Origin of the sequence: Flavobacterium rhizosphaerae (assembly GCF_046000445.1) — a bacterium.
GTDB lineage: Bacteria > Bacteroidota > Bacteroidia > Flavobacteriales > Flavobacteriaceae > Flavobacterium > Flavobacterium rhizosphaerae.
This window is the reverse complement of the sequence record NZ_JBELPZ010000018.1, coordinates 1-57,671: the sequence shown is the minus strand read 5'-3', so window position 1 is coordinate 57,671 and position 57,671 is coordinate 1. Positions and strand designations below refer to the sequence as shown.

Sequence of the window (57,671 nt, the reverse complement as noted above, 5' to 3'; positions counted from 1 at the left end):
CATGGGGGCGAAATGCAAATGCGGTTAATTTATGTTAAAATTTACAGCCCCGTTACCGCATTACAGTTACATATTGTAACATTGTACTTTACAATTATTTTAAACAAACCAGTAATGCCTTTTAGTAAAAAACGGTTTATAAAAAGAACGCTTTGGTTCCTGCTTATTTTTTTTATCCTAAACAACATTATAGCTATTTTTCACGCCTATAAGTTTACACATTTTGATGAAACGGCAACCACACACTTTACCCCGGAAGGAAAAACGACTGGTGAAAAATTAAAATTTATACTGTTTGGCGCAGCAATGCCCCGGCCAAAAAATACCATAACCCCACAGCAACCCTATGAAACGGTTTATATTAAAAGCAATGTAAAGCTGGAGTCCTGGTATATAAAAGCCGATAACCCAAAAGGCACAGTATTGCTTTTTCATGGATACCAGGCAGATAAATCGAGCCTGGTGCCGGCTGCGGAAGCATTATTTAAAATGGGATATAATGTATTGCTTACTGATTTTATGGGGTCGGGTGGCAGCGGGGGAAACAGTACTACCATAGGAGTTACCGAAGCACAGGAGGTAAAGGACTGTTTTGAATATATTAAGCAAAAAGGCGAAAAAAAAATTTACCTATACGGCAACAGTATGGGGTCTGTTGCTATAATGAGGGCTATAGATAAATTTGGCATTAAACCCACCGCCATCATGCTGGCCTGCCCTTTCGGCACCTTTTATAAAACAGTATGTGTACGCTTCAGGCTTATCGGCATACCGGAATTTCCTGTGGCGGGTATGCTTACTTTTTGGGGTGGCGTGGTAAACGGTTTTTGGGCTTTTGGCAATAATCCCGAAGTGTATGCAAAAAACATTACCTTCCCTACCCTGCTTATGTGGGGCAAAAAAGACAACAGGGTGAGCCGGGAGGAAACCGATACTATTTTTGCAAACCTTAACGGGCCTAAAACCTTAAAAATCTATCCTGAAGCCGGGCATACAGGGTATCTGGAAACTAATCCTGATGAATGGATAAAGAGTGTATCTTCATTTTTAAGCCATAATTAACCCTATATTACTCCTTAAACCGGGCTACAGCTTTTATAAAATATGGGGAATCGTTCCACCGTATTTTTTTATAGCGCCGGTTTAGTTTCAGGGTTTCCGGCAGACAGTTCCATATTGCCTCATTCATCTTTTCCAGTAATAGCTTACGGCTAAAAGTATCAGCCACCACAAGGCTTATCTCACGCACAGGTGCCGGTTCTTTAAACGGTTTGTATACCGCTTCCGGTGGCTCATTATTAACCGAAAGCTGTGGTACAAGCGCAAACCCAAGCCCGGCACGAACCATATTTTTAAGTGTTTCTATAGAAGTAATATCATACCTAAACTGCCCCGCTTTTTCCGTATCACTTTTAAGCCCGCAAATATCCATTAGCTGGGCATTATAACAATACTCGTTTTCTAATAAAAGTAACAGGGGCTTATCCTGGGGCTGCAATTCATAAAACTGTTGTTGGGCCATAGGGTGCCCGGGGTGCAAATAGGCTACAAACGGCTCCTGGAATACCGGATATTCTTTTAACTGCATATTTCCGGTGGGGGTAGCCATAAGGGCAATGTCTATAGCCCCGGTTTGCAGGCTGTGCAGCAACTGCCCTGTGTTACTTTCTTTTATAACAAACTGCATTTTGGGCACGGCAACCTTCATTGCCTGTATAAACATCGGCATGATATAAGGCGAGAGTGTACTGATAACGCCAAGGGTTACCACACCTTCAAGGTCATTTTTTTTATGTACCACATAATCGCGTATGGCATCGGCTTCCCTAAGCAGTTTTTTAGCCCGCTCAATTACTTCTGCCCCATCTTTAGTGGGTTTTAACGGCACCTTTGTACGGTCAAAAATTTTAATGCCTATCTCTTCTTCCAGATTTTTTAACTGTATAGTAAGCCCGGGCTGTGTTACATTGCAAGTTTCGGCTGCCTTTGCAAAATGTCTGTATTCGTCAAGTGCTACTATATAACGAAGTTGCTGTATCGTCATGATTATAAATTTATTTTATAAAGGTAAAAAATTATTAATTTGATTTATAAACAGAAGGCATGTAAATTTGTATTATAAAATAACAAAGGCTTAACAAGTTTCGGCTGACACAATTTTTAACTTTACAGCTATCACTACTAAGCCAAATACTTAAATAACAAATTATAAATCAGATTTTATCATGAAATTTACAAGGAAAGCTTCAACAAACTGGAAAGGTACAGGTAAAGACGGAAAAGGTACTGTAAGCACAGAAAGTACTACACTAAACAACGCGCAACTATCATTTAAAACCCGTTTTGAAGACGGCGTGGGTACTAACCCTGAAGAACTGGTTGGCGCAGCGCATTCCGGCTGTTATACCATGCAACTGAGTTTTCTTATATCAGAAAAAGGGTTTACACCGGAAGATTTAAATACCGAAGCGCAGGTAACCTTTGAAGACGGTACCATTACCAAAATACACCTGAAACTGGAAGCCAATGTACCCGGCCTGAGCGAGCAGGATTTTCAGGAACTTGCCAATAAAGCTAAAGAAATTTGCCCGGTGTCTAAACTTCTTAATGCCGACATCACGCTTTCTGCCACATTGGTATAAGCCGCAAAATATAAATAGTAAAAGCCCTGCGTTGCAGGGCTTTTACTATTTATACCATATACTTTAATAGCTGATCTCTATTGTTATGGCACTGGTATGTACAGCTACTATTTTGCCCCTAACCCGCATACCGTCAAGTTCATTATATACAACTTCATGGTACATAATACCAATTTCTTGATATTGTTTGGCACTGCCATGTGCCTTTATAACTATTTCAGGCTCCTGAGCCCCTTTGGTTAAAGAGAGCTGCTCGTTTACAGTTAGCCCAAAAGATAAAGGGTCAACAGCGGGCAACGGCAGCTCATACACTAATAATTTAGGTTCTGCCTTTATTGCAGCGCGCGCATTTTGGGGCGTGCGGTATATCAGCAAGACTAGTACAACCACCACTATTATAATACCAAAAACCAGATAGATGTTCATAATTTTACTCTAATTTTATGCAATAGTAAAGATATAATTTTTTTTATATCCCTTTACCTCTTTACATTTATTATAATTTCAATTTACCAGTTAAATAACCTCATTTTTTTGAAATATTAATTTTATAAAGCAGAAAATTTAATTAAATTCGCAATAAAAACATTTATTAAATTATGACACGTAAAGTAGTAATAGTTTCAGCAGCCCGTACACCAATAGGAAGTTTTATGGGCGGGCTTTCTACCATACCCGCACCACAGCTTGGTGCTGCAGCTATAAAAGGCGCACTCGAAAAAATAAACCTGAAGCCAAAACTGGTTGACGAAATTTTAATGGGAAATGTAGTGCAGGCAGGTGTAGGCCAGGCACCGGCACGCCAGGCTTCGCGCTTTGCAGGCTTGCCTGATAGCGTAATATCTACCACAATAAATAAAGTTTGCGCCTCTGGCATGAAAGCCGTAACGCAGGGTGCTCAGGCCATACAATGTGGCGATGCCGAGGTGGTGGTTGCAGGCGGTATGGAAAATATGAGCCTTATCCCACATTATGTACACATGCGCAACGGACAAAAATTTGGCCCCGCAACACTTGTAGACGGCTTACAGAAAGATGGCCTTACCGATGCGTATGATAATAATGCCATGGGTGTTTGTGGTGATGCCTGTGCAGAAAAATATGAAGTAACCCGCGAAGAGCAGGATGCCTTTGCCATAGAATCGTATCGTCGCTCTACTGAGGCATGGGATAACGGCAGGTTTGATAATGAAATAGTACCAGTTTCGGTGCCGCAACGCCGTGGTGAGCCTGTAGTGGTTAGTAAAGATGAAGAATATACTAATGTAAAAATTGACAGGATAACATCGCTTAACGCAGCGTTTTCTAAACAGGGCACCGTAACGGCTGCAAATGCTTCTACTTTAAATGATGGCGCAGCTGCGCTGGTTTTAATGAGCGAGGAAAAAGCGAACGAACTTGGATTAAAACCATTGGCTTACATCCGCTCTTATGCCGATGCCGAACAGGAGCCAAAATGGTTTACAGTATCGCCTTCGCTGGCACTGCCAAAAGCGCTTGATAAGGCAGGTATCAGTAAAGAACAGGTTGACTATTTTGAACTGAACGAGGCGTTTTCGGTAGTAGGTATAGCCAACTCAAAAATCATGGGGTTAGACCCTGCCAAAGTAAACGTAAACGGTGGTGCAGTATCTTTAGGGCACCCGCTGGGCTGCTCGGGCGCACGTATTATTGTAACCCTTCTTAATATTCTGGAGCAGAATAATGCCAAAATTGGTGCTGCCGCTATTTGTAATGGCGGGGGTGGCGCTTCGGCAATAGTACTGGAGAGGCCTTAAACAATTTTATCGTTTCAATTGGCTTTTCAGATAGCGCTGCTTCATAATTAACTATTATATTTGTGTTTTGAAGCAGCGCTTTTTATTTTTTATAAATCATACTGAAATCCAATAAAGTTTTAAATGTTTGGTATTTGCAACCTGGCCATTGTGCCGCTCCGTTTTGAACCCAGCGACAAAAGCGAAATGACATCGCAGGTTTTATTTGGCGAACATTTTAAAATACTGGAGCAAACCCAAAAATGGGCTTTTATAGAACTGGCGTATGACGGCTATACCGGGTGGATAGACAATAAGCAGTTCCGTACCATACCCGAAGGCGGATATGATTATTTACAGCAGGCTCCCGAAGAACTCAATGGCGACCTTATAGAATACATAACCACACCAAACAATCAGCTTATATCCATACCCTTTGGGGCATCGCTTACTTTTTTAAAAAATGCCGAGCTAAATGCGGAGCAATTAATTTTTGAAGGTACAAAAACCTCCGGCGTTATGGCCAGGCAAAACCTGCTGCAAACCGCCTTTATGTTTCTTAATGCCCCCTACTTATGGGGTGGGCGTACCCCTTTTGGTATAGACTGCTCGGGCATGGTACAAATGGTATACCGCCTAAACGGCTATAAACTGCTGCGAGATGCATCTCAACAAGCTACACAGGGAGAGGTACTGAGTTTTATTGAAGAAAGTGAACCCGGCGACCTCGCTTTTTTTGACAATGAAGAAGGCAACATTATCCACGTGGGTATTATTATGGAAGACAACTACATCATCCATGCCCATGGCAAGGTACGGGTAGACAGGCTGGATCACCTGGGCATCTACAATACCGATACCGGCAGGCACACCCATAAACTAAGGGTAATAAAAAAGATAATATAGTCAGCTATTGCACTATTAACTTTTCTGTCTGCACTTTTGAACCCGAAAATATCTTTATAAAATATGTACCCGCCTCTAACCCGGATACAGAAACAGCAGCAGCAGTAATTTCTTTTACCTGTCTGCCCATAACATCAAACAACTGAACAGCATCTATAGTTAACCCATCAGGCACATCAAAATACACCCTATCATTAGCAGGGTTGGGATATATTGTGACAGTTTGCTCTTTAATTTGAGACATTCCCAATGTACAATTTTCTAATAAAGAAACCTCTACATACAAATCATCAATATTCCATTCAGAGTATGGATATGCATTATTCTGGGCAGCTTCCTCATCATCAACCTGAATACAAACAGCATTATAAACATAGTCCGGGCTTACAGGTTCAGGAGATTCAAATGAAACATTTATTATCATGGCATTAGAATTATTCCCGTTTTTAAGATTAATCACGTCGAGTGCATAATCATTATGAGCCTGAATGATTTTAATATTAGGATTATTGCTTAAATCAAGTTCCGTAATTTCATTAAAAGGCCCTACATCATATCCATTCCCTGCATAAAGCTCTTCCAGTAAAATATTGTGGGAAAGGTCTAATTCCGTAAGCCAGGTTGAACTGCAATTAAGTATTTTTAATTGTAAATTCTGGCTCACATCCAAATCAGTTATACTGGTATGATGTAATATAAGGCTTTCAAGGCTGGTAAAATCCTGTATACCCGTAAGGCTCTGCAAACTAAAATTAAAATTTAAATCAAGTTCTGTCACATTTTCAATATCCGAAGTTAATACCTGCCCGTTTATCTCGCCGTCACTGTCTATCCCTAAATCTATAAGTACCTCTTCAAAAGCAGCATCCGGTATAAGGGTAACCTGCGCTACTGTAATATGCCCAATTATACTCATCAAAATTGTTAAATATATTTGTTTCATATCATTTACCCGTTACATTATTAATCACTGAACAATTAACTTTTCTGTCTGCACTTTTGAACCCGAAAATATCTTTATAAATACGTTCCCGCTTCTAAACCGGATACAGAAACAACATCGGCAGCAGCAAATTCTTTTACCTGCCTGCCCATAACATCAAACAACTGAACAGCATCTATAGTTAACCCATCAGGCACATTAAAATACACTCTATCATTAGCAGGGTTGGGGTAAATTGTAACAGTCTGCTCTTTTAATTGAGGCATTCCCAATGTACAATTTTCTGAAAAAGAAACTTCTACATAAAAATCATCAACATTCCATTCAGAGTATGGATATTCATTATTTTGTGCAGCTTCCTCATCATCAACCTTAACACATACAGTATTAAAGACGTAGTCGGGGCTTGGAAGTTCAGGAGATTCAAATGAAACATTTATAATCATGGTATTAGCATTATTCCCGTTTTTAAGATTAATCACATTGAGTGCATAATTATTATAAGCCTGAATAATGTGTATATTAGGATTATTACTTAAATCAATCTCTTCAAGCTCAATAAGCGGGGCAACATCAAATTCATTTCCAAGATAAAGCTCTTCCAGTAAGATATTATGGGAAAGGTCTAATTCTGTAAGCCAGGTTGAACCGCAATTAAGTATTTTTAATTGTAAATTCTGGCTTATATCCAAATCGGTTATTTCGGTATGATGTACTATCAGGCTTTCAAGATTTACAAACCCCTGTATACCAGACAAGCTTTCAATATTATAATAAGAATACAAATCAAGTTCCGTAACACCTTCAATATCGCTGGTAAGTACCTGACCGTTTATCTCGCCATCGCTGTCTATTCCGAAATTTATAAGTGCACCTTCAAAAGCAACATCCGGTATAATGGTAACCTGGGATATTGCCGAATAGCTAATTGCCAAACAGAGTAATAGTAATCTTTTTTTCATAATTAGTTGGTTTATTGGTTAATTGCTAATATATAAAAATATAATAATTTTAAAAAGGCATAGAATTTGCTTATTTTACGGCATGAAAAATATTTTTTATATCCCACTGCTCTTTTTATTGTTTTTAACAGGCTGTAACTCGTCAGACGATTCAGCAAACAAGAATGAAACATTACTTGCTGCTGCTCAATATTACAATGTGCCTTATGGTGATGATGGTTCACAGGTAATGGATGTATACCTGCCCGAAGGCCGCAATGATGAAGATACTAAGGTAATTATGCTGATACATGGCGGCGCATGGATATCAGGCGATAAAGATGATTTTTCTGATATACTCCCCATTATACGTACTAACTTCCCCAATCATGCAGTAGTAAACATTAATTACAGGCTGGCTACTTCATCAAGTCCGGCTTTTCCTAAACAAATTGATGATTTGCAACAGGCGCTGGAGTTTTTAGAAAATAATGATTACCACATCAGCACACAGTATGCTCTTTTAGGGGCAAGTGCGGGGGCACACCTGGCCATGCTATACAGTTATAAGTACGATGCCCAGCACCACGTTAAGGCTGTGATAGATATTGTAGGCCCCGCAGATTTTACTGACCCTGCCTATACCAACCATCAGCTTTATGGCTTTGCAGCATTAAACCTTTTAGGTACTGCTACCCCAACACCACAGCAAATTGAAGAAGTAAACCCCATAGCGCATGTATCGGCACAATCTGCGCCAACCTTAATGTTTTATGGAGGTATAGATCCGCTAATACCTGCTACACAAGGCCCCAACCTTAAGGCCGCACTTGATGCTGCCGGGGTATATAACGAATTTAATTTTTATGCCGAAGGCGGGCATGGCGACTGGGATGAAGCCACTATGGCAGAGGTTGCTGCTAAAACAACAGCCTTTTTGCAGGTCTACCTGCAATAAAGCAACAGGTATCAACTTTTATAATAGCAAACATTTATATCCCCATCCATACATGCTAATGCATTAAGGATGGGGATTTTTACATTATAGTTTTATAAAGCAACTGATTGATTAGATATTGGTTTATAACAATTAACGTACTTCTATAATATTGTTAACAGTAATTTGGTAAACCGGGGATTAATTTTGTAATTATTAATAACTACCTGATAGTTAAGGTATATACCCCATCGGTTAATTAAGCTTTTAATTAATCATTACTTATGAAGAAATTACTATACATATGCTTATTTACCTCCTTATTTGCAGTAAGTTGTAAAACGTATGACTATATGCCATTGAGCATAGTCATAAAACCGGATTTTTCTACCATAGACTTCCACAACGTATCATACGGGCAGGACCCTAAGCAAACTATGGATGTGTATTTCCCAAAAAATGCTGAAACCAGCGAAAAATCAAAAACAATTATCCTCATACATGGCGGCTCCTGGATAAGCGGTGATAAAATAAAAATGAACAGCTGGGTAAATGTATTTAAAGACAGGTTCCCTGATTATGCCATAGTAAATATAAATTACAGGCTGGCTACACCTTCATCACCCGCTTTTCCAAAACAAATAGATGATATAGAGAAAGCCATACAGTATCTTGAAAGAAATTATCCTGTAACTCAGGAGTACGCCCTGTTGGGTGTGAGTGCCGGTGCGCACCTGGCTATGCTATACAGTTATAAAAGCGATGTAACCCATAAGGTAAAAGCAGTTTGCGATATTGTTGGCCCGGCAGATTTTACTGACCCTGCCTATACATCGCACAAATTGTATGATTTTGCTGCCATGAACCTTACCGGGAGTGCCTCGCCTACCGCTAGAGAGATATATAATTTAAGCCCTATAGAATATATTACACCACAATCGCCCCCCACTATAATGTTTTATGGCAGCCGGGACCCTATGGTACCCTCAACACAAGGCTACAGGCTAAAAGACAAATTGGATGAGCAGGGAGTATACAACATTCAAAACCTGTATGTAAATGGCGGCCACGGCAACTGGGGCGAAGCTACACTAAATGAAGTACAGGATCAGGCAGTTGCATTTATTAAAGAGTTTCTGTAATACCTTTTTGTTTTTTTCACAATTCCTATTTTACAATTTTAAACCATAATTATAGGGGTGTTTTGTTATCTTTAAGGCAATATTTTATGAAATCCTTAAACTAACAAAGCAAAATGAAAAACAAACCCAGGCTTTTCTTATTTGCAGCTCTTACAGGGCTGATGTTTTCTTACCACCCAAACACGTATGCACAAAACAAATCTGCCGCAAAAAGCAGTAATGAAATTGCACATACCAGCAAAAAACAAATTATTGAGCCTAATGGCAACCCTATTATTTTAAAAGGCACTAACCTGGGCAACTGGCTGGTACCCGAAGGTTACATGTTTAAAATGGGCCAGGTTAGCGCCCCGCACCAGATTGACGAGTTACTGCACCAGCTTGTAGGGCCGGACAGCCTAAAAGCTTTCTGGACAAAATACCTGGATAACTACATTACGCAGGATGATATTAAGTACCTGAAGCGTATTGGTTGCAACCACATTCGGCTGCCATTTAACTATAAATTGTTTACCGATGATGTATACATGGGCCAGCGTAATGCCGGCTTTAAATATTTTGACCGTGTATTAGACTGGTGCCGTCAGGAAAACCTGTATGTATTACTGGATATGCACTGCGCACCGGGTGGGCAAACCGGAGATAATATTGACGACAGTTACGGTTACCCCTGGTTGTTTTTCAGCCAGACTGAGCAGGACAAAATGAGTGCAATATGGACAGAAATTGCAAAGCGCTATAAAGATGACCCAATTGTTATTGGATATGATGTGATAAATGAACCCCTGGCACACTATTTTAAAGAAGAAATTCCCGATTATAACCACAGGCTGTACATGTTATACAAACGCATGGCGGCAGACATCAGGAAAGTGGATAAAAAACATACACTGTATCTTGAAGGCTCGATTTGGGCAGGAGATTTTGGTGTGTTTGAAACCATATTAGACGATAATATTGTTTATGAATTCCACAAGTATTGGTTTGACGTATCGCAAAAAGCCATACAGGATTATATTGATTTTAGCAATAAACATAATGTGCCTATTTATATTGGCGAAACAGGAGAGAATACTGACGAATGGATATCTGATTTTACCAAATTACTAAATGCCAATAACATTAGTTGGGCATACTGGCCGTATAAAAAAATGGATAATACCCGTGGCATTATGAACTTCAATATGCCCGAAAACTATGACCTCATCATAAAATATGCTGAGAGCGACCGTAGTTCTTATAAAAACCTGCGCGAAAACATGCCCAACCGTGTAAAGGTACAACAGGCACTAAACCAATACCTTGAAAACTGCAAATACCAAAACTGTTTCCAGAACAAAGGTTACATACAGGGTTTAGGACTTAAAGTCCAGAGAAAATAATTGTTAGATGATTGGATTGCCGGATTTTAGACGGTACGATAAGTTAAAACTCTTAAACCAACACGCCTCGCAATGCGGGGCGTGTTGGTTTATCTGCTTTTATATATTTGTTCAAAAATGTCACAAAGGAGATAATCTCCTTTAGGCTCAATATGGTAAATTTCATTAATCTTACTCAACGTGTCGGTATTTGCCAAATCAAAGTCATACAGACTACTAAGGTCTGAAATGAAACACGAAAAATAGTTCAAACCTAAAATTTTTTCAAAAAAATCAATAGCAATATCCTCATACTCTTCCACTTTAAAGGATGTTGCATATTTAATCGGTACTACACTGCCCGGCCGCGGAAGTTCATTCTCATTTTTATATTCATCAAACATAATTTTTAAATTTCTAATTGCTTCATCCCTGGATTTTCCAAAATCAATCATATGATACCAGTTGATAAGCCGGGCATGGTATTTTTCTTCACCTGCATTAGGATTATACATGATTTCAAGAGGGTAATCATCAAAACTCCAGTCTGATTTTAAATAAGATAATATTAATTTGTATTTTGCTTTTAAGTATTTCATAATAATTGGTTTCACCAAATATAAAACAAAAACGCCCCGCAATGCGGGGCGTTTCCTATCTTAATACTTAATACTAATTGTTGCTTAATACTATTTCACTTCTTCAAAATCCACATCCTGAACGTTGTCGCCTTCAGCTTGCTCAGCGCCACCTTGTGGCTGGCCCTGTTCGGCACCACCCTGTGCACCTGCACCTTCACCTTCGGCCTGTGCTTTGTAAAGCTCTTCGCTGGCGTTTTTCCACGCTTCATTTACTTTATCAAGTGCCGGCTGAATAGTAGCTACATCTTTGCTTTCATACGCTTTTTTAAGTTCTTCAAGTGCCGATTCAATAGCCGACTTGTTGTTGCCGGAAAGCTTATCGCCAAATTCTTTCAACTGCTTTTCAGTCTGGAAAATCATGGCATCAGCCTCATTCAGTTTCTCAACTTTTTCTTTCGCTGCTTTATCAGATTCTGCATTAGCTTCAGCTTCGCGGCGCATCCTTTCAATTTCTTCCTGGGTAAGCCCTGAAGAAGCCTCAATACGGATGTCGTGCGATTTACCTGTACCTTTATCAGTTGCAGAAACTTTGATGATACCGTTGGCATCTATATCAAAAGTAACCTCTACCTGTGGCACACCCCTTGGCGCTGGTGGAATACCGTCTAAATGGAAACGGCCTATAGTTTTATTATCAGTAGCCATTGGCCTTTCACCCTGTAGTACGTGTATTTCTACACTTGGCTGGTTATCTGCCGCTGTAGAGAACACCTGAGATTTTTTGGTAGGTATAGTAGTGTTAGATTCAATTAATTTAGTCATTACACCACCCATAGTTTCAATACCAAGAGAAAGCGGCGTTACGTCAAGAAGTAATACATCTTTTACATCTCCGGTAAGTACCCCTCCTTGAATTGCAGCACCAATGGCCACAACCTCATCCGGATTTACACCTTTAGATGGTTTTTTACCAAAAAATTTCTCAACTTCTTCCTGTATACGTGGTATACGGGTAGAACCACCTACAAGTATAACCTCATCAATATCTGATTTGCTAAGCCCCGCATCTTTAAGCGCTTTTTCGCAAGGCATCATAGAGCGTTTTACAAGCTCATCTGCCAATTGCTCAAATTTAGAACGGGTTAGTGTTTTTACAAGGTGTTTAGGGCCAGAAGCTGTAGCGGTAACATAAGGCAGGTTAACCTCTGTTTGAGAAGATGAAGAAAGCTCAATTTTAGCTTTCTCTGCTGCCTCTTTTAAACGCTGAAGCGCCATTGGGTCTTTACGCAGGTCTACACCTTCTTCGCTGTTAAATTCATTGGCCAGCCAGTCAATTATTACCTGGTCAAAGTCATCGCCCCCAAGGTGGGTATCACCATTGGTAGAAAGTACTTCAAACACACCGTCGCCAAGCTCAAGTATAGAGATATCAAATGTACCTCCACCTAAGTCATATACAGCAATTTTCTGGTCTTTACCTGCTTTATCAAGCCCGTAAGCCAAAGCCGCAGCAGTAGGCTCATTAATAATCCTTCTTACTTTAAGTCCCGCAATTTCACCTGCTTCTTTAGTAGCCTGGCGTTGGGCATCATTAAAATAAGCGGGTACGGTAATAACTGCTTCAGTAACCGTTTGCCCAAGGTAATCTTCTGCCGTTTTCTTCATTTTCTGAAGTGTCATGGCACTTAATTCCTGTGGGGTATAAAGGCGTCCGTCAATATCCACACGTGGGGTATCATTATCGCCTTTTACAACTTTATAAGCTACATTTTGTACTTCTTTAGTGCTTTCAGAGAATTTATTTCCCATAAAACGCTTTATAGAAGCTATAGTTTTTGTAGGGTTGGTAACGGCCTGCCTTTTTGCAGGGTCACCTACTTTTATTTCGCCACCCTCTACAAAAGCAATAACCGATGGCGTGGTTCTTTTTCCTTCAGCATTAGCAATAACCACTGGCTCACCACCTTCCATTACGGCTACACACGAGTTGGTTGTTCCTAAGTCAATTCCGATTATTTTACTCATCTTGTCTGGTTTTTATTTTTTCTTGTTTTTGATTTTCCTTTTTATTGCCGGTTTAAAACCGATATAGCTATTTCAATCACTGTGCCAAGCAGAAAATAAATTAAAAAAGTGCCAAAAAGTGACAAGATGACATATAATAGTATTTTTTTAAGTAAAATATTAAAATGAAGATAATACATCCAAATTTTTTACTTAAATTTATTTTATTAATTTTTTCTAAATAAATTATCTGTTTTTTTAATAATTTATTACCAACCTCAGCTATTAATTAAATTATATAAATTTTGTCTTTAAAATACAAATACGCCTTATCGGCTACAGGTATTTTTGTAGCTTTTTTAGGATTTTTTGTTATACTTGGCTGGTTTTTAGACAGTAATTTTATCAAACACATATTACCAGGCCAGGTATCAATGAAATTCAATACCGCTTTATGTTTTATATTGGCAGGTATGGCATTTTGTACGCGGCATATTTATTATTTAAGAAAATGGCGCTCTATTACCTGTATATCGGCCTGCATAGTTTTATTATATGGTGGTATATCACTATTGCAGGAAATGTTTACCGAAGGATTTGGCATAGATGAATTTTTCATCAAAGATATTGAGGCACCCTTACGGTTTGAAAGTAACCCAGGTAGAATGTCTCCACTAACTGCGGGTTGCTTTTTTTTAACCGGCCTTGGCCTGTTACTTCAGGATTCTCATAAAAGAAAATTACTTGTAATCTCTCAATACCTATTTCATATAATTACGCTTGTGGCTTTTATATGTATAATAGGCTATATTTTTAATGTGCCCCGCTTTTATAAGTGGCACTTTGTTAACTCTATGGCAGTGCATACCGCCATAACATTTTTTATAATGTCTATTGTAGCAACATTAGCCCATGCACATTTAGGTATTCCTCGAATTTTTACAGCCTCATCAATTGGTAATAAAATTGCACGTAAACTTTTTTTCCGTTTTACGCTCTATATAATAATTTCTTCTTTTTGCTGCTTACTGCTTTATAATGCCATGCCGCAGGAAATAGAATTTACCATTGCCTTTTTTACGGTCATAAGTATAGTGGCAGGCCTCTACTTTATAAGTAAAACAGCTATAGACATTAATGTACTGGCAAAAAAAGAGAAATTAGCCGAAGAAAATTTACGCCTGACAATAGAATCAGCCCCTTATGCCATAATATTATCAGATATTAAAGGTACTATAGAGCTTGTTAACCGCCAGACAGAACGTATGTATGGTTACAGCAGAAAAGAACTGATTAATGAGAATGTAGGTATGCTGATACCTATAGAAAAATACACTAAGGCAATAAGTATTTATAAACCGTTTAGCCAATTGCAAGACAATATTTTATTTGATGGCAATGAAAACATATCTGCCATTAAAAAAAATGGCGAAATATTTCCTGTAGAATTAATCTTAACTCCTATTAAAACCGAAAGGGGCATTATGGTTATAACAGCAGTGAACGATATTACGGTAAGGAAGAGAAATGAAGAAACCATTAATAAGCAATTAGAAGAACTACAGTACAAAAACCAGGAACTGGAACAATTTAATTATATAGCTTCGCACGATTTGCAGGAGCCTCTGCGCACAGTTTCTAATTATATTAATTTATTGCTTGAAGATTATAACCAGCTGTTTAATGATGAAGTTAAACAACACCTCTCTGCAATGCAGGCGGCAACAACCCGTATGACAAGGCTGGTACGCACCTTGCTAGATTTTGGTAAACTGGGGCATAACCGCAAACTTTCACTTACCGATTGCCAAATGGTTATTAATGATGTAACTACCGATTTAAACACACTTATAAACCATAATGATGCCTGTATTATTATAACTACTCCAATGCCGGTAGTATATGCTTATAGTGGTGAGTTGCACCAATTGTTTCAAAACCTTATAAATAATGCTATTAAATTCAGGAAAAAAAATATTCCGCCAAGAATAAAAATAGGACACGTAAAAAAAAATGGCTACTTTCAATTTAGTATTTCAGATAACGGTATTGGGATTGCGCCGGAATATTCAGAGCAGATTTTTCATTTATTTCAAAGGGTAAAAAACGGTACTGAATACGAGGGCCATGGCATAGGCCTTGCCAATTGTAAAAAAATTACCGAAATGCACGGTGGCAAAATATGGGTAGAATCAAAACCCGGTAAAGGAAGTACTTTTTATTTCACCATTTCAAATTTTAAGGCATGATGAAAAATACATTTAACTGCATTATGATTGTTGATGACAACAAAATTGACAATTTTTTTCATGAAAGGGTTATCCTTAAAAATAACATTACAAATACTGTTATAATAAAACAGTCGGGCATTGAGGCTTTGGAATATCTACAGGACAATAATAATGTTTTGCCCGAAATAATTTTTCTGGATATACACATGCCCGAAATGACCGGATGGGAATTTTTAGACCAATATATACAGCTTGACAAACTCAAACAAAAAAGCAAAATAATTGTGATGCTGGGCACACAAAATTTTATTGATGATAATACCGAAAAATTTAAAGAGCTGTTACACATAAACTTTACTACAAAGCCTTTAACTACCGAATTTTTAAATTCACTTACCCAATTTTAATTTACCGTTAATCTTTATAAAACTGCATTTCGTCTGTTAAACCATTTGTATTATCTAATAAACAAAAACACATAGAACTTTAACAATTACTTTTACGTATACGTTTTTAAAACATGTATGTATGATTGTAAAGTTATTAAAAATAAAACCCTATCCTTCATTATTTGCGGGCTATAGTGTATTGCTATTGTCTTGTGCTGTAATAGTGGCTTGGTTTTTAGATATTGAGGACATAAAAAATATTTCAAGCCATTATATCTCAATGAAGTTTAATACAGCGCTGTGTTTTGTATTAATTAGTATTAGCTTATTGTTAAGGGTAAAAGATTATAAGCCCTGTATTATAGCTTCTGTTTTAGCTTTATTTGTGGCTGTAATAGGGCTTATATCATTTTCTCAGGAAATTTTTAATTACAATTCGGGTATAGATGAACTGTTTATAAAAGACGTACAGGCAAGGTTTAAAAACGAGGCTTATCCCGGGCGAATGTCTCCGCTTACTGCCATATCTTTTTTTTTAATGGGTACAGGCGTTCATACTTTAAGGTTTAAACAGAAAAAAATTATAAATGCTACACAATATGTTTTTCATTTTGTGACACTACTTTCTTTTATTGCCATAGTAGGCTATATTTTTGGTGTGCCTAAGTTTTACAAGTTTAGCTTTGTTACGTCAATGGCATTACATACTGCTGTTGCTTTTTTTGTATTGTCTAATGGGGCGTCGCTCCTGAACCCAGACGCTGGTTTTACTGCCATTTTTACAGGTAAAGGTGTTGGCAACAGGGTAGGCACGCAGTTATTTATGCAGATGTTCCTTTTTGTTGTGATATTTACGTACCTGCGCCTTCAAACCCACAGGTATAGTTATGTAAATGTTGAGTTTGGTATTGTGCTTATGGCCATTTCATTTATCATTATCAGCCTTTTCCTGATATGGAAAGCATCTTATACAATTAACAAATCCGAAGTAAAACAAAAAATTGCCGAAGAACATTTTAAACTGGTTGTTGAGTCGGTTCCTAATGCGCTGATAGTTTCTGACAGTACTGGAGAAATTACACTGGTAAACGTACAGGCAGAAAAACTTTTTGGCTATAAGCGGGAAGATATGGTAGGTAAAAAAATAGAAATGCTTATCCCACAAAAATTCAGGAGTTATCATCCAAACAACCGCAATTCATATCACAAGGCTCCGGTTTCTCGGTTTTTTGGTGCCGGAAGGGAATTGTATGCCGTACGAAGCGATGGGTCAGAATTTCCAGTAGAAATAGGCCTGAACCCAATAAGTACAACTGATGGAGGGAATATTGTGCTGGCCTCAATAATTGATATAACCGAAAGAAAAAAGCAGGAGGCGCTTATTGAACGGCAAATTATTGAACTGCAGGTAAAAAACCAGGAAATGGAACAGTTTAATTATATTGCCTCGCATGATTTACAGGAACCCTTAAGAACGGTTTCTAACTACATACAGCTACTGGAAGAAGATTACGAAGATGAACTTAATGATGATATAAAATTTCATTTAAAAACAATGGATTCGGCAGTTAGCCGTATGAGCATGCTGGTACGTTCATTATTAGATTTTGGCAGGCTGGGCCGTAATAAAAAGCTCAAAGTAACCGATTGCAATATACTTTTAGAGGACGTAACTAATGATCTTAATAATCTTATACAAACAACAGGTACAGAAATTATTACAGATACCGCATTGCCAAAAACGTATGTATATCAAACAGAGTTCAGGCAGCTTTTACAAAACCTCATTAACAATGCAATTAAGTTCAGGAAAAAAGATGTACCCTCAAAAATAATTATAGGCTGCAATACTAAAACCAGACATTTTGAATTTTATGTAAAAGATAACGGAATAGGAATAGAGGAAAAATATTCTCACAGAATATTTCAGATTTTTCAAAGGCTAAACAAACAGGAAGAATATGAAGGCCACGGTATAGGCCTTGCCAATTGCCGTAAAATAAGCGAAATGCACGGCGGCAGAATATGGGTAGAATCAATACCCGGAGTTGGAAGTACATTTAAATTTACAATTTTAAAATTAGAAAATGAAAACACCTTTAAACTGCATAATGCTGGTTGATGACAATAAAACCGATAACTTTTTTCATGAGCGTGTAATACGTAAGTATAATGCTGCAACAAATGTGATTGCTAAAGAATCGGCACAGGAGGCTCTTGACCATCTGAAAAACAAAAAAAATAATGAGAGTTGTACACACCCGGATTTAATATTTTTAGATATAAATATGCCGGGAATGAACGGGTGGGAGTTTATGGAGCATTACCGTGAACTGGATTCAGAACTGCAAAGTGAAATGGTAGTAGTAATGCTAACTACCTCTCAAAACCCCGATGATAAGGCCACTGCTTTGTCTCAGGGAGGTATTATCGATTTTAAAACAAAACCCTTAAGCAAAGAAATACTTGATGAAGTATTGCAAAGTTTTTACTCCAGTAAATAATGGTAAATATCATTAACGTAACAGACCTGTAATTTTATTAGTTTACTAAAAAAAGTGCATTGCTAAACAGTAAATTTCCGTTTTCCCAAAAACCACGAAACAAGGGATTGTCTACCATATAAATAATCTGCCCCCTGCCCTTTTGCGCTACAGCAAAAGTAACGGTACCGGGCAGTTTCTTTTTAAGCAGGTTACCAATAAAGCCATAGCTATTATAGTTTTTGGGCACATATATTACATTCTGCGCCCCTTCCAGCAACTGGTAGTGGCTGTTGTTGGTTTTAAGGCTGTAGTAGCTACCACCTAAACCGTAACCCAATGGGTGGGTACTGTCAGCTACGTTTTGTACTATCGCGCCCGATACTGAGTTTTGTAACTCATTACGCATAATACTCTCATAATTACCAGTAAGCGGCTGCAGGTGTGCCGAGAGATCTATTTTGCTTTCAGCTTCTTTCCCCCCTGCCGAAGAAAATTTTGTAAGGCTGTAGCCCTCACGATCTTCAAAAATATTTAGCGCCCCATCAATGGCAATAACTTTACCGCCCCTGCTTATAAAACCATCTATAGTAATTTTTTCGGTATCAGAAAAATCATACCAGCCGTTAGCCAGTACAAGGGTATTAAATTCATGCAGGTCAATCCTGGAAAATTCTGTAAGGTCTACTATGCTCACAGGGTAATCTATAATCTCATCCATATAAAACCATACCTGCCCAAAATCGGTTACATCAACTCCCCTGCCTGATAGTAACAATACCTTCGGGGCGGTTAGCAGTGTAAACGATTCGCCCCCCAAATCGCCCCCTTTAACCGAATAGCCACTTTCAATCACTTCAAAATCATTTTTACCATCAAGTAAAACAGTCATGGTTTCTTCAAATGCGCTTACCTTAGCGTTGTCAGATTTTAACACCACAAGGTCGCCGGGGTTTATATTTATTCCCCGGTAGTGCGAAGCCTTATTAGCGCTGCGCACCTTTATATCATTTTTAAACAGTTGTGCCAATACTTTTGCAGCGCTCCTGCCGTTCCAGGGAATGTAATAAGCATAAACCCTTTCATACTCCATTTTACCTTTTTGCACGGTTGCATTTTTAGTTTTAATGGCCATATCTTTTTTCAGCGCATAGCTTTTAGTGCTATAAGCCAGCGGCAATGCCCACGCGGTAATATCATAAGAAAGGCTATCGCTAAGATGCTGTACAGGCTCAAACAATACCTGTGTAAGCACAGCTTTTGGCTGGTTTACAGAAATAACCATATCATTTGGCTCTATTATAAAATCTTTTTCAGCGCCAGCCTGGTAATCAAAACCGGTAAGCTTACGTGTTTCGTCGGCATAGGCAAACTGTATTTTGTTACGCTCTAAAAGTTTGGCAAGCTGCGCCGTTTCACCGTTGTACTTTACAATATAACTGCGGTAGGCACCTTTAGGGTTTTGTCGGGACTCAGCAAAATAAGCACTGAAGTTTTTTATAAGCTTATCTTTTTGCCACGCCGAAGTTTCAACAGCGGTAAGTAATGCTGCCGTGTGGTGGTCTATACGGTCTTTTAAGGTAAGTACGGTACCGTTATTTAGTGTTATGGCCCGCCCTGCCCCTATGCCACCCTGCTCATAAGTCATGCCTACTGCCCCGTTAAAGGTAGGGTAGGTATCGCCATAACTGGGATAAAAAAGGTCAAACACTTCACGGGTATAATAGCTCCAGCCATTGGCATCAAATTTTTTGGCGGTCATTTCTCCAATAGCTGTATGAAAATCTTTTTGTGCCCTGGTTATATAATCGTGCATCGGTTCGGCCGGTGGTGGAAAAAAATAGGGCTCATTATATCCCATTTCATGCACATCTACATGCACCATAGGCATCCACTGGTTATACAGCGCCATACGTTGTTGGGTTTCGGCCTGTACCTGCCAGGCCCAGTCGCGGTTAAGGTCATACCCATAATGGTTCTGTCGGCCTCCGGGCCAGGGTTCCATGTGTTCTCTGTCGGTACTACCGGTGTGTAATGATTTGCCGGTAACAGTATGCAGCCAGTTACCATAGCGCGCATAGCCGTCAGGATTAAGGCAGGGGTCTAATATCACAATAACATCTTTTAGCCAGTCTTTGGTTTCCTTATTATCAGGGTTTACTAGCTCATACGCTACGTTCATGGCGCTTTCGGCAGCGGCAGGCTCATTGCCGTGCACATTAAAGCTCAGCCATACTATAACTTTATCGGCAGTGTCTGCTGCTTTTTTATCTGCCATGCCAATAGCATACAAATGGTTTTGTTGTATGGCAGTAAGGTTTTTTAAATTTTCGGGTGTAGATATATAGTAGGCATTAAGCCCCCGCCCCTCATTTGTTATACCATAAGGCTGGTGCTGTATATAATCTGAATTTTGCACCAGATGCGCAAAATAACTTTCAAATTGGTGATAGTAGGTTACCTGGTTGCCGTAATCGGGCAGAAAATCAGCCGGGCTTTTAAGCTGGGCATGTAAAAAACAAACAGTAAACAGTAATAGGGCAGATAAATAATGCTTCATAAACAAAACAGTATAAAGCCCAAATGTAAGGATTTTCAATGGCTAATTTGCCATGCATAAGTAATAACATAAGTTGCTTTTATTTTAATCTATTTTAATCTGCAATGCTTATCTTTGCCACTCTTAAATCAATCTTAGAATATAGATGCGTATTTCATACAACTGGCTGAAACAATTTATAAAATTAGACTGGAGTTCTGAAGAAACTGCTGCCCTGCTTACTGATCTTGGGCTGGAGGTTGAAGGTGTAGATAAGTATGAGTCGCTTAAAGGCGGACTGGATGGCGTAGTAGTGGGCCATGTGCTTACCTGCGTGCAGCACCCCAATGCCGACAAACTTAAAATTACCACGGTAGACCTTGGTAATGGTGAGGCACCTGTACAGATAGTGTGCGGTGCACCAAATGTTGCTGCCGGGCAAAAAGTACCTGTAGCCACCATAGGCACCACACTTTATGACGAATCTGGCAACGGTTTTAAAATTAAAAAAGGAAAGATTCGCGGCGAGGAAAGCCACGGCATGATATGTGCCGAAGACGAACTTGGTCTGGGCCAGAGCCACGATGGTATTTTAATACTGGCAGATGACCTGCAGCCGGGCACACCGGTTTCTAAATTATATGATATTGAAAGCGATGAGGTTTTTGAAATAGGCCTTACCCCTAACCGCGCCGATGCCATGAGCCATTTGGGTGTAGCAAGGGACTTAAGGGCCGGCCTGGCACAACAAAATATACAAACCGAGCTTATTACGCCATCGGTAAGCAACTTCAGGATAGAAAAGCGTACCCTTAAAATGGATATAAAGGTGGATGACAGCAAACTGGCACCACGCTATTGCGGGGTTACACTTTCTGACATTACCGTAAAACAATCGCCTGCATGGTTACAAAACAGGCTTAAGGCTATTGGTATTACACCAAAAAACAATGTGGTAGATGTAACCAATTATGTAATGCACGAACTTGGCCAGCCACTACATGCTTTTGATGCCGGAAAAATTAAAGGCAACAAGGTTATTGTAAAAACCCTGCCAGCCGGAACAAAATTTACTACGCTTGATGATGTGGAGCGTACACTGCATGAAGAAGATTTAATGATTTGTGATGAAGCCGGCCCTATGTGTATTGCCGGTGTACTGGGTGGAAAGAAAAGTGGCGTTACCGAAAGTACCAGTAATATATTTTTAGAGAGTGCTTACTTTAACCCGGTTTCTATACGCAAAACAGCTAAAAGGCACGGTATAAACACCGATGCATCTTTCCGTTTTGAAAGGGGTATAGACCCAACCATAACGCGCTATGCACTCCGCAGGGCGGCATTATTAATTATGGAAACTGCCGGGGGTGAAGTTACCTCAGAAGTAGAAGACTTCTACCCTAAAAAGATTGAAGACCATACTGTTTTTCTTCATTTTGATAATGTAACTAAAGTAATAGGCCAGGAAATTTCTAAAGAAACTATTAAAAAAATTCTGGTTTCTCTGGAAATTAAAATCAGTAATGTATCAGAAATAGGTATCGGCCTTGTAATACCGGCCTACCGTGTGGATGTAGAACGCGAAATAGATGTAATTGAAGAAATACTCCGTGTTTATGGCTATAACAATATTGAGTTTACCCAAAAGCTAAATGCAACGGTTTCTAACTCTTCGCGTACCGAAGATTTTAAAATACAAAATATTGCAGCTTCACAGCTTACAGCGCTTGGTTTTAATGAAATGATGGCCAACTCGTTAACTACACCGGAGTATGTTAAGCTTTCTGAAAACCTGAAAGAAGAATATAATGTTACCATGCTGAACCCGCTAAGTAATGATTTGTCCGTAATGAGGCAATCGGTATTATTCAGCGCACTTGAAGCAGTATCATTTAATATAAACCGCAGGCGTGGCGACCTTAAGTTTTTTGAGTTTGGTAAAACCTACCACAAATTGCCATCGGGCTATGAGGAGAAAAAGCACCTTACCCTAACAGTTAGCGGCAATAAAACAGCAGAAAGCTGGATACAACAAACACAGCAGGCAGGCTTTTTTATGCTGAAAGGCTATATAGATGCCTTACTAGGCCGTTTAGGTATAACCTCTGTACAAAGCCAGCCTACAGAGAGTGATACCTTTGCAGAAGGCCTGGCATACAGGCTGGGCAATGAGGTGCTGGTTGAATTTGGTGTGGTAAAAAAACAAATACTTAAAGAGTTTGATATTAAGCAGGAAGTACTGTTTGCCGACTTTAACTGGAGCGCTGTGCTAAAAATAGTATCAGCTAAAATAAAATATACTGAAATATCTAAATTCCCTGAAGTTAGGCGTGATTTGGCTTTATTGGTAGACAGCAGTATTTCTTTTGAGGAAATATATAATACCGCCCGTAAAACTGAAAAAGCACTCCTTAAAGACATCAGCCTGTTTGATGTGTACGAAGGAAAAAACCTGCCGGAAGGCAAAAAATCATATGCTGTGAGCTTTACATTGCAGGATAGTGATAAAACCCTTACGGATAGTCAGATTGATAAAATTATGGATAAAATAAGACAGAGCCTTGAAAAACAAACCGGGGCTACATTACGATAAAAAAAATCTGAAGATTATAATAAAAAATATCCCGCCAAAAGCGGGATATTTTTTATTATATAAACTCTTAGTAAGTATCTATTAATGTAGCTTATGATATTCAATTAAACCATCTATAGGCCTCCTTAAAACATTGCCAAGCTTTAAGCCGTTTTTACTCAAAACTTCTGCCAGCTCTGCTTTTAAATAAAATGCAATAGAACCTACAAAGTGTACAGGTATCTCATGTGCATTTTCATATTGTGTAATATAATTATCTACAAACACCTGCATAGCGTTTACAATAATCTGCTTAATAAATGCATCTTCCTTATTTTGTATCAAAAATTTGGCAAAAGTAGCAAGATACGCATTAGGGTTAGGCTCTTTATATAAGTTATGCTTAATTACATCAGCATCAAGGTTATATTCTGCAGCAAATTTTTTAGCCAGGTCATCGGGCATTTTATTAAAATAATAAGCACGCAAAAGGTCGCGGCCAAAACGGTTGCCAGAACAATCGTCCATAGCAATATATCCTAAAGATTGTACTTTTTGCTCCAGTACTTCTCCATCAAAATAACTGCAATTAGAGCCGGTGCCCAAAATACAGATAATTGCTTTTTCATTTTTCGGGTTAGTTGCATAGGCTGCCGCATAAGTATCTTCTTTTACGGTTACCTCTGCATTAGGAAAAAATTCCTGAAAAACACCTGTCATATAATCCTTCATCCTATCGGTACCGCACCCGGCGCCGTAAAAATAAAGGCTGCTCACATCTTTTCTGTTGTTATATATATCAAAACGGGCCTCAAGCCTTTCGATAGCCTCTTCCTTGTCAATAACTTCGGGGCTTAGGCCAAGTGTTTGTGTGGTAAAAAGCCTGTTGCCATCGTCATCAAGGGCAATCCAGTCAGCTTTTGTTGCACCACTATCTACTAATAATTTCATGTTTGGGGTTATTAGAATTAAATTTGGGTTAAGTTAATTTTGCTAAGGATAGTGTAATTTTATATAAAGGTATCTTTAATGTTAAGCGTGGTTGGGTTTAAAAACAAAAAATCCCGCTTTACAGTAGCAAAGCGGGAATATATATAATTACAGAGATGCAATATGCACCGAAAGGTCTATAAGTTTGCTTGAATATCCATATTCATTATCATACCATGAAACAAGCTTAAAAAAGGTAGAGTTAAGCCCTATACCTGCTTTAGCATCAACAATGCTGGTTCTTGAATCAGAAACAAAATCCTGAGATACCACATCGTCTTCTGTATAACCAAGGATACCTTTTAAAGCACCTTCAGATTCTCTTTTAAGAACGCTCATGATTTCATCATAAGTAGTTTCTTTTTTAACCTTCACAGTAAGGTCTACAACAGAAACATCAACTGTTGGAACACGGAAAGACATTCCTGTTAGTTTTCCATTAAGTTCCGGGATTACTTTTCCTACTGCTTTAGCGGCACCTGTTGATGATGGGATGATATTTACGCTTGCAGCACGTCCGCCTCTCCAGTCTTTTTTAGACGGCCCGTCAGTTGTCATTTGGGTAGAAGTTGTAGCGTGAACGGTTGTCATAAGACCTTCTTCTATACCAAAGTTATCGTTAATAACCTTAGCAAGTGGCGCTAAACAGTTTGTAGTACAAGATGCGTTAGATACAATTTTATCATCAGCAGTAGCTTTTTCATGGTTAACCCCCATTACAAACATAGGAGCATCAGCCGAAGGGGCAGAAATAACTACTTTTTTAGCACCGCCTTTAAGGTGCGCTTCAGCTTTATCAAGCGTAGTAAATATACCTGTACACTCCGCAACTACATCTACACCAACCTCATCCCATTTTAGGGTAGCAGGGTCTTTCTCAGCAGTTACCCTTATTTCGTTACCGTTTACAAAAAGTTTTCCTTCTTTAACTTCCACGGTTCCTTTAAAGTTACCATGAACTGAATCATATTTTAATAAGTAAGCTAAATGATCTACATCAAGCAGGTCATTAATTGCCACTACTTCTACATTATCCCGGTTAACAGTTTCGCGGAAAACGATACGGCCAATTCTGCCGAAACCATTAATTCCTAATTTAACTTTTGCCATTTTTATTGTTTTTTGTTATTCACTAATTAATTTATATTGATACTATATCAGATACTCTTATAAGTTCTTTATCTATCTGCGATTTGCCTTTAATAGCATTCTCAAGTGGGGTAAGCACAATTTCGTCTTTAAGTACGCCTACCATATAATTTGATGTTCCCTTTAAAAGCTCTTCTACCGCACGCACGCCCAGCCTGCTGGCAAGCACCCTGTCAAAACACGTAGGTGAACCGCCACGCTGCATGTGCCCCAGTATAGATACCCGCACATCATATTCCGGCATGTTCTCGTCTACATATTCTTTCAGCTCAAATACATTTTTACCTATACGGTCTCCTTCGGCAATTACCACAATGCTTGATAGTTTGCCAGATGCTTTACTTCTCTTAAGTGATTCCAGAAGCCTTTCAAGCCCCATATCTTCTTCAGGGATGAGAATTTCTTCGGCACCTGCGCCAATACCCGCATTAAGGGCAATATGGCCAGCATCGCGGCCCATAACCTCAACAAAGAAAAGCCTGTTGTGGGAGCTTGCAGTATCGCGTATTTTATCTATAACCTCTACAACAGTATTTAGTGCAGTATCATAGCCCAGGGTAAAGCTGGTACCGTAAATATCATTATCTATAGTTCCGGGGATGCCGATAACTGGGAAGTTAAATTCTGCATTAAAAACAAGGCCTCCTGTAAAACTGCCGTTACCGCCTATAATTACAAGTGCATCTATACCGGCTTCAGAAAGATGTTTATGCGCTTTTTTACGGCCTTCGGGGGTCATAAACTCTTTAGATCGCGCAGATTTAAGTATGGTGCCGCCCTTGTTTATTATATTGTTTACCGAACGTGGGCCAAGTTCCATAAAATCACCCTCTATCATGCCCTGATAACCTCTGTAAATACCCATACATTCAATATTGTGATATGCGCATGTACGTACTACAGCTCTTATGGCGGCATTCATTCCGGGCGAATCGCCCCCTGAAGTCAGCACGCCAATACGTTTAATATTAACTGACATTTTTTTTGTATTTGATGGTAAAAGTAATAATTTAATACCATTTATATATTTCAAAATACTCTTTATTATCAATTACGCAAATTTTCAATCGTTTTCGTTAATAAGTTTTACCTTACGAAATGTTAAATTTACGTTTACAAGCAGGTATATCAATAAAAATTTGTGGAGTTAATTTTGAATATGGAAAATTTAAAATATAAATTTTATTGATTAATCAGTTGGAGGGGGCGCCTGGCTGTCGTCAATCTGTGGTGCGGTAGTCTTTTTCCTGTTACGGCTTTCAGCAAATTTTATAAATTCAGGTGAAAGTTCAGAATCCGGAATTTCATTACTCCCCGCATTATCATCTGTTTGTGCTGCCTTAGCATTTTTAAATACTTTCCATATAAGCTCGTTAAACGTATTAAAGTCTACTTCATAGGTTAAACCCACACCTTGTGTATAGCCTATACCCTCTCCCAGAAAGTTAATGTCGTTTTCGCGGTTAAATACCCGTGCTTTTAGGGTACCGTCATCATTAATACGCAATTGCACCTCTACATTACCTACAATTGCCGACTGGTTTACCCCCCCTACGGGAACCCCCAACTGGCCATTAATGGTGATACGCTCACTAATTTGAGATTGCAATGTAAGCCCCAGTTGTGAGTTAGTTTCTACATACGGATTCCTGTCTGCCTGCACATAGTTAAAACCTAATTTTACTTTACTGTCTTCATCAGAAAATAGGTCATTAAATAGATTGCCCGCACTTTCTAAAAAAGGGGCATAAACCACATTGCCCGCGTTGGTAGGGCTTATAAAAGTACCGGTAGACAGTAGTGACAAAGCCTGGGTTTGGCGTGTACTCAAATCATTCAGCTTATATTCAAGGTCAGACTTCATTACAGAGCTTACTGTGGGGAAGTTAATAGTAAATTCCGGCTCGGGTGCGGTAAGTATACCGTTAAGCTGAATAACAACCTGTACCGGTATGCTGCGGCTAAATGTTGGGGTTTCTAAAAGTATCGAAGGGTTAGCCTGTGTAGTATATACTGCCTCCAGGTTAAGTCGTGCCCGCGTAGGGTCTCCCTCCCAGTTAATGTAGCCTCCCGGTTTTACACTAAACTTTTTATCAATTAAAGACCCGTATTTAAATATATATTCGCCCTGTTGCACCTGGTAGTCACCCCACATATTAAACTTGCCTTGTGTATTTATATCAAGCAATAAAATACCGTTTCCGGTTGCACGCAGGCTGTGCCCTGTGTTTTTATCTATAATAACCTCAAGGTTGGCATCCGGGGTTACGTTAAGGTCAAACTTCATTTCAATACCCTTATAGGTTTTGCCAGACTGCACTGCTACCGTACCCCGCTTTTCCTTTTCATCGGGGCTGATAAAATGTATATATGATGTGCTGCTGCTGCTTACCGCATCGGTATTATTAATGGGGATTTTTATAAAGGTACCTTTTTCAGATTCTGCCTCAACGTCAATATACAATGAGCTAACCTGTCCGCTTATGCTGGCCTCGCCGTTTATAAAAGCCGTGCCGTAATACAGGGCTTCGTCGCTATCCTGTGTATCCAGCACCAATATACGGTCAGATGTTATTTTAAGGTCCAGCGCCCAATCTTTAAAGAGGTTGTGCTTTACCACACCGTTAAGCCTGCCCGATGTTTTATATTTAGAATCAATTAAATGCGTGTTGCTAAAGTATATCTCCTGCTCAGTAAGGCTAACAGTGGTGTTTTCTTCAAAGTTATAATCGGTATTAAGGTAACCTACTTTAACACCCCCGCCCTTTAAATATAAAATACCGTCAATCTCCGGCATAGCGGCATTGCCAACTATAGCAGCACGCCCCGTGGCACGCCCCCGTATTTCTGGGAATACTGATTTTAGGAATACCGTGAGCGGACTAAGGTCAAATTCCGTAAAAATTGCATCGAGCGATAACAGGGTTTGCCCGTTAACTACCTCAATAATTCCCGTGGTAGAAAATGCCTGCTCATTATTTTTACTTATAGAGGTATTTACATTAAACTTTCTTAATGATTTATCTCCCGAAACCTCCATGTTAAGGTCGCCCAATACAAACTCGTTCATCCTGAGCGAATCTATTTTAAGCGATGAAGCCGGTTCAAAAATTTTATGGTCCTGCTTCAGGCTTATTTCGCCATCAATATTTCCGTAAAAATTAAGGCTGTCTAACGTAGGAGTCACCTTATTAAGCTCTACATCGTCAAAGGTAAGTTTCAGGTCTTTATATGTGCTGTCTCTCATAATGCCTGCCAACTCTACTTTTTGCGCATTGTGAGACATGGTTATTTTATCTATGGTAAAATCCGTCAGCTTTTTATTAAAAACAATTTTGTTGTCTCTCTCCTGGTCTTCATTAATAAACCATAAATAATCTTTAAAACTGATTTCTGACTTTTTAAATCCTACAACCGAGTTATTGTTTTTATCAATAGTATGGTACAGGTTCAGGTTAAAATAATCTTTCGCATTACTGCCACCTTTAAATTCCGAACGCAAATACAGCGTATCATTTTGGGTAACATTAATAAGGTTAAACTCTGACACCTTATAGGCTTTTGTATTTACACTGTCAATGCTTACATACGCATTATAAAGCGGGTTTTTGTTGTTTATATCTATAGCTATGTTGCTAAATCTGTTATTGTAAGCTACTATTTGTGGCGAATTAAATTCAAACACAAATTCTCCCTTATCAGCATTTATCCGGCCGTTTAACCGTGTATTTTGCCCTACTTCAATATCCGGCAGTACTATCTCTATAATTTTGTTGTAAATACTAAAGTTAAAATCAAGAAACTGCCCCTCTTTTACTTTATAAGGCGAGTAGTTGGTATAAAGGCTGCCAACAGCGTTTTGTACAAGCTTAGGTAATTGATTAATATCAAAAACGCCGGTAACGCGCCCTTCTACAATATCGGTAGAGTTAACGCTAATGGTGCGCACATTTTTTTCATCAAAAGATGATTCTACAAAAAAGTCTTCAAAATAATAACTGTCAAGGCTGTTTTGATACGATAACTGAGACATTTGCAGCGTGCCGGCAATATCGTTTATGCCATTACCTGTGGCCTCAAACAAAAGCTCTCCCTTAAATATAGAAAGGGTATCACTTCTTACCAGCTTCAGCATGGCAAGGTCTGCATAGTCTACCCGGGCATGAAAGTCATAATTATTAAACTTGCGGCTTACATCTACAAGCCCGTCAAAGCCCATAAGAAGGTTAGGGTCGTTAATTTCCAGGTTACCTTCATAATAAGGCCATTTAAGCTTGCCATTAAGGGCTATATTACGGTAGTTATACCTGTTAAACATAAAACTGGATACATTACCCTTAATCTGTGTATTAAGCGATTTTTCATTGAAACCTTTACCGTTAACCGTAACATCAAGTGTGGTTTTGCCAATATTCTTTTGGCTTAATAGTGCACCTATATCAAAAGCGGTAAGTTTCACATTACCATTATACGTAGCATTGTCAGGCTTATTATAATCATCAATATGTAAATCGGCCACGCCGCTACCCAGTTGCGATACTACGTTAAGCTGTGTTTCCAGGTTTTGGCGTGTAAGGTGCACGTGTCCGTTTAGGTCTACCCTGCCCAGGCGGTCTAAAATTTCAGGAAGGCTTTTTTCAAAAATTCGCGGCATTATCTGCCTCAGGTTTGCGTAGGCAGAGCTTATACGGCTAAAATTTCCATCCATATAAAACCCGGGGCCGGTTTTATCAAACAGGTTCCTGAAATTAACCGTACCCATAATTTCACTCTGGCTATCATCTATCAGCTTAAGGTCTTTCAGCACAAAATTATTTAATGGCCCGGTAAGGGTTGTAGAAAGGTAATACTTTTGGTTAGGGCCAAACTCATTAAAAAAAATGTTTAGTTCATTACTGGCTACCGATGCCCTTTCTACCTCAAAGGTAAACTTAACCTTATTAAGGAAGTCTTTCATATCTTCCATAGTGTAGGTAAGGGTAATGTTACCTTTTAGTGCCGATTGCGCCGTAGCGAGCTCCGCATCCTGAAGGTACATTTTGGTTTTAGTATACATAAAACCGGCGGTAAGGTTTTTAACCCGCAGGCCCCTGTGGTCCAGCAGGGCAAGCTCTTTAATATCGGCACTTACATCCGCGGCTTTAATCAGGAAGTTTTTAAGGTGCCCGTTAAGTTCCTGAAAATCCAGTATACGCGGGGTCACTGCATTTTCATTAGTAAGGCGGTACCTGCCATTTTTTACATACAGGTCATCTGCCATCATACGGAATTTACCGCTGCCCGGCTTGCCATTGTCCAGTTTTTTCACGAAAACATTAAGGTTAGAATCGGTTTCGCCTTTATAGGTTTTCATATGAAAATACAGTAACTCGGCATCCAGCGTACCAAATTCCAGGTGGCTTTCTGTAATAGCATTAAAGCTCAGTATATTGGTTTGTAACTTTTTGGCAGAAGCCAGCGTATCATTATGGTGGTCAAGTATTAATACGTCTTTCAGCTTTACACTGCCAAATACAGTAATGGCTACTTTGTCTATATAAATCTGGGTGCCAAACTGCTCATTCAGCCTGCCGGTAGCATAACGTGCAATGGCCGTTTGTACAAAAGGAAGTTGCAATGCAATAGCCAAAAGCAATATAAAAACTACTATACCCGCAAGTATGCGCAGCAGTATCTTTTTAAATTTTTTCGTTTTGCTATTTGTTGTAACTTTGTCGTTCAAAATTTTTAGGTGCCTTTAGGGGCAAAAGTAGGAATTTTTACAGCGTGTTAATTTTTCTTTAACCGTTTTTTACAAATCAAAATCCGTGCCTCTTATGGCAGAAAATTCTGTATATATTTTAGCTATTGAAAGTTCGTGCGACGATACGGCTGCCGCTATATTGCATAACGGTAAAGTACTAAGCAATGTTGTGGCCCGCCAACAGGTTCATGAAGAGTATGGCGGGGTAGTGCCTGAGCTTGCCAGCCGCGCCCACCAGCAAAATATTGTACCCGTAGCAGATGTGGCCCTAAAAAAAGCCGGTATACAAAAAAAACAGCTTAGCGCCATAGCTTTTACACAGGGTCCCGGCCTTATGGGCAGCCTGCTGGTAGGCAGTTCTTTTGCCAAATCTGTAGCACAGGCGCTACAGATACCTTTAATAGCCGTAAACCACATGCAAGCACACATTTTAGCTCATTTTATTGAGGAAGAAGGTTTTGAAAAACCTGAATTTCCTTTTTTAGCCATGACCATAAGCGGTGGCCACACGCAAATAGTAAAGGTAAGCAGCTATTTTGATATGGAAGTTATAGGCGAAACTACTGATGATGCCGTTGGTGAAGCTTTTGATAAGAGCGCTAAAATTTTAGGGCTGCCCTACCCCGGCGGCCCGCTGATTGATAAATATGCGCATGAGGGTAACCCAAAAGCCTACACATTTACCAAACCACAGGTGCCCGGACTTAATTTTAGCTTTAGCGGACTCAAAACACAAATATTATACTTTGTGCAGAAAAGTGTGGAAAGTGATGCGAGTTTTGTAGAAAATCATTTGCATGACATTTGTGCGTCTATACAATATACCATTATCAATATTTTAATGGATAAACTTAAAATGGCAGTAAACCAAACGGGAATAAACCGTGTTGCTATTGGCGGGGGCGTTTCTGCTAACAGCGGCATACGTAAGGCACTTAAAGAGGCTGAAAAGAAATACGGGTGGAAAACCTTTGTACCCAAGTTTGAATATACTACCGATAATGCCGCCATGATTGGTATTGTGGGCCACCACAAATACCTCTTGCAACAATTTGATGATGCTACAATAACCAGTAAAGCCCGATTTGCCCTGTAATGCAGTTATTTTATAATCCTGATATTACCTTCACTGATACATCTTTTACTTTTGATAAAGATGAAAGCCGCCATATTGTAAAAGTATTGCGAAAAAAAGAGGGTGATATTATACACATTACCAACGGCAAGGGCTATTTGTTTACAAGTGAGATAACGTCGGCACAGGAAAAAAAATGCGAGGTAAAAATTACTGCACAGCAGTTTTTTGAGCCCATGCCCTACCAATTACATCTTGCCGTTGCTCCCACAAAAATGAACGACCGTTATGAGTGGTTTCTGGAGAAAGCAGTTGAAATTGGCATAAGCGAGATTACCCCCATACTATGCGACCACAGCGAGCGCACCGTCTTCAAGGCTGATCGTTTTGAAAAGATATTGCAAAGTGCCATGAAACAATCGTTGCAATATTATATGCCGGTGCTGCATGAACCTGAAGCTTACAAAGATTTTATAAGCAAAGAACGTAAAGGCCAGCTTTTTATAGCCCATTGCGAAGAAACCGATAAAAAGCTGCTTAAAACCGAACTACGCCCCAAACAACCCATAACGCTGCTGATAGGGCCTGAAGGTGATTTTTCTACTCAGGAAATTGAAGCTGCACTGGCAAAAAACTACATCCCCGTATCGTTAGGTAATACCCGCCTGCGTACCGAAACTGCCGCCATCGTGGCAGCGCACAGCATTGCCTTTATAAACCAATAGTTTATAACAAGCTGATTACAAGTAATATTACCTGTTTTAAAAAAACCGGTAGTATTACTCTTAACTGTTTACTACACTACGGTTAGCTTTGTATAAGCAATATCTTTATAACAATGTTTGTAAGGGTATGCTAAACGTGCTTTGGCCAAGGCAATGCTCAATTAAACGTGGAACCCGGAAACCACAATAACCGGGTACGTAATAACATCCAACTAAAAATTTACGTATAACAGATCAAACCAAAAAAATTATGGAAAATTCAACTTTAGGAGTTGCAAATTCTGCAAACGAGGTAAAATTAGGTAAAGGGGCACAGTTTTGGGCCTACATTTCTCCAGTAAATGATACCTTAAAAATGATTACCAACTGGGAAGTTACCCTATCCCAAGGTGACTGGTCTGGTACTATTACCAGCAAAGAACCCACAAAACAACTGCAAACCCCAGGCTTATCGGGTATTTTTAAAGTAAGCGTAAAGGTGCTTAACGGCTCTACCGGAACCTGGAGAGAAGTGCCTCCACAGTCAGGAAGCGCTAACGAGATAGGCTGCAATTCTAACTGTGCTTCTATGGTGGGTATTGTTGCAGATAGTACGTCACCCATGCCAGGCAGCATTAATGCGCATTTCTGGACAACATGGGATGCACTTTGCAGCATGTAAAATGCAACATTTTTTTATAGCTTTTTATTGTGTACCCCTCCTTAAAGAGGGGTTTTTGCTATGAGTTTTAGTATATTTACAAAAAAAATAATTTTGAAAAAACTGCTCTGTATATTGTTATTGTTTCCGTTAGCTATAGGCGCACAGGAAATTGCTGTATTAAAATATAATGGCGGGGGCGATTGGTATGGCAACCCTACTTCATTACCCAACCTTGCTAAATTTTGCAACCAGAACATCAATACTAAAATAAACACTAAAACAGCTGTGGTAGAGCCCTCCAGTCCCGATTTGTTTTCTTACCCCTTTGTACACATGACGGGGCATGGCAATGTTATTTTTAGTGACAGTGATGTTGCAAACCTGAGAAATTACCTCACCTCCGGTGGATTTTTGCATATTGATGACAATTATGGCATGGATGAATACATCCGCAGGGAAATAAAAAAAATATTCCCTGATAAAGAACTGCAGCGCGTGCCTTTAAACCATGCTATCTATCAGGGGCCGTTTGCTTTTCCGCAGGGCATGCCTAAAATACATGAGCATGACGGCAAAGCGCCTGATGTATGGGGAATTTTTATTGAAGGACGTTTAGTATTACTATACACCCATGAAACCGACCTGGGCGATGGCTGGGAAGATGCGGAGGTGCATAACGACCCGCTTGAAGTGCGTACCAAAGCCCTGAGGATAGGTGCCAATATTTTAAACTATGCCTTTAATAATTAGCAATTATTACTACAAGCTATAGGACTTCATTAATATGTTTATAGTTTGCTTTTACATTTTCCAAAACCTCATCCATACGGCCGGATAACAGCAGTTTTGTCATACTCAGGGCATAACCCTTCATTTGTTCCCATTCCACTTTTGGTGGCATGGCTAAAGAGGCAGGATTTGTCATAACATTTACCAGTACAGGGCCTTGTATAGCTAAGGCTTCTTTTATAGCTCCCTCTACATTATCAGGCTCATTAACAGTTATCCCTCTAAAACCCATAGCTTGTGCTACAAGGGCAAAATCAGGGTTAACCATATCGGTTTGGTTATCCGGCAGCCCGGCAACTTCCATCTCCAGCTTTACCATACCAAGGGAGCGGTTATTAAACACAATTATTTTAATAGGCAGCTTATATTGATGTATGGTAGCCAGGTCGCCTAACAGCATACTAATACCGCCATCGCCGCAAAAAGCTATCACCTGCCTGCCGGGATTAGAAAGCGCTGCACCAATAGCCTGGGGCATGGCATTAGCCATAGAACCATGATTAAAAGATCCTAATAATTTTCTTTTTCCGGTTGCATGCAGGTACCGTGCACCCCAAACGCAGCTCATACCCGTATCAAGGGTAAAAATAGCATCATCGGCAGCAAGCTTATCTATAGTATGGGCCAAATATTCCGGCGAAATTTTATCCTTTTCCCCACTGTCATTCACATAGGTGCTAAGGTTCTTTTTAACTTCCTCATATATGGCTAACTGCGCCATCAGGAAACGTTCATCTTTCTTTTCTGTAAGCAGCGGCAATAAAGCAGCAATAGTTGGTTTTATATCGCCACAAAGCCCCATATCTAATTTTGCCCTTCGCCCCAGCCTTTCGGGGCGTGTATCTATCTGTATTATTTTTTTGTCGGTAGGTATAAAGTTCGCATAAGGAAAATCGGTACCCAAAAGCAAAATAGTATCTGCCTCATGCATAGCATGAAATGCCGAAGGCAAGCCTAGCAGGCCTGTCATCCCCACTTCATAAGGGTTGTCATATTGCATGCCCATCTTTGCGCGGAAAGAGTATCCTATCGGCGATTTTAATTTTCCGGCAAGTTGTATAACCTCATCATGCGCTTTATCACAGCCCACGCCGCAATAAACCGTTATTTTTTCGCTTTGGTTTAAAACACCGGCAAGCTGCTGTAATTCGGTTTCATTTGGCATTACTACCGGATTGTTGCGGTAGTTGTGCATTGCCGTTGGGCTTTCTGCCGCAGGCATGGCAGAAAGGTCGCCGGGCAGCCCGAAAACCGCCACCCCTTTTAAATGCAGGGCATGTTGTATGGCAGCCTGCAACATTCTTGGCGCCTGCACCGGTGTACATGCTAATTGGTTATAACAGCTGCAATCATCAAATAATTTTATTGTATTAGTACCCTGAAAGTAATCTACCCCAAATTCAGTAGTATGTATAGTAGAAGCAATTACAAGCATGGGCACCCCGGTACGATGGGCATCATACATACCATTTATAAGGTGCACATGGCCCGGGCCGCAACTGCCTGCGCAACAGGCAAGGCTGTCTTCATCAAGCTCTGCCTCTGCAGCTGCCGCATAGGCGCCAACTTCTTCATGGCGTACATGTATCCATTTTATTTTACCATTTCTTCTGACAGCATCATTTAAATCATTAAGGCTATCGCCGGTTACAGCATAAATACGCCTAACATTATTTTCTACAAGCATTTCTACTATCTGGTCTGCAACTTTTTTTGACATATGTATATATTTTATATAATCAACAATACTTTTCTTACAAATACTATCAAATTTACAACAAAAATATCTTCTACATGTATATTAACTATATTATAACATAGTGAATTTCACAATATACAGGTTAAAATATGCGAGACTAATTCAGCGTCATTATATAGAATACTTAATATTATGATAAAGGATAGAGCATTAGTAAAATTTTTTATACTTTCGGGCTATAAATACCTCACTATTTAATGGTAACATCTAAAACTATAGCTAACGGAATAGTACGTGCCGTAGCCATACTGGCCGGATTGTATGTATTACTCCTATTTATTTTTAGCGTTAAAACGGTACTGCTTTACCTTTTTATAGCCTTACTGGTTAGCATGATTGCCAGCCCCGTAGTACAGTTTTTAAAGCGTAAATTACATTTTCCGCATATTTTGGCTGTAGTAACTACTTTGGTATTTTTTATATTGCTCATGGCGGGTTTTATTATGCTGTTTGTGCCATTAATAATTTCACAAAGTGAGAACCTTAGCCTGCTGGATACCGATAAACTGGAGCAGGATGTAATGAGCGTGGTAGGTGAAATAAATAATTATTTTGGAATCGACACCAAAAAAATTATTTCTGATGCCGACCTTACCTCAAAAATCAATTTTAACTTTATACCCAACCTGCTTAACTCCATACTCTCCATCTTAAGCAATTTTGGTATTGGGTTTGCATCAGTACTTTTTATAACGTTCTTCTTTCTTAAAGACCGGAAAATAGTATCTGTCAATGTTAAAAAAATACTTCCTGATGCTCATCAGGGCAAAATACTTATATCATTAAATAAAATAAATTACCTCCTTAGCCGCTATTTTATAGGGCTTATTATACAAATAACGGTACTCTTTGCCATGTACCTTACCGTATTACTTATTTTTGGTGTAGAAAATGCTTTTATAATAGCATTTATAACTGCATTACTAAACATTATACCTTATATTGGACCATTGGTGGCTACGGCACTTGTTATTATATTAACACTATTGGGACATCTGGGACCGGAAGCACAAAACGATATGTTTAGCACCACATTATATGTATTTATAGGGTATTGTATTGCGCAGATTATTGATAACAATGTGAGTACTCCATTAATATATTCAAGCAGTGTAAACTCCCATCCGCTCGAAATTTTTATTGTTATACTGGCCAGCGGTTTTGTTTTTGGCATTATGGGTATGATAGTGGCCGTACCGCTTTATACATCAATAAAAGTAGTAGCTAAAGAATTTTGGCCTAAAAACCCTATAGTAAAAGTACTCACAAAAGATATTTAGGTATTGCAGTCGGCATTATTAAAACACAACGTACAGGAGTTTATAAAAAGTAATACCTACACTGATATTACTGCACTTGCGTTACAAAAAAATCCGTTTAGCGGCATTGCATGGCCCGAAGTACTTAACCAGGTTGCAGCCCGTAAAAAAGCTGAAGTTAAATTACCCACCTGGTTTGCGGCCAATAATATTATATATCCTTCAAAAGTATCGGTAGAGCAAACTTCATCAGAAATTGCGGCAAAATATAAATCGTCCCTCATATCAGGCAATAGCCTAATAGACCTGACGGGGGGCTTTGGGGTAGATGACTTTTATTTTGCAAAAAGGGTTAAAAATGTATTGTATTGCGAAATAAATGCAGAATTATCTGCTATTGTAGCTCATAATTTTGAAATGCTTGGCGTTGATAATATTACGTGCATGCCAGGGGATAGCCTTGAGATTTTAAAGCTTAAAAACCAAAAATGGGATTATATCTATATTGATCCTTCCCGAAGGCATGATGGCAAGGGAAAGGTATTTATGCTGAAAGACTGCCTGCCAAATGTACCCGCCTTACTGAATACCTATTTTGAATTTACCAATACCGTTTTAATAAAAACGGCACCCCTACTTGATATTACTGCAGGGCTTACTGAACTTAAATGGGTTAAAGAAATACATATTGTAGCCGTAAATAATGAGGTTAAAGAACTTTTATGGCGCTTAGAAAAAAACTTTTCGGGTACTCCCCTGCTGTTTGCTGTTAATCTTACAGAAGATGCCTCTGAGATATTTGAAACCTCTTTGGCAGACGCTCCGGAAGCACATTACAGCATGCCCATGCAATACCTGTATGAGCCCAACAGCGCCATAATGAAATCCGGGGCATTTAATGCAGTGGGTATTCATTATAAACTTTCCAAGCTTCATAAACATTCTCATTTATATACTTCAGATACGCTTATTGATTTTCCCGGAAGGCGTTTTAAGATTGATGAGCAACTCCCGTTTCAAAAGCAAGCCTTAAAGCGCTACGAAGGCAATAAGCTCAACATTACAACCCGTAATTTTCTGTTGTCTGTAGCTGAGATAAAAAAGAAATGGAAAATAAAAGACGGAGGCAATACTTATGCCTTTTTTACCACTGACCTAAATGGAGATAAAAAGGTACTTTTTTGCACTAAGGTTTAAAGTATTAAAAAATATCTATATTTGGCTGCACTTTATTAAAAACTAAAGGATGAAAAATATAGTATACATTACTCTGTTACTTTTTGCATTTACAGTACAGGCACAACAACAAAATGATGATTGCCAGCTTACAATTGAAACTACGGAGGAGGGTGATGAAATCAAATCAACAAAAGACTACCTGATGTATGAAAAAGTATTTGGTGATACATCACAGTTTTTATTCTTTTCACTTACTAACAGTGCAGGAACGCCGTTACTTAACTTTCAATTACTTTCAAAAAGTAAAGGGTTTACCCCACAGGTATGCCTCAATCAAAACTCAAGAATCTTTATACAGCTTACCAATAACAAAATTGTTACGCTTATAAGCGCTGTAGAAGAGCAGTGCTCTGCCCTGGTGTATGACACCAATGAAAAAAACAACCTGCGCATTTTAACCGGAACTTTTTTATTTACCAAAGGTAATTTTGAAGATCTTGAAAAATCAGCTGTCAGTTTTATAAGAGTGCAGTATGCAACCGAGTCTGTAGACTATCCCATTAAAAAAGAACTTACCAGCGAAACATCCGGAACAGTCTATCAACCCGAAACATATTTTATAAACCACTTAAAATGCCTTGAATAGAAAAATTGTATTTATCTGTATATGAAACAGTTTGAATTACATACCAAAATAAAGTAAAAAAACACGAAAAATAGTTGCAGAAAATTAAATAAAAAAGTTACATTTGCAACCGCAAAAAAGGTATATCCTTTTAGCTTTTTAAAGTAGGAGAGGTGCCGGAGTGGTAACGGAGCAGATTGCTAATCTGTCGGCGTGCAAACGTCGCCAGGGTTCGAATCCCTGTCTCTCCGCTTCTTTTCGGGGTGTAGCGTAGCCCGGTTATCGCGCCTGGTTTGGGACCAGGAGGTCGCAGGTTCGAATCCTGCCACCCCGACTTTGAAGTCTTTCATTGGCTTCTGTTGGCCCGCAAATACTCAGTATTTTCGGGCTTTTTCGTTTTATACCCTAAAATGAAAAAAGCATTTATATCAGTATTTTTGTGAGTAATTAGGTGAGTAAATTTCAATTCAAAAAAATTTACTCACAAAAACAGGGTTAAAAAATTGAATAACAATTTGTTACGTAGATTTTTTAACATTTATTACTGCCAAATGTAGCCTCTTGAAGCCGCTCACGATTCGCAAGCATTTTGAATCGGTACTTAATGTCATGTTTAATTTAAACCACATTTGGTATGAAGAGCACAAACACCTTTGGTATCCAGTTCATCATAAGGATTCCAAAAAATGAAAAGGCAACAGAAGCAACTGTCTATGCACGAATTACTGTAAACGGCCGAAGGTCTGAAATTTCACTTAAGAAAAAGATTGATCCAAAATTCTGGGACGAAGCCAAAGGACGGGCTAAGGGAAAAAGGGACGAAAGTGCCGGCCTTAATAACTACATTGAGCGAATCAGGAGTATAATAGCCGACGGCTACCATAACCTTATACAGCAAAGAAAACCAATTAATGTTGACAGTGTCAAAGCGCTGTTTACAGGTCAGGATGAAGATGCTGTAACAATTAAGAAACTTTTTGAATACCATAACCAAGAGGCAGCTTATAAACTTGCACCGGGTACTATGAAGAATTACGGGACGACACAGCGCTATATCGGCAAATTCCTGCGAGACAAATACCACCGCCACGATATACTGCTTTCAGAGCTTACTTATCGTTTTTTACTCGATTTTGAAAGCTATCTCAGGTCGTACATACCAAAAGACCACCAGCAGCGGTTACACAACAATGGCATAATGAAGCATATTGAGAGGCTCCGTAAGATGGTGAATCTGGCCATTAAGCTCGATTGGCTCGAAAAAGACCCCTTTGCGAATTTTAAAAAACATTTCGACAAAGTAGAGCGCCAGTGCCTGACCGCTGAAGAACTCTCGTTATTGGAAAAAAAGGTATTTAAGATTGAAAGGCTAAAAAATGTTCGGGACATGTTCCTCTTCTGCTGCTATACAGGTCTGGCATTTATAGACCTTGCCGGCCTGACGCCTGATAATATCGTTACCGGTATTGACGGGGGCTTCTGGCTTTACACGAGCCGTGCAAAAACCGATACCAGCGTCCGTGTACCAATTTTACCGCAGGCAAAACGAATTATGGACCAGTACAAGCATAATCCAAAAGCGCAATCAAGCGGGACGGTCTTTCCCGTGCTTTCCAACCAAAGGATGAACGGCTACCTTAAAGAGATTGCCGACATCTGTAATATTTCAAAAAAGCTAACCTTCCATATCGCCAGGCATACTTTTGCAACTACTGTAACGCTCAGCAACGGCGTACCAATCGAAAGCGTATCAAGGATGCTTGGGCATACCAGCATAAGGACAACACAGATATACGCAAAGGTCCTTGAGAAGAAAGTAAGCGAGGATATGGGCAGGCTGAAAGAGCGCCTATGTGGAAATGAAGCCGATGATTTAGCTATTGCCAAATCTTAATTCAGAGCCATGGAAACTACAGCAACAACTCAGCTGGCGCAGCGGATCTCTGAACTACTTACTGAAACAAGGAGCAGGATTGTGCAGTCGGTAAACCATACGATGGTTTTGACGTATTACGAGATAGGGCGAATGATAGTTCATGAAGAGCAAAATGGCAATGAGCGGGCTGATTACGGAAAGCAACTTATAAAAACGCTGTCAATAAAGTTAACGGCAGATTTTGGAAAAGGTTTTTCACAGCGGAATCTGGAGCAGATGCGGCAGTTTTACCTTGTATACTCAAAAGCGCAGACACTGTCTGCGGAATTTGAGGAAGATAATAAACCTTTCAGAAAATTCCAGTTAAGCTGGTCCCACTATCTAAAATTAATGCGTATTGAAGATGTAAATGAAAGAAACTTTTACGAAATCGAATCTTATAAGAACAACTGGAGCCTGAGAGAATTGGAAAGGCAATATAATACGGCACTTTATACACGTCTGTCGTTGAGCAGAAATGGATCGCAGGTTCGAAGGCTAGCCAAAGAAGGCCAACTATTACAAAAGCCCCAGGATGCAATAAAGGATCCTTACATTTTAGAATTTATCGGCCTGCCAGAACAATCAACTTACTCTGAAAGCGAATTAGAACAGAAACTTATTGAGAAACTGGAACATTTTATGTTGGAACTTGGCACCGGATTTACCTTCGTTGCAAGACAACAACGTATTAGTTTTGACGAAAAGCATTTCAGAATAGACTTGGTGTTCTACAATCGGATCCTTAGGTGCTTTGTACTAATTGACCTAAAAATCGGCGAACTTAAGCATCAGGATATCGGGCAAATGCAGATGTACGTTAATTTCTATGACAGGAGAATGCGGCTTCCTGAGGAAAATAAAACCATTGGTATTATTCTATGTCAGGATAAAAGTGAAGCGGTTGTGGAATTTACATTGCCTGAAAACAATCAGCAGATATTTGCAAGCAAGTATACGACGGTGCTGCCCAGTAAAGAAAGTCTGGTCAAACTTATCAGAGATTGAATACGGGGACAGTATTAGTATTGCTACAACTATGTCTTATGTCTATAGCGTTAAAAAACATGCTTACAGTCGAACCTTAGTCTAATATAGTATTAACTCCTATTATACAGGCTGCAACTCTTTCATCTACAGCTTGCGCAATAATGGAGCTTTCAATGAACTGATTTAAAATATCACAACTTAAAGGAATCTTTGCAGATTCCTTTTTATCTCATGCAGATTAATAGAGTACGCGTTTCTTTCTTTGTTGTTTTCTTTTTTGATCCAAGTAGGGCTGAAAGACTGTAATCCAGTCATCGGCTAAACGTTCTAAGTCGACAATCTCCTCCGTCTTTCCTGTTTGCATGTCCAGCATCATTTGTAAGCTGTCATTCATTTATATTGTATATTTTGAATCCAAGCGTTTCCGAATTATATATTCAGCTACTTCAAGAGATCGCTTCTTCTTAGGAGGTAATAAGGTCCGTTCTTTGCGCTTAAATAAGATTACATATTTTTGTAACGCAGCATCGTTCCATTCAAGATTTTGAATGTTACCTCCGTAAATAAGGAATTATTCAGGATTTGTGATCCGGGTACAGTTTGGCATTCGCAGTCAGGTTTTGGCCGGGTGTCCAATACTACTACTAATAATAATAATAATAATAATAAAAAGGTTGCTTTACTTTTGTCAGGAAGGGATTCGAACCTATCTCTGTACAGCTAGTAAATACTGGGATTTCCAAATTTTAAAACTTACTGCACCACGAATGCACCACAAATTTTGAAAAAAACCTAGTATTATATCTTAAATGCCATCTGCAAGATGACGACCATTCATTAAGTACATTATTCTCATTTAATTCAAAGATAATCATAAATACATTTTAAGTGAAGTCAATATGACATTTACAAAAACGATTCAAACTTATTGATTGTAGGCTTACCCAATCTCAGACATTACTAAATTCGACAAATTTTTATTCATATCCTGAGATTTGGGGAAGAATTCTTCCCCAAATCTGCTTTTATATTCTCTAGGAGTTTTGTTTCCTAACGATTGATGAGGATAATTGTTATTGTAGTCTTCTTTCCATTGATTACTTAAAATTGTTAATTGGTGTAGATCGTTAAACCAATAAGCATCTAATACATCTTCTCTGTAAAAGCGATTAAATCGTGCTATAAATCCGTTTTGCATCGGTTTTCCTGGTTGCGTATACCGAATCTCTATAAGCTTACGCTCACACCAGTTACTAAATGTCTTAGAGATAAACTCAGGTCCATTATCACATCTTATAGCTTGTGGTAAACCTATTTCTTATTCTAGTTGTTCCAGTACTTCTACTACTTTCTTTGCAGGATAATGTATGCTAGGAGTAACTGATAATGCTTCTCGGTTACAATCGTCTATAATATTTAAAACACGCACTTTTCTGCCATCGCATAACGCGTCCGACATAAAATCGATACTCCATACCTCAGTTAATTCTTTAGGAGCTTCTAAAGGATGTTTAACCCTACTTATAACTCGTTTTTTGTGTTTACGTCTGAGTTGTAACTTCATACTATGATAGACTCGTAATACACGTTTACGGTTCCATCTAAGATCTTCTCGACGGATACGTTGGTAATACTCATCAAAACCACGGGTAGTTAGCTCATTGGCTAAAACAGTTAACTTAGCTATTACAGCACTATCATCTCGTTTACTCTGGTAATACCATATGGAACGTGCTAATCCAATCAGTATGCATAAACGCTGTATAGATGCCTGATAGCGAGCCTATAAATAAGCTACTCTTTGTTTTTTATCGGAAGGTCTTAGAACTTTTTTGACAGTACATCTTTTAGCATACGAATATCTAAACTAGCATAGGCATACATCTGCTTTAATTTACGATTTTCTTCTTCAAGTTCCTTAAGGCGTTTGAGTTCACTTGTTTCCATTCCTCCATATTTTTTACGCCAATAATAAATCGTACTCTTATCGATACCTAATTCTCTAGCTAACTCGGGAATGCTTCTTCCTTGTTCATTTTCTTTGAGAACCTTGATGATCTGACTCTCACTAAACTTACTTTTTTTCATAAGACAGTATTTACTTTAAAGTTAATAAATTGATTTTATACTGTCCGATTTGTTGGGAAGCCTACATCTGCATATTATACGTAAACAGTAAAAACATATTTAAAATTTATTGAATAAGATACCAGTTTCCTCTATAGTGCTTGTAGATTCTTGAATTTTCTTTTATCGTCTCGTTATTAATAGATTTCTTTAAATGCAATAAATATGGCTTCATATTAATTTCAAAGGGATTTATACTAAAGTTTCCATTATTACTAACACTAAGGTAAGGAAAATTAAAATCATTATAATCTGCTATAATATCTATTGCTTTTTTATTGCTTATATCCTTGTTATGTTTGTTTTTCCATTGTAATATTTCGATTCCATTAGTAATATTATTTTTAGATATTACATAATAAAAATTATTTGTGTCAAATTTATAGTCAGATAAAACATATACTGTTTCAAATAGAGTTTTATCACGGATAAAAATTGTATATCCTGTAAATTCACTGAAACAATATGAATCATAATGATCAATAAATGTATTAATATTATTATATTTTTGCTTATTACAAGCAACTATAAATAATAATATAACCAAAATATAATTTATTTTTTTCATATTATTTGTGCAAAAATTTTTTTAAGTCATGTTTAGCTGCATAGTAAGCCCCTTCTACAATTGAAAGTTGATCATCATCTGTATCATATCCTCCCCTAGTGAAATAATTATGGATATTTGCTCCCATTTTAAGTTCTGCATAACCAAAGCCATTAATATAACCTGTTGCAGCCCATAGATAATTTCCGAAATTTTGGAAGTTATGAGCATAATAATCTCCATCTGCCAAAAACAAAGAATTTCCAGCTTTTTCAAATTTATTAATTAAAGTGCTATATGCATAGTCAAAAGGATGACCTGCTCTACTTTTACTAGCAAAGTAAAACATATTTCCATTTTCTTTATCAAAAGCATCTACACTATATAGCATACTGAAAATTTGAGAATATGAAATAAACTCAATTTTATTTATGAGTCCACTAGAAATATCTTTAGGATCATTTATTGGATCAGCAAAAGAATAGAATCTATTCTCACCAGTCTTTTTATTCTCAATTTGTATTCTATCAAACTTGTCTGCTGTTTTGTCGGTTCTAACATAATTTCCTTTTTCATCAAAAACATAATTATCATCTGTGTTGTCCCCTTCATAACTAGTTAACGCTTCTTCAAAAGAGACCTCTTTATCACCGTCTTTATAAACCCCTTTTCTACCAGCATCGTGAGCTTCCCAATCATATACTGCCTGCATTCCATCAGGGTCAACAAATCTGATAGGGTTGTCATAACAATAATTATAAGGCGACCATCGTCTGCTCACCTCCGCCAGCGGATCAATATTCATCCACCTTCCGATAGCGGGGTCATAATTACGTGCGCCATAGTCGTACATGTTAAGCCCCAGCTCGTCTTGCAGTTCCTTGCCGTTGTACTTATACTTATATGTTGCATCTAACGTATTTACAACTGGAACAATAACAATAGGTATAGTTATACCGCGGGTAATGATTTGCTGGTTAGCGCTATAGCCTTCATGCTTAAGCCCAAAAGGATAATAATGGTTTTCTTCAATTATCTTAAGAACATTATCTGCAGGGTCTATAGTGTAACTTATCCGGTTATTGCCCAAGTGATCTTTATAGTGAAATACATAATTATAATTGCAACTACCGCTAACTATTGTAGTTTTAACATACCCCTCACTTACTGGAAAAAACTCCAGGATACCATTTTCGTATTGATAAGCACTGAGATAATCTGTAACCATAGCAGTATCAACATTTGGTGTAACCGTTTTTCTAAGCTTTACCCCGGCAGCATTGTAAAGGTATGAAATTGTGCCGTTATTTGTAGCAGGAGTGCTGCCACTAATAGTTACTACAACTGGTAAGTTAAGGTGATTGTAAGTAATTGATGTAATGCTTTTATTCTTATCGGTCTTCATATTGGCATAATCATCATATGTATAATCTGGAGCACCACTTTGGTCAATATCGCTAAAACCTGCTGTATTGCCACTACTGTCGCTCACCTTTGTGAGCATATTTCCATCATAAGTGTAGGCAAGGTTATCAATTTCATTTACGAGTGTAGCGCTATCGGTGCCACCATTGCGTACGAGACTTGTTATATTACCATTGCCATCATACTTTAAATGCTCGTTATACGAATTCCTGACAGGTACAGTAGATGCCGGTATTTGATAATAGGCATCTAAAAGGCGGTTTACCTGGTCATATTTATAACCGTAGCGCCGGGAAATATTGTCGCTGGCAGTACGCCAGGTAGTCTCTGCGATACTGCCGTTATAAAGCGGGGTAATAGCTCCATTCATGTTTTGCTGTATAGTTCCATTATAATTAATGCTGAATGCAAATAGATCCTGCGGCTGGAGATTGCCAACATTGGCTGCTGCTAAATTATTTATATTATTTATACCTGTAAGCCACCCCCTTATGTTGTAAGCGTAGTCTACTATTTGTAATGGCGAATTAATATTATTACCCACTTTTTTACTGATGAGCTGGCCTATGGAATTATATGCGTTGTACGCCAAAAGCTGCGGATTTTGTCCTTCAATAGTATGGGTGTGGCTGAGCAGCCTTTCTTGGGAGGTATACGTAAAATCTTCTTGTGTTGTAACCGTAGTATCAGCCGTATTAGTATCTGCCGTACGCTTGTGTTTTGTTTTTGTATATTGCACCCTACCATTAAACTCAAGTTTGTTGTCAACCTGAGTGTATCCGCCAAGATAATTAGTGGTCCGGGTTCGCACCATCCTGGCCTTTTTACTATCGTAAAACGTATATGTACTCTCCCCGTTGGCGATACTGTATCCTTCAAGTGCTCTGGTCCAGTTTCCCGTAGCGAGCCCTTTTGGTGTAAGCCATACATTTACATCTTCAACAAGGGTTGTGCTTGTAGGTTTTGTCTGTGCATTTAAAAAGCGGTAATCATCATAATAATTTACGGTTAAAAGCTTAAGTGATGCTTTAATATTTGCTGGGGTAGTGCCCGGGTTGGTATAATAAACTGTAACGCCATCTATTGTAGTGGCATTTGTCGAAGGCACTGCTGTCGGATAATTATAACTTTGCAGGGTGTTCCTCCTGCCTGAAGTAAAAGCAAGTGGTTCAGGCACCCACCCTGAGTAGGCTACACGGCCTAACGCATCATATTGTGTAAACAGCCAGCCGCTTGCTGCGCCCGTGGTAACACCCCACGGATTTAGTGCAGGCCCTGTGGCAACTACACGGTCAAGTTGGTCGTATACAATAAATTCCCATGCTTTTCCCGGAAGTTTTTTTTCAACAAGCCTGTTCTTGTAGTCATATTTATATTGGTAGCTAAGTTTATCTGCGTTAGTTATACTACCTAATGCTTTAGGGGGTAAAACATAGCTAAGGTTGCCGTATTGGTCATATATATAATATGTGTCCATGCTTCCCACACCCGACATGCCAAAGGTATCAACAGCACTAAAGAAAGTTCTTTTTAAAATTAATCGTCCTTCGTCATCGGTATATTCTTCTACAGTATTGAGCTTATTTTGCATTCCCCCGTTACCAATATAAATAGCAGAATTTTTATTTTCGTCCTGTATAATATTTTTATAAAGTTCGCCTCCCGGATAATACCCTTCATTTATAAAAGTAGTTCCGTAAACACCATCGGCTGGTTCACCTGCATTTGCTTTTAGTTTTTTAACCGCATCTTCGTCAGTGTTGGAAAGGTAGGCATGTTTTACAGTATGGTCATTGTCATTATCTGCATTTCCAAGCCAGGGAGTCCCTGGTGCACTCTGCTTCATTACACGGTTTATAGGTGAAGCGTCAAAGAATTTTTCGCTGTAGGGATTGGTAGTGTTTTGGAAAGCAGAAGTGCTATAAAATGATACAGCATTAGCCTGGGCCGAACTATTAAAAGTCATATCTTCTGTAGAGGCAACAAAAGGGAGGTAATCTCTTGACTGCCGGCCAAAGGCATCATACTCGATATGGGTAATAATATCTTTACCTGTACCCGACTGCTTGTTAGCTACTTGTTGTATAGGACGGCCAAGCCCATCGTAATATGTCACACTAGCGTTAGCCTTACTAGGGTTACTACTTGCACTCTCACTATGATAAACCAATGTCTTTACATAATTTTGTGTAGGAGTTTGCCCTAACAACAATACAGGATATAACAGAAAAGTATACAGTAGTTTTTTCATGGTTTGATGAGGTTATGGCTTGTAATTATAGGAATTTTCAATAAGCAGGTTGCCATTTTTATCTTTAACTGAATTTAACCTGCCGAACGAATCATATTCATAATAGGCAACATCACCTTTTGGGTCAGTAACAGAAGTTACTCCTATTAATGGTGTATAAGTGTATGTTGTTACCATTGCATTATTTAATGATGATGATGTGCGAAGTACATTCAGAAAATTATTCACGGCTGCATCCGTCGGACTTGAATTACAAAATGCAGTCAGCACTGAAGAACCACCTAACACGCTAACAATTGTACTGTAAGTTGCATTTTCGATCTTAGCAACAGGTACCGTATTGTTGTACGACCATATGACGGTGGTTGATATCCCGCCCTGAGGTTTGTATTGAACCAGATTGCCTTTGGCATCATATATCTCATAGGTTAACTTTTTCTCAAGCTTGCCTATATTGGCCAGATCAGGAAGGTCATTTGGAAATTTAGCCGAATATATATTTTTGGGAAGCAATAGGTTTGCTGTAGTGTTATCTTTTGCATAAACAAACTTTTCCTCGTTAATTTTTGTGCCATTTCGAAGTGATTCTATTTTAATGGGATTTCCCACTCGATTTGCCGTGATCATATCAGACATCCAAGGATCTCCTAGTAAATCCTGTGGATAATATAATTTCGTTGTTGTATGTTCACCTGTAGAGAATGTAGTTTCCTTCCTGGTCACTGCCAAATTATTATTTACGATCCCATCATAAAAATAATTTTCAACCCTAGTAATAGTTCCTGTAGTAAAATAATTTACGGTGGTTTTGCTTTTTAACTTATCAAAACCGGTATATAACCTGAAGTAGGGAATCTTCAAAGGAGGGTTGATATAGGCTACAACGAAATTAGATACTGAACCTATCATGCCACCGTCTGCACGATTATCAAAATAATATAGATTCGGATAAAAACCATAGTTTTGATATAGAAAAGGAAGGTTCGGTCTTTTTAATGTCGATATTTCACCAATATTATTTATACCGGCATACTGGTAGGGAAAGGAGCTGATTAAGCCGGTATTAATCTCCTCCACAAAGCCTTTGTCGGTTTCATTAGCCATACCAAAATATTCGTAGCTATCTTCTGTTATGATTGTACCGTTATCATATTGCCTGTGTGATAATAACTTGCCACTTTGCCATGCCTTGGGCTCTGTTTCCTGGAAATATTGCCTCATGTTTCCAGATTGCAAACTTGGCGTAAAAGCATAGGTGAATTCTTCCTTAATTACCTTTCCGCTTGCAGTGTTTTTTTTAATGATGTTTATATAGCCAACATTACTGCCTTGGGTTTTTAATAATGGGAATACCGCTTCTGAATTTAGTCTATATCCCGGAACATTGTTTGTCGAGCCATCATTTAGTTTGACGTGAAAAAGTATATTTTCTTTATATTCAGGCACATTATTAATTCGACCTGAACAAAATCCGTCTGATGTAGTATATTCATAAGAAGTTTTGTATTCAGTTGCACCGTCCCTTTCGATAATTTCCTTAATGCGTAAACCGCCTACTTTTATATCTGCAAAATTCTTCTTCCGGTAGGTTAAACCAGCAACTGTGAGATGGGGATAATTGATCACTTGGTTATTAGAATTAAGCCACTGGTCCATAATATACTGGGGTGGTGTGATCATTTTTACATATATCCTATATTGACCATTTGGTAAGTACGGTAACTTCGCGAGGATTGTTGGATTATTCGTAAGATTTTGGTCTGTTCTGCTAATGTTGGCAAGTAATGAATAATTACTAAAAACACCATTATTCTTCCTCTGTAAACCAATCTCTATCCTGTATTCCCACATATTTAACTGAGAAAGCGTTATTTCTGGCCTTACATAATTTGTCCTAACAAATATGTTTGGCTCCCCCTCGACCGTCTCATTAAAATCATCAACATTAAATTCATTTCCAAATACGGTCCGCTCTGTAGTGCTCTGGTTATTAGGAGAAGGGTAGGAGGTTGCCAAAGTAGAACCCTGTACCATTATACGCTGGTTTACAAAATCATATCCGTCATTAGAGATGTCTTTCATTTTGTCAAAAATCTCGTACCATCTCACGTAATTGTCCTCAAACACATATTCCTGTTCGCCTCCGGTTGGATACTTGATTTTTTTAATAGTGAAGGTCTTGTTATATGATGAGTTGACAAAACGGTTAGCGGTTAGTGTTTGCATATAGTAATCATGCCAGTTATCGTAGCCGCTCCAACTAGTACCGTAGAAAGAACTTGGAAATGTGATGGGTGCGTGGCATGAAGGGATTGCCTGCGAGTTACTATTCGCTCCATTATAATATCCCCAATGATCTCTTGCATGGGACCTTTTGGTTGGAAGTGCACTGTTTGTGTGGTATTCAAATACATAACGTTCCACTGTATTATCAGCATTATCCTGCACAGCTAATGAATCTAACCTGAGGCGGTTCTTATCTACTGTAGGTAGTGACGAAGTGGCTGAGAAATAACTGTGATAAAATTGAAAAGTTTTTACCGGTTGGTTATTTTTATTATAGAGTACTATTTTGCTTAGCCGTGGCGCGGGTTGGCCTGCGTTGGGTAAACCCGAATTTGGGTCCGTATTATTCAGATCGGTTCGGTCATTGACATAGATAAAATCAAGCTTTCCGGATTCAAACGTAATAGTTTTGATTAGGCTTTCATAATGCAAATAAGATTCTTGTCCCCCGCCTTGTTGCCCGTTCCCTAAAGCTGCAGGGAATCGCAGTTCGCTGTCATTAGGAACGGTTTTATAATATTGATTTGGCACATATGAAAATTCAATAGTTGAGTTTTTAATAGTGGTGACATTTTTTACGAACCAGCTTTGAGTGTAACCGCCTGATATGCTACTTTTTCTAACAAATTCTTTTGCTCCATCACCAAATGCCACCTTTACTCCTTGGTCATCTGTGAGTTCGAACTTGTCTATCGAGAAAAGCGATGTTGTTTTTTGTATGAGGATGTCATCAAGCGGATACGTGACGAATTTTCCATCGAACTGATTGTATTTGAAAAGCCCGCTTTTACCTAAAAAGGAATAATGAAAATCATCTGGCCTAAAATCCTTATCCCCGGTAGTCGGTGGGGACGAAAAAGGATCACTGTAAATATTTGCCTGATTGTACATATAGATTCGCTGAGCCAAGGTTGACAGACTTGTACTATTACTACAATATGGAAAGCAAGTGAGGCTACTGGTATTATTGTAATTCTTTGGCAACTCCTGTTTTAGGTCGCCGATTTTATAAGTATTGGTGAAGAAGCCCCATTCATCCGGGCTGCCATTCGCACTCCTTGATATCGAACCACCCCAACTGAGTTGTACCCCTAAACCCAATGGAGTGGCTTCTTCATTGACCATAATTCCGCTTGTGTTGAAGGAGAAACTGACTGGGATTTCTACACCATCCTGTGAAATTGTATACAATGGAATAGAAATGTCAGGTTGGCCTGTATAGAGGGATACTGGCGCTGCAATGGTTTTAAATAAAGCAGCTGTTTGTGGTGTGCTTGGGTAATTGACCATATCAGTCAGCCGTTGCGCGTATAGTTGCGGAATATATAACGCAAATAATGTAACGTATAGGTATTTCATTATGGATTTAGTGGTTTGCTTTTAAGACTTTTACTGAACTTGTACCCGCATCCGTCTTGACCTCTACTATATACACACCAGTGGGATAGTCAGTAAAGTCGAGCGGAATGGTGCGGCTGTCTACATCAAGAGTCTGCAGTAATTTACCAGAGAGGTCAAACACGGAAGCTGTCCCGCTGGTAAATTCAAATCCCACAATTATATTGGTAAAGGGCCTAGCCGGATTGGGTATAGCTTCAATTATAACCTTTTCTTCATTTTTCTTTTTTTCTTTATCTTCCAGTTTTACTACCCAAAAATCCTGTTGCCCCTTTGCGGAATTACGGTCGCGCGATATCTCACCTTTTGATGTACCGGACAAAAGATATCCACCATCACGCGTTTCAGTAAGCCTCTTAAGGATGTCTTCACCTTTACTACCCACAACTCCTTTCCAAATCTCTTCGCCATCAGCAGAAATTTTTAGGGCAATATAATCATTGATGTCCTTTTTATCTGTTTTTCTTTTAGTGTCGCCAAAAATCTCACTTTGCGCATAACCTCCTAAAAGTAATGTACCGTCATCATTTTCCACAAGAGATGTAAGGATGTCGGTATGGCTGGTATTGTAGGTTTCCTGCCATAGTACACCTCCTTTTTCGTCCAATTTTATTACCCAGAAATCGGTTCCTTGTTTATTATACTTAGTTTTGTTACCCGACGTTTGGGATATTGAATTACCTCCTGCTATATAACCGCCTTCTTTTAGTTGAATGATGGCAGCAATATGATCGTCCTGTTCACCACCAAGTACTTTTTGCCATTGGGTGTCACCCCTTTTATTAAGCTTTATGATCCAGTAGTCGCCATCACCGTAGCCTTCGAATTCTTTATCATAACTGCCGGGAGAGTTAGAATAGCCTCCCACAATATAACCTCCGTCTTTAGTCTGCTGGATGCTTTCAAGACGGTCTACATAATTTCCTCCCAAAGTTTTTTGCCATTCGACCTCGCCTACTTCATCAAGCTTGATGATCCAGTAATCCAAGTTACCTCGGTTCTTTTCGTTTTTGCCGTATTTGTCAATGCCGCCTTTCAGTATCTCGGGACTGATGTCTGAAGATGAGGAGCCACCAACAATATATCCGCCATCAATTGTCTGGGCGATATTCTTTACTAAATCCTGTCCGGGGCCTCCTATCGTGCGTTGCCACTCTTCACTACCTTTAGCATTCAATTTTAATATCCAGATGTCTTCGCGACCACGGCACAGGTCTTTTTTACACCCACTTACCGATGAATCAGATGTCCCCGCAAGAATAAAGCCCCCATCATGCGTATTCTTAATAGAATAAAGGATATCTGCACCGCTACCACCAAAATTCTTTTGCCAGTCTTCATTGCCTTCTTCATCCATTTTCCATATCCAATAATCGAGGTTCCCCTGATTGTCTTCAGTTTTATTGCCTGTCTTTTTGGATAGGGATGCCCCGGCAAGTATAAAGCCATAATCCGCAGTTGGCTGTGCATCTAATAAGTAATCGGCATGTTTACCTCCATAGGATTTCTCCCATAGAATATCTTGGGCATTTAGGCTGCTGCAAATGAGTGTACCTTTGATGAATAGTAAGATGTTCTTCATTTAATAAGCGTGTTAAAGAGTAGTTAATTTTTGGTAAAAGTAAACTTTAATTTGAGTTCTTGATTAAAAGCGAAATCTTATTTTATATTCGTAAGAATGTATTGTGAAATTTTCTATGAATTTGGTTTAAATGAAGACACTTTTAAACATAAAGGAGATTTTATAATTATAATAAAATGATATGTCTGATATCTCAGAGGTAATGGATTCTGGTATAATCATAGCATGTCTAATACTGGAGTAGCTACCTTTATTGGGACACAAAATTTAAGACCTTTTGTTATAAAACAAATATCTTAGAACTATGAAAAAACGCTATTACAGTCCAGAATTAAAAGAGCAAGCAGTTCGATTAAGTTACCAGCGGGAAAACATCAAAGAATTAGCAGACGAATTAGGGATAGAAGTCCAAAGGATTTATAAATGGCGCAAGGCAGCCCAAACAGCTAGTTTACCTAAGCCGGAAAAGCCCATGCCTGATGATACGCTTGAGATTAAGAGGTTACGTAAAGCTCTTAAAGAAAAAAAACTTGAACTCGAAATATTAAAAAAGGCCGTACACATCTTCTCCAAGAGCGATGGGAAATCTATGGATTTATAGCTAGTTATAGACATTTATATTCCATCGAGAAAATGTGTAAGGTTTTTAAAGTAAGCAGGAGCGGATTTTATAGGTGGTACACCTGCGGTCCATCAAAAAGGGTATTGGAACATAGCTTGCTTTCAGATTTGATTGAAAAGGAATTTGACTTTGAGTAAACGGCGGTATGGTTCTACTAGAATAGCAGCACAACTAAAACGTAAAGGGTACTGTATATCCAGACGCCGAGTAGCTAAAATTATGAAAGCAAACCATTGGTTTAGTAAACATAAAAAGAAATTTAAAGTAACCACAGATTCCAATCATAGTTATGTTGTTTGCAAAAATTTGCTTAACAGAGAATTTAATCCTAGTAGGTTAAATGCAGTTTGGGTAAGCGATATTACTTATATTCCAACCCACCAAGGCTGGTTGTACCTGACCACTATCATCGATTTGTTTGACAGGCAGGTAATAGGTTGGTCATTGAGTAAAAGTCTGTATGCAAATCAAACCATTATTCCTGCATGGAAAATGGCTACAGGTAAGCGAAAGATAAAAATCGATTTAATTTTTCATTCAGACAGGGGAATACAATATGCTTCAAAAGCTTTTAGATCATTTATTAAATCTAACCCTTTGGTAACCCAATCCATGAGTAGAAAAGGGAATTGTTGGGATAATTCTGTGGCTGAATCTTTCTTTAAAACCTTAAAAGTAGAACTTATTTACGACAATAATTTTAAAACTATAGAACAGACTAAAACCAGTATTTTTGAATACATTGAAATATGGTATAACAGAAAACGATTACACTCGTCTTTGGGGTATAAAACTCCTTACGAAGTAGAACAAGAATTTTATCAATTTAAAAATGCGGCATAAGTCTTAAAAAAATTGTCCCACTTTTTGTTGCAAGTCCATTCCTTTGTAGGGAACTGTATGAAACAGAAAATCAAGGCAAACCTATTTCAGGTAAAAGCAGATTATTCAACTTGGAACAATCCTTTACTTATATAGCCCTGATAAGTGTGATATCTATTGCCTTCGCCAATTTTTCATTGACAGAAAACTGTGATGCATATTTAGGCCATTGGCTCACGATTTCAATCACTTCGGTGATAATACCTTCCGGGTTCCGGATAGAATTTTGTTTGGCAATATGTAGCAGGTCCTCTTTTATAAAGTCTTTCCTTTTCCCATTTATGCTGAGATTGTGCTGGCTGACCCATTCGCTATCGGGCCTGTAGGCGTGGCAAACATCGTAAGCGGGAGCCAACTCCCAGTTGCCGTCCGGTTCCATTAAAAAGGCAAAGTTTTTGGTATGGTCGTCACAGTTTCTGGCAAACACGTTGAATACCATACGGCGGTACATCTGTTCGGCTTCGGCATAAGAAAGCCTGAGCTGCCTCATGGTCTGAAATAGCTGCTCATAGCTGTAGCTTGAAATCTGGTTGAAATCGAAATGCTGCATTGCGCAGAAGGTCTGTACATGCAGTTTTTGATTACCGTTTCGGCGGTCAAATCGTTTGGTCATAAAATGAGCGCGCCCCTCTTCTTCTATCAATCGGCTCTCCATCATGTCGATGCCTGAATCTGTTGCCATTTTGTAGTAGGCCATTTCTACACGGCCATATCCATAGCTTACCCCAAATTGAGAGTCGTTTACACCGTCAAATTTTATCAGCCAGTGCTCATAGCCTTCATCCTGCAATGTCTGTCCGGAACGTATCATGCCCGTAGCTTCATTATAAGCAATGATTGCCTTAGGGCGGGCACCGCCGGCAGATGTACCCATCTTCAGTACATCCAGCAGCACATCCTGCATCTCATGCTCAGTATGGGCCTCAAAATTCTCCCTGCTTTCCAGCAATTTCATAGTGGTTTCAATAAGGCTGGAAAGCTCAATGGAATGGGAACTGCCTGATGCCGGTAAAGTAGTCGGTTCAAACTCCAGCGCACCCATACCTCTGCTGCCAATAAAGCACAGCAATTCAACAGGATTTAATGAGTTCTCAGGCCGTCCGTTTCGTGCAAGCCAGATATTAATTAACTCATTACCATATTTGTCCGGCAGAGAGTCCGCAAGAAGTCCGGGAAGTCCTTTAAAGGTCGCATTACGCAATTCCGGAAAGGAATATACTCGGGTAGACAATGGCATCTTCACCGGGGCTACTTCAAGTTTTCCGTCGACAAAAGGCTTGTCGTATTCAAAAAATCCGAGTCCCTGCTTTTCATCCCATGCTACGGCTCCAATTCTTTTACCCCACAGTTTTACAAAGGCTGTTTTTACCATCCGGGTTCATCTTTATTTGTTTGAGAATTATTCTTTGAAGCCCTCTTACGGCGTTTTGCCTCATCCTTAGCTAACTGCAGTGGGCTTATCTGTGTCTGGACCTTAAACTGATCGAACACATACAGAGCATTTAATACACGTAGTATTTTCAGCAGATTTATTAAGGCGATATTTTCGCCGCGTTCTGCAAGGCTCAGGGTAGACCGGCTTATTGCTGCCCTGTCCGAAACCTCATCCTGCGTCAGATTTTGGTCTACTCTCTTAACTTTAATGAATTCGCCTATGTCACGAAGAATTGCGGCATCACTATACGAATTGTATGATATATCATTCATAAGTTAGCTAATTTTAATTAATGCGTAAAATATCATTCAAATATACAAAATTGTTTGAAATAAAGTAAAATATCAATATGAATGATATATCATTCATAAATAATCAAAAAGTAATGTAACGAATTAAATTTCATTCATAAACTTATCCTATGCGTTTAGAATCTATAACTTCGCCCTCCACTGAAACCCGTTAGGCGTTCAACGCATTCATAATGAAACGTCCGATAAGCTCATCGCCGTCCATATAATGATGAAATAACTACAAATATAAAATTACTAAATCTGCACTCAGTAGCCATATCTTAAATTATTCTGTACTAATTCTATTAAATCGTGTTGTACTATTTCTATTAAAACATGTTTAAGAGCCCCATTATATTAATACAAAATGCACGACACTATACACACTTAACCCATACCTATTGTTAGTAGAGAAGAAACTTTTCCCAAGATAAACCGGTAAAAGGCAGCTAATGTATTGCGGGCAAAGCCAGTGGCAAAAGCAAAAGACTACGGCATAATGGCTTTGCTCGCCCACTCACAAACCCACCCCTGGGACTTATTCCGTTTCCTTT

Annotated in this window: 42 protein-coding genes, 2 tRNA genes and 1 pseudogene; 24 read left to right on the top strand and 21 right to left on the bottom strand. The window is 38.8% G+C overall.

The window, feature by feature from the left end:
- The first annotated feature begins 114 nt into the window (after positions 1-114).
- A complete protein-coding gene (locus ABS766_RS14185; protein WP_408085853.1) occupies positions 115-1,062 on the top strand; it encodes an alpha/beta hydrolase in 948 nt (315 codons plus the stop codon).
- A 7-nt stretch (positions 1,063-1,069) separates the two neighbouring features.
- Here the strand turns inward: ABS766_RS14185 and ABS766_RS14180 are convergent, their stop codons facing one another.
- Positions 1,070-2,044 carry a hydrogen peroxide-inducible genes activator gene (locus tag ABS766_RS14180; RefSeq protein WP_408085852.1) on the bottom strand — a complete coding sequence of 325 codons (975 nt, stop codon included), beginning with the start codon at positions 2,042-2,044 and terminating at the stop codon, positions 1,070-1,072.
- Positions 2,045-2,225: 181 nt separating this feature from the next.
- Here ABS766_RS14180 and ABS766_RS14175 point away from each other — a divergent pair, with 181 nt between their 5' ends.
- The gene (locus ABS766_RS14175) at positions 2,226-2,642 is read left to right on the top strand and encodes an OsmC family protein (RefSeq protein ID WP_408085851.1); all 417 of its coding nucleotides are present in this window, start codon (positions 2,226-2,228) and stop codon (positions 2,640-2,642) included.
- Between the two features lie 63 nt (positions 2,643-2,705).
- Here the strand turns inward: ABS766_RS14175 and ABS766_RS14170 are convergent, their stop codons facing one another.
- Positions 2,706-3,068, bottom strand: coding sequence for a hypothetical protein (locus ABS766_RS14170; protein ID WP_408085850.1), 363 nt, complete (start codon positions 3,066-3,068; stop codon positions 2,706-2,708).
- Between the two features lie 173 nt (positions 3,069-3,241).
- Between ABS766_RS14170 and ABS766_RS14165 the strand changes: the two genes are divergently transcribed.
- Together ABS766_RS14165 and ABS766_RS14160 are read left to right on the top strand one after the other, a co-directional pair.
- Positions 3,242-4,420, top strand: coding sequence for an acetyl-CoA C-acyltransferase (locus ABS766_RS14165; RefSeq protein ID WP_408085849.1), 1,179 nt, complete (start codon positions 3,242-3,244; stop codon positions 4,418-4,420).
- A gap of 123 nt (positions 4,421-4,543) precedes the next feature.
- Positions 4,544-5,305, top strand: coding sequence for a C40 family peptidase (locus tag ABS766_RS14160; RefSeq protein WP_408085848.1), 762 nt, complete (start codon positions 4,544-4,546; stop codon positions 5,303-5,305).
- Between the two features lie 4 nt (positions 5,306-5,309).
- On the opposite strand, the gene ABS766_RS14155 is transcribed toward ABS766_RS14160, so the two are convergent.
- Both ABS766_RS14155 and ABS766_RS14150 read right to left on the bottom strand, forming a co-directional pair.
- On the bottom strand, positions 5,310-6,221 hold the full coding sequence (locus ABS766_RS14155; protein ID WP_408085847.1) for a T9SS type A sorting domain-containing protein: 912 nt from the start codon (positions 6,219-6,221) through the stop codon (positions 5,310-5,312).
- Positions 6,222-6,322: 101 nt separating this feature from the next.
- Positions 6,323-7,210, bottom strand: a complete 888-nt coding sequence (locus tag ABS766_RS14150; RefSeq protein WP_408085846.1) for a T9SS type A sorting domain-containing protein — start codon at positions 7,208-7,210, stop codon at positions 6,323-6,325.
- 82 nt (positions 7,211-7,292) lie between these two features.
- On the opposite strand from ABS766_RS14150, the gene ABS766_RS14145 reads away from it, so the two are divergent.
- The 3 genes from ABS766_RS14145 to ABS766_RS14135 all read left to right on the top strand — a co-directional run bounded on the left by ABS766_RS14145 (position 7,293) and on the right by ABS766_RS14135 (position 10,650).
- The gene (locus ABS766_RS14145) at positions 7,293-8,147 is read left to right on the top strand and encodes an alpha/beta hydrolase fold domain-containing protein (RefSeq protein ID WP_408085845.1); all 855 of its coding nucleotides are present in this window, start codon (positions 7,293-7,295) and stop codon (positions 8,145-8,147) included.
- Between the two features lie 263 nt (positions 8,148-8,410).
- Complete coding sequence (locus ABS766_RS14140; RefSeq protein ID WP_408085844.1) at positions 8,411-9,268, top strand: alpha/beta hydrolase fold domain-containing protein; 858 nt, start codon at positions 8,411-8,413, stop codon at positions 9,266-9,268.
- A gap of 113 nt (positions 9,269-9,381) precedes the next feature.
- Positions 9,382-10,650 carry a glycoside hydrolase family 5 protein gene (locus ABS766_RS14135; protein ID WP_408085843.1) on the top strand — a complete coding sequence of 423 codons (1,269 nt, stop codon included), beginning with the start codon at positions 9,382-9,384 and terminating at the stop codon, positions 10,648-10,650.
- 89 nt (positions 10,651-10,739) lie between these two features.
- Here the strand turns inward: ABS766_RS14135 and ABS766_RS14130 are convergent, their stop codons facing one another.
- Together ABS766_RS14130 and dnaK are read right to left on the bottom strand one after the other, a co-directional pair.
- Positions 10,740-11,228, bottom strand: coding sequence for a hypothetical protein (locus tag ABS766_RS14130; protein WP_408085842.1), 489 nt, complete (start codon positions 11,226-11,228; stop codon positions 10,740-10,742).
- A 90-nt stretch (positions 11,229-11,318) separates the two neighbouring features.
- Positions 11,319-13,235: a molecular chaperone DnaK gene (dnaK, locus tag ABS766_RS14125; RefSeq protein WP_408085841.1), complete on the bottom strand. Its 1,917-nt coding sequence runs from the start codon at positions 13,233-13,235 to the stop codon at positions 11,319-11,321.
- A gap of 284 nt (positions 13,236-13,519) precedes the next feature.
- Between dnaK and ABS766_RS14120 the strand changes: the two genes are divergently transcribed.
- From ABS766_RS14120 to ABS766_RS14105, 4 genes are all read left to right on the top strand, one after another.
- Positions 13,520-15,463, top strand: a complete 1,944-nt coding sequence (locus tag ABS766_RS14120; RefSeq protein ID WP_408085840.1) for a sensor histidine kinase — start codon at positions 13,520-13,522, stop codon at positions 15,461-15,463.
- Positions 15,460-15,852 (top strand): response regulator, encoded by a 393-nt coding sequence (locus tag ABS766_RS14115; RefSeq protein ID WP_408085839.1) that lies wholly within the window; start codon positions 15,460-15,462, stop codon positions 15,850-15,852. Before ABS766_RS14120 ends, ABS766_RS14115 begins: the two co-directional genes overlap by 4 nt.
- Positions 15,853-15,973: 121 nt before the next feature.
- Positions 15,974-17,956 (top strand): sensor histidine kinase, encoded by a 1,983-nt coding sequence (locus ABS766_RS14110; RefSeq protein ID WP_408085838.1) that lies wholly within the window; start codon positions 15,974-15,976, stop codon positions 17,954-17,956.
- Positions 17,922-18,338, top strand: a complete 417-nt coding sequence (locus ABS766_RS14105) for a response regulator (RefSeq protein ID WP_408085837.1) — start codon at positions 17,922-17,924, stop codon at positions 18,336-18,338. The genes ABS766_RS14110 and ABS766_RS14105 overlap by 35 nt, the downstream gene beginning before the upstream one ends.
- A gap of 37 nt (positions 18,339-18,375) precedes the next feature.
- On the opposite strand, the gene ABS766_RS14100 is transcribed toward ABS766_RS14105, so the two are convergent.
- The gene (locus ABS766_RS14100; protein WP_408085836.1) at positions 18,376-20,877 is read right to left on the bottom strand and encodes a M14 family metallopeptidase; all 2,502 of its coding nucleotides are present in this window, start codon (positions 20,875-20,877) and stop codon (positions 18,376-18,378) included.
- 145 nt (positions 20,878-21,022) lie between these two features.
- On the opposite strand from ABS766_RS14100, the gene pheT reads away from it, so the two are divergent.
- On the top strand, positions 21,023-23,449 hold the full coding sequence (gene pheT / locus ABS766_RS14095) for a phenylalanine--tRNA ligase subunit beta (RefSeq protein ID WP_408085835.1): 2,427 nt from the start codon (positions 21,023-21,025) through the stop codon (positions 23,447-23,449).
- Between the two features lie 81 nt (positions 23,450-23,530).
- Here the strand turns inward: pheT and ABS766_RS14090 are convergent, their stop codons facing one another.
- The 4 genes from ABS766_RS14090 to ABS766_RS14075 all read right to left on the bottom strand — a co-directional run bounded on the left by ABS766_RS14090 (position 23,531) and on the right by ABS766_RS14075 (position 31,289).
- A complete protein-coding gene (locus ABS766_RS14090) occupies positions 23,531-24,379 on the bottom strand; it encodes a BadF/BadG/BcrA/BcrD ATPase family protein (protein WP_408085834.1) in 849 nt (282 codons plus the stop codon).
- A 147-nt stretch (positions 24,380-24,526) separates the two neighbouring features.
- Positions 24,527-25,528, bottom strand: coding sequence for a type I glyceraldehyde-3-phosphate dehydrogenase (gene gap / locus ABS766_RS14085; RefSeq protein WP_408085833.1), 1,002 nt, complete (start codon positions 25,526-25,528; stop codon positions 24,527-24,529).
- A 31-nt stretch (positions 25,529-25,559) separates the two neighbouring features.
- Entirely contained in the window at positions 25,560-26,546 is a 987-nt protein-coding gene (gene pfkA / locus ABS766_RS14080) for a 6-phosphofructokinase (RefSeq protein ID WP_408085832.1), read from the bottom strand.
- A 210-nt stretch (positions 26,547-26,756) separates the two neighbouring features.
- Entirely contained in the window at positions 26,757-31,289 is a 4,533-nt protein-coding gene (locus ABS766_RS14075; protein ID WP_408085831.1) for a translocation/assembly module TamB domain-containing protein, read from the bottom strand.
- Positions 31,290-31,383: 94 nt separating this feature from the next.
- Here ABS766_RS14075 and tsaD point away from each other — a divergent pair, with 94 nt between their 5' ends.
- The 4 genes from tsaD to ABS766_RS14055 all read left to right on the top strand — a co-directional run bounded on the left by tsaD (position 31,384) and on the right by ABS766_RS14055 (position 34,503).
- Positions 31,384-32,406, top strand: a complete 1,023-nt coding sequence (tsaD, locus tag ABS766_RS14070) for a tRNA (adenosine(37)-N6)-threonylcarbamoyltransferase complex transferase subunit TsaD (protein ID WP_408085830.1) — start codon at positions 31,384-31,386, stop codon at positions 32,404-32,406.
- Positions 32,406-33,110, top strand: coding sequence for a 16S rRNA (uracil(1498)-N(3))-methyltransferase (locus tag ABS766_RS14065; RefSeq protein ID WP_408085829.1), 705 nt, complete (start codon positions 32,406-32,408; stop codon positions 33,108-33,110). The genes tsaD and ABS766_RS14065 overlap by 1 nt, the downstream gene beginning before the upstream one ends.
- A gap of 250 nt (positions 33,111-33,360) precedes the next feature.
- Positions 33,361-33,771, top strand: a complete 411-nt coding sequence (locus tag ABS766_RS14060) for a hypothetical protein (protein WP_408085828.1) — start codon at positions 33,361-33,363, stop codon at positions 33,769-33,771.
- A gap of 93 nt (positions 33,772-33,864) precedes the next feature.
- Positions 33,865-34,503, top strand: a complete 639-nt coding sequence (locus ABS766_RS14055) for a DUF4159 domain-containing protein (RefSeq protein WP_408085827.1) — start codon at positions 33,865-33,867, stop codon at positions 34,501-34,503.
- A 16-nt stretch (positions 34,504-34,519) separates the two neighbouring features.
- Here ABS766_RS14055 and ABS766_RS14050 read toward each other — a convergent pair whose 3' ends face one another.
- Positions 34,520-36,262 (bottom strand): thiamine pyrophosphate-dependent enzyme, encoded by a 1,743-nt coding sequence (locus ABS766_RS14050; RefSeq protein WP_408085826.1) that lies wholly within the window; start codon positions 36,260-36,262, stop codon positions 34,520-34,522.
- 236 nt (positions 36,263-36,498) lie between these two features.
- Here ABS766_RS14050 and ABS766_RS14045 point away from each other — a divergent pair, with 236 nt between their 5' ends.
- The 7 genes from ABS766_RS14045 (at position 36,499) to ABS766_RS14015 (ending at position 42,287) form a co-directional block, all read left to right on the top strand.
- The gene (locus ABS766_RS14045) at positions 36,499-37,581 is read left to right on the top strand and encodes an AI-2E family transporter (RefSeq protein WP_408085825.1); all 1,083 of its coding nucleotides are present in this window, start codon (positions 36,499-36,501) and stop codon (positions 37,579-37,581) included.
- A 3-nt stretch (positions 37,582-37,584) separates the two neighbouring features.
- On the top strand, positions 37,585-38,757 hold the full coding sequence (locus ABS766_RS14040) for a class I SAM-dependent methyltransferase (protein ID WP_408085824.1): 1,173 nt from the start codon (positions 37,585-37,587) through the stop codon (positions 38,755-38,757).
- A 49-nt stretch (positions 38,758-38,806) separates the two neighbouring features.
- Positions 38,807-39,385 carry a hypothetical protein gene (locus tag ABS766_RS14035; protein ID WP_408085823.1) on the top strand — a complete coding sequence of 193 codons (579 nt, stop codon included), beginning with the start codon at positions 38,807-38,809 and terminating at the stop codon, positions 39,383-39,385.
- 146 nt (positions 39,386-39,531) lie between these two features.
- Positions 39,532-39,615 (top strand) — tRNA-Ser (locus ABS766_RS14030).
- An 8-nt stretch (positions 39,616-39,623) separates the two neighbouring features.
- Positions 39,624-39,698, top strand: a tRNA-Pro gene (locus tag ABS766_RS14025).
- 300 nt (positions 39,699-39,998) lie between these two features.
- Positions 39,999-41,258, top strand: coding sequence for a site-specific integrase (locus tag ABS766_RS14020; RefSeq protein WP_408085822.1), 1,260 nt, complete (start codon positions 39,999-40,001; stop codon positions 41,256-41,258).
- Between the two features lie 9 nt (positions 41,259-41,267).
- The gene (locus ABS766_RS14015) at positions 41,268-42,287 is read left to right on the top strand and encodes a PDDEXK nuclease domain-containing protein (protein WP_408085821.1); all 1,020 of its coding nucleotides are present in this window, start codon (positions 41,268-41,270) and stop codon (positions 42,285-42,287) included.
- A 220-nt stretch (positions 42,288-42,507) separates the two neighbouring features.
- Here ABS766_RS14015 and ABS766_RS14010 read toward each other — a convergent pair whose 3' ends face one another.
- From ABS766_RS14010 to ABS766_RS13980, 7 genes are all read right to left on the bottom strand, one after another.
- Positions 42,508-42,663: a hypothetical protein gene (locus ABS766_RS14010; RefSeq protein WP_408085820.1), complete on the bottom strand. Its 156-nt coding sequence runs from the start codon at positions 42,661-42,663 to the stop codon at positions 42,508-42,510.
- Between the two features lie 546 nt (positions 42,664-43,209).
- Positions 43,210-43,494: an integrase core domain-containing protein gene (locus ABS766_RS14005; RefSeq protein ID WP_408085869.1), complete on the bottom strand. Its 285-nt coding sequence runs from the start codon at positions 43,492-43,494 to the stop codon at positions 43,210-43,212.
- Positions 43,495-44,090: 596 nt separating this feature from the next.
- On the bottom strand, positions 44,091-44,357 hold the full coding sequence (locus ABS766_RS14000) for a transposase (RefSeq protein WP_408085819.1): 267 nt from the start codon (positions 44,355-44,357) through the stop codon (positions 44,091-44,093).
- A 106-nt stretch (positions 44,358-44,463) separates the two neighbouring features.
- Positions 44,464-44,964 (bottom strand): hypothetical protein, encoded by a 501-nt coding sequence (locus tag ABS766_RS13995; RefSeq protein ID WP_408085818.1) that lies wholly within the window; start codon positions 44,962-44,964, stop codon positions 44,464-44,466.
- 1 nt (position 44,965) lies between these two features.
- Positions 44,966-48,619 carry a DUF6443 domain-containing protein gene (locus ABS766_RS13990; RefSeq protein ID WP_408085817.1) on the bottom strand — a complete coding sequence of 1,218 codons (3,654 nt, stop codon included), beginning with the start codon at positions 48,617-48,619 and terminating at the stop codon, positions 44,966-44,968.
- A gap of 12 nt (positions 48,620-48,631) precedes the next feature.
- The gene (locus tag ABS766_RS13985; RefSeq protein WP_408085816.1) at positions 48,632-52,264 is read right to left on the bottom strand and encodes an RHS repeat protein; all 3,633 of its coding nucleotides are present in this window, start codon (positions 52,262-52,264) and stop codon (positions 48,632-48,634) included.
- Positions 52,265-52,271: 7 nt separating this feature from the next.
- Positions 52,272-53,885 (bottom strand): T9SS type A sorting domain-containing protein, encoded by a 1,614-nt coding sequence (locus tag ABS766_RS13980; RefSeq protein ID WP_408085815.1) that lies wholly within the window; start codon positions 53,883-53,885, stop codon positions 52,272-52,274.
- A 304-nt stretch (positions 53,886-54,189) separates the two neighbouring features.
- Here ABS766_RS13980 and ABS766_RS13975 point away from each other — a divergent pair.
- Positions 54,190-55,350 (top strand): annotated as a pseudogene (locus ABS766_RS13975) (IS3 family transposase).
- Between the two features lie 127 nt (positions 55,351-55,477).
- Here the strand turns inward: ABS766_RS13975 and ABS766_RS13970 are convergent.
- Together ABS766_RS13970 and ABS766_RS13965 are read right to left on the bottom strand one after the other, a co-directional pair.
- Positions 55,478-56,761: a type II toxin-antitoxin system HipA family toxin gene (locus ABS766_RS13970; protein ID WP_408085814.1), complete on the bottom strand. Its 1,284-nt coding sequence runs from the start codon at positions 56,759-56,761 to the stop codon at positions 55,478-55,480.
- Complete coding sequence (locus tag ABS766_RS13965; protein ID WP_408085813.1) at positions 56,755-57,096, bottom strand: helix-turn-helix domain-containing protein; 342 nt, start codon at positions 57,094-57,096, stop codon at positions 56,755-56,757. The genes ABS766_RS13970 and ABS766_RS13965 overlap by 7 nt, the downstream gene beginning before the upstream one ends.
- Positions 57,097-57,671: the final 575 nt, after the last annotated feature.

Excerpts from the sequence above, each read along its gene's own strand:
- ABS766_RS14185 (WP_408085853.1), top strand. The coding sequence starts at position 115 with ATGCCTTTTAGTAAAAAACGGTTTATAAAAAGAACGCTTTGGTTCCTG.
- ABS766_RS14180 (WP_408085852.1), bottom strand. The coding sequence starts at position 2,044 with ATGACGATACAGCAACTTCGTTATATAGTAGCACTTGACGAATACAGA.
- ABS766_RS14175 (WP_408085851.1), top strand. The coding sequence starts at position 2,226 with ATGAAATTTACAAGGAAAGCTTCAACAAACTGGAAAGGTACAGGTAAA.
- ABS766_RS14170 (WP_408085850.1), bottom strand. The coding sequence starts at position 3,068 with ATGAACATCTATCTGGTTTTTGGTATTATAATAGTGGTGGTTGTACTA.
- ABS766_RS14165 (WP_408085849.1), top strand. The coding sequence starts at position 3,242 with ATGACACGTAAAGTAGTAATAGTTTCAGCAGCCCGTACACCAATAGGA.
- ABS766_RS14160 (WP_408085848.1), top strand. The coding sequence starts at position 4,544 with ATGTTTGGTATTTGCAACCTGGCCATTGTGCCGCTCCGTTTTGAACCC.
- ABS766_RS14155 (WP_408085847.1), bottom strand. The coding sequence starts at position 6,221 with ATGAGTATAATTGGGCATATTACAGTAGCGCAGGTTACCCTTATACCG.
- ABS766_RS14150 (WP_408085846.1), bottom strand. The coding sequence starts at position 7,210 with ATGAAAAAAAGATTACTATTACTCTGTTTGGCAATTAGCTATTCGGCA.
- ABS766_RS14145 (WP_408085845.1), top strand. The coding sequence starts at position 7,293 with ATGAAAAATATTTTTTATATCCCACTGCTCTTTTTATTGTTTTTAACA.
- ABS766_RS14140 (WP_408085844.1), top strand. The coding sequence starts at position 8,411 with ATGAAGAAATTACTATACATATGCTTATTTACCTCCTTATTTGCAGTA.
- ABS766_RS14135 (WP_408085843.1), top strand. The coding sequence starts at position 9,382 with ATGAAAAACAAACCCAGGCTTTTCTTATTTGCAGCTCTTACAGGGCTG.
- ABS766_RS14130 (WP_408085842.1), bottom strand. The coding sequence starts at position 11,228 with ATGAAATACTTAAAAGCAAAATACAAATTAATATTATCTTATTTAAAA.
- dnaK (WP_408085841.1), bottom strand. The coding sequence starts at position 13,235 with ATGAGTAAAATAATCGGAATTGACTTAGGAACAACCAACTCGTGTGTA.
- ABS766_RS14115 (WP_408085839.1), top strand. The coding sequence starts at position 15,460 with ATGATGAAAAATACATTTAACTGCATTATGATTGTTGATGACAACAAA.
- ABS766_RS14110 (WP_408085838.1), top strand. The coding sequence starts at position 15,974 with ATGATTGTAAAGTTATTAAAAATAAAACCCTATCCTTCATTATTTGCG.
- ABS766_RS14105 (WP_408085837.1), top strand. The coding sequence starts at position 17,922 with ATGAAAACACCTTTAAACTGCATAATGCTGGTTGATGACAATAAAACC.
- ABS766_RS14100 (WP_408085836.1), bottom strand. The coding sequence starts at position 20,877 with ATGAAGCATTATTTATCTGCCCTATTACTGTTTACTGTTTGTTTTTTA.
- pheT (WP_408085835.1), top strand. The coding sequence starts at position 21,023 with ATGCGTATTTCATACAACTGGCTGAAACAATTTATAAAATTAGACTGG.
- ABS766_RS14090 (WP_408085834.1), bottom strand. The coding sequence starts at position 24,379 with ATGAAATTATTAGTAGATAGTGGTGCAACAAAAGCTGACTGGATTGCC.
- gap (WP_408085833.1), bottom strand. The coding sequence starts at position 25,528 with ATGGCAAAAGTTAAATTAGGAATTAATGGTTTCGGCAGAATTGGCCGT.
- pfkA (WP_408085832.1), bottom strand. The coding sequence starts at position 26,546 with ATGTCAGTTAATATTAAACGTATTGGCGTGCTGACTTCAGGGGGCGAT.
- tsaD (WP_408085830.1), top strand. The coding sequence starts at position 31,384 with ATGGCAGAAAATTCTGTATATATTTTAGCTATTGAAAGTTCGTGCGAC.
- ABS766_RS14065 (WP_408085829.1), top strand. The coding sequence starts at position 32,406 with ATGCAGTTATTTTATAATCCTGATATTACCTTCACTGATACATCTTTT.
- ABS766_RS14060 (WP_408085828.1), top strand. The coding sequence starts at position 33,361 with ATGGAAAATTCAACTTTAGGAGTTGCAAATTCTGCAAACGAGGTAAAA.
- ABS766_RS14050 (WP_408085826.1), bottom strand. The coding sequence starts at position 36,262 with ATGTCAAAAAAAGTTGCAGACCAGATAGTAGAAATGCTTGTAGAAAAT.
- ABS766_RS14045 (WP_408085825.1), top strand. The coding sequence starts at position 36,499 with ATGGTAACATCTAAAACTATAGCTAACGGAATAGTACGTGCCGTAGCC.
- ABS766_RS14035 (WP_408085823.1), top strand. The coding sequence starts at position 38,807 with ATGAAAAATATAGTATACATTACTCTGTTACTTTTTGCATTTACAGTA.
- ABS766_RS14020 (WP_408085822.1), top strand. The coding sequence starts at position 39,999 with ATGAAGAGCACAAACACCTTTGGTATCCAGTTCATCATAAGGATTCCA.
- ABS766_RS14015 (WP_408085821.1), top strand. The coding sequence starts at position 41,268 with ATGGAAACTACAGCAACAACTCAGCTGGCGCAGCGGATCTCTGAACTA.
- ABS766_RS14010 (WP_408085820.1), bottom strand. The coding sequence starts at position 42,663 with ATGAATGACAGCTTACAAATGATGCTGGACATGCAAACAGGAAAGACG.
- ABS766_RS14000 (WP_408085819.1), bottom strand. The coding sequence starts at position 44,357 with ATGAAAAAAAGTAAGTTTAGTGAGAGTCAGATCATCAAGGTTCTCAAA.
- ABS766_RS13995 (WP_408085818.1), bottom strand. The coding sequence starts at position 44,964 with ATGAAAAAAATAAATTATATTTTGGTTATATTATTATTTATAGTTGCT.
- ABS766_RS13990 (WP_408085817.1), bottom strand. The coding sequence starts at position 48,619 with ATGAAAAAACTACTGTATACTTTTCTGTTATATCCTGTATTGTTGTTA.
- ABS766_RS13985 (WP_408085816.1), bottom strand. The coding sequence starts at position 52,264 with ATGAAATACCTATACGTTACATTATTTGCGTTATATATTCCGCAACTA.
- ABS766_RS13980 (WP_408085815.1), bottom strand. The coding sequence starts at position 53,885 with ATGAAGAACATCTTACTATTCATCAAAGGTACACTCATTTGCAGCAGC.
- ABS766_RS13970 (WP_408085814.1), bottom strand. The coding sequence starts at position 56,761 with ATGGTAAAAACAGCCTTTGTAAAACTGTGGGGTAAAAGAATTGGAGCC.
- ABS766_RS13965 (WP_408085813.1), bottom strand. The coding sequence starts at position 57,096 with ATGAATGATATATCATACAATTCGTATAGTGATGCCGCAATTCTTCGT.